Here is a 57,671-nt window from a genome sequence, read left to right on the forward strand (position 1 = left end):
ACATGGGTAGAAAAACCAGATACAAGTACAACACCAGGAAACAAACCAGGAAAAGTATTAATCACATACCCAGACAACAGTACAGAAGAAGTGACAGTAACGGTAGAAGTAACACCACAAAAAGACGATTACAATCCACAACCAGAACCGCAAACAGCGGATAACGGTACAGTACCAAACGCAGAAGCCAGTGTAGACAAAACAGGTTTACCAAGCGGAACTACAATCACATGGAAAACAAATCCAGATGTAAGTACACCAGGAAGTCATCCGACAGTAGTGTTAGTAACGTACCCAGACGGAACAGTAGATGAAGTGACAGTCCCAATTACGGTAAAAGAACAAAAAGATACGTTTAACCCAACTGCGAAACAGCCAGGACAAACCGCAAAACATGGAAGTGACCCAAGTGCAGAAGGAAGTATCAACACAGAGGGCTTACCAAGTGGAACAACGTACACATGGGTAGAAAAACCAGATACGAATACAACACCAGGAAGCAAACCAGGAAAAGTATTAATCACATACCCAGACAACAGTACGGAAGAAGTTACGGTAACGGTAGAAGTAACGCCACAAAAAGACGATTATAATCCACAACCAAAACCACAAACTATTACAAATGGAGATATTCCGAATGCAAACGAGAGTATAGAGAATGTGAACGAGTTGCCAGAGGGAACAAGAGTAGAATGGAAAAATGGAATAGTTCCTAATACTGATACTCCAGGAAGTGTTTCTGCGAAAATAACAATAACGTATCCAGATAATAGTACGGATGATGTAGATGTAACAATTACAGTTAATAAACAAACAGAAAAAGGAGATCCAGAAGTCCAACCAACGTTACCAGAGTTTAACGGAGGAGTAAATGGGGACCCAGAGGGACAACCAATGTTACCAGAATTCAACGGAGGAGTAAATGGTGATCCAGAGGAACAACCAACGTTACCAGAATTCAACGGAGGAGTAAACGGAGATCCAGAAGTTCAGCCAGCTTTACCAGAATTTAACGGAGGAGTGAATGGAGATCCAGAAGCCCAACCAACGTTACCAGAATTCAGTGGAGGAGTAAACGGAGATCCAGAAGTTCAGCCAGCTTTACCAGAATTTAACGGAGGAGTGAATGGAGATCCAGAAGCCCAACCAACGTTACCAGAATTCAGTGGAGGAGTAAACGGTGATCCAGAGGAACAACCAGCGTTACCAGAATTCAACGGAGGAGTAAATGGGGCCCCAGAGGAACAACCAATGTTACCAGAATTCAACGGAGGAGTGAATGGAGATCCAGAAATTCAACCAGAGGTACAAAAAAATAAACTTATTATTACTAAATGGATAGATGAAAATGGTAATGAATTGAAACCAACAGATGCTAAATATCCTAAAGTATTAGGAGAAGTAAATGAAGCATTTGAACATGGAGACATAGAAGGTTATGAATTTGTAAGAACTGAAGTAAATAAATCTGGAGATATTGTTATACATATCTTTAGAAAACGCCCTAACAACGGATTTGGTAAGGTTCATAATATTGAAGAAATACTTACACCGACAGTTACTAAAAGAGTAAATTTAGAAAAATCTAGTAGAATAGAAAAAACATCTAAGCGTTTAGCTAATACTGGAGAAACTGATAGTAGCACTGAATTAGCTGGATTAGGATTAGCGATCGTAGGGTTGTTTGTTGCTATGAAACGCCGTAAAAAGGAAGAAGAGTAAGTTAGGTTTCAATATCACTATAAATCCTTGATACAAGTATAAATAAAAAATCCCTTGGAATTAATTTTCCAAGGGATTCTTATGTATATTAAAAAGATCTGACATTGTCAGATCTTAAAATTTTAATTTATTATTTTTTTAATAAATCACGGATTTCTTTAAGAAGTTCTTCTTTAGCATCAACTTCTGGTGTTTCTTCTGCAGCTTCTTCTTTAGACATTTTATCTTTAGCTGTGTTGATTGCTTTAACGAATAAGAAGATTGCGATTGCTGTAATTAAGAAGTCGATAGTGATTTGGATGAAGTTACCGTATTTAATACCTTCCCATGCTAAGTTTGTGAAATCTGGCTTAGCTGGGAATACAAGAGCGATAAGTGGCATCATAATGTCAGTTACTAATGAACTAACGATTTTACCAAAAGCAGCCCCCATGATAACCCCGATAGCTAGGTCTAATACGTTACCTTTAAATGCAAATTTTTTAAATTCGTTTAACATAAAAATAATTCTCCTTCTATAAAATTTTAAATACCCCTGTATGATATATCAAAATTGAAATAAAATCAAGTATAAAGTTAAAAAAATGAGAAAAAATTTAAAAAAGTTTAAGTTAACGTATTTTAATCTTAATTGTCATATTATTTAAATATATTTTTTATAAATTATTTATATTTTTTTAAAAACAATATATGTAATTGTTAAGTAAAATATATTGTATTTGTAATTAGTATCTAATTTACCGAATAAACAAGATAACTAACCGAATATGCATTATCTATAGATTTTTAAATATTTATTATATAAAATATAATTATGAAAGGAGCTAAAGATATGAAAGTTGAATTAAATATATGAAAGGAGGTGAAAATGTGAAAGTAGAATTAAATATAGATAAGAAATTTGAAGAAATAATAGTTACTATATCAACAAATAAAGTGAATGATGAGATTCAAAATTTAGTGAATTATATAGAAAATAAGGAAGATTACTTTATAGGAGTTTTAGATGGGAAAGTACGTTTATTAAATACGGAGGATATTATAAGGGTATATGTTGAAGATAGAAAAGTATATGTAGTTACAGTTGAAGGTAGATTTATTGTTAGAAAAAAATTATATGAAATGCAGAGTACATTAACTAAGGATTTTATAAAAATATCTCAAAGTGAAATAGCTAATGTTAAATATATTCATAGCTTAGATTTAGGATTGAGAGGAACAATAGTTATAAATTATAAAAATTCGGATATAAGTTATGTATCACGTAGGATGTTAAAAGAATTTAAGATGAAATTAGGATTATAGGAGGTATTAAAATGAAATTATTTCAAAAAATTATAATATTTATGTTGTTAGGGGTAGGAGTAGGAAACGTTATTAATCTAATATTTGGTATTTTGTATGGTCAGTTTTATCCTGGTATGCCATTGTATATTCAGAGTTTTGATAATCTAAATACGGCAGTATTAATTCAAACCTTAGTATACGCTATTTTAGGTATATTACAAGGATTAGCTGGTAAAGTATTTCAAAGTAAGTTAAATGATAATATAGTAATAGTATTTGTATCTCATTATTTTCTTATTATGTTACCACTTGTGTTAGCGGGTTATTATTTGAAATGGTTTAGTAGCTTTACTACTTTAATTTTAATGCTGATTACAGCTACTGTGGCTTATATTTTAATAGGAATAGTTAGATATTTTAGTGTTAAAAATAGTATAAGTGAGATAAATATAAAATTAAGAGATAATAGATAAGAGCTGGTTAGTAACAAAGGAGGAGCAACGCAAATTAATGATTTTGTGTTGCTCCTATAATCTTTTTATTAATTGGGAGTGACTCAAAAATCGTGATTTCTTAAGAAACAAGATTTTATCGAGTTACCTCCAATTAAAATATTATTTTTCTTCTTCAACTTTATCTTTCTTTAAGAATTTATTAAGTAGATTAGAAGCTTTAGCTTTGTTTTCTTCTACTTTTTCAGAAAGATTTTCTATTTTTTGATCAGTATTTTTTTTGAATCCAGTAACATTAGATTTCATATTATCAACAGATGATTGTAATCCATTGATAGATGATGCTAATCCTTCTGCTGAGTTGAATAGTGGATCTAATTTTTCAGATTTAACTTGTAAATCTTCAGCTAGGATATTTGTGTTTTGTAATAAAATATTAGTTTCTGCCATAATCGGCTCTAAGTTACCTTCAACTTTTTTAACTGTTTCATTTAAATCTTTAGCAAGAGCAAGAGCGTCTTCTGCGATGTTCGTAACATCTTCTACACATTCAGTAGCAACAACTACAGATTTTCTAACAGTTTTAAGTGTAATAGCGGTACTTATACATAGGATTAAAACACCGACACCTGCTAAAAAGATTCCAGCGTATGCTAAAATTAACCAGTTTATATCTAACATAAAGTTTTCCTCCTTGGTTTGTTATAATCAATTATATTTTAAGTTTATTATAAATACAACTAATTATTTTGATTTTTGTTCTATAAATTTGTGACAAAGTTTATTGATATTTCCTGCTCCCATAAATAGGAATACACTATTATCGAAGTTTAATTTATCGAAATCTTCTTCGCTATTTATAATTTGAGAACCTTTAGTTACTTTTTGTAAGTCTTCAATACCTACGATTTTTTCTTTTTCACGTACTGAGGCAAAGATTGGGCAAAGGAATACTTTATCCGCTGTTTCTAAGCTTTCAGCAAATTCGTTTAGGAATTTGGCTGTACGTGTATATGTATGAGGTTGGAAAATGGCAATAACTTCTTTATCAGCATATTTTCTACGTGCACTATTTATTGTAGCTTTAATTTCACTAGGATGGTGAGCATAATCATCTACAACTACACTATTTCCAATTTTGTGTTCACTAAATCGTCTTTCTGCAGGTTTATACTGGCTAAGAGATTCTTGAATTTTTTCTACACTAATTCCATTTAGGTCAGCTAAAGCAATAGCTGATGTTGCATTAGAAATATCATGTAATCCAAATACGGCCATAGTAAATGTTCCAAGTAGTTCAGAGTTTTTGTAAATGTCAAATTTACTATGTTCTGATGTAGTTTGGACATTTTTTATTTGATAGTCATTTCCATCGTTGAATCCATATTTTACAGTTTTTGCATTTACAGGTTTAAGTTGCGAAGCTAAGCGATCATCACCACAAATAACAACTGTATTTTTAACCTGATTTACAAAGCTTTGGAATGCGTCAAACATATCGTGTTCATCATTAAAGTAATCTGGGTGATCAAAGTCAATATTTGTTACAACAGCATAATCAGGATAATATGCTAAGAAGTGTCTGTAGTACTCACATGCTTCAGCTATCATATACTCTGAATTTTTCTCACCGTGTCCAGTTCCATCTCCGATTAAGTATGAAGTAACGTGACTGTGTTTAAAAATATTACTTATCATAGTAGTTGTAGTAGTTTTACCATGAGCTCCTGTTACTGCGATTGAAGGTATTTCAGAAAGAAGTTTACCAAGGAATTGAGAATAAGTATAAGTAGTTAAACCTAATTCTTTAGCTCTTCTATATTCGACATGTGTTTCGTCGAAAGCATTTCCTAGAATTACTTCATATCCTTCTTTAATGTTTTCAGCCCCATAGTAGTACATTGGGATGTTTCTTTGTTCTAATTTTTCTTGTGTAAAAAAGTATGTTTCCTCGTCTGAACCTTGCACTTCATTACCCATATCATAAGCGATTTGTGCAAGAGAGCTCATTCCGGAACCTTTTATACCTATAAAATGATATTTACTCATCATAGTGTCTCCTAAGTTTTCATTAATAAAATAAAAAAAATTCTGTAATATTTTTTTCATAAGCAATTCAATTTTACAACAAAACTGATAAAAATTCAATAAATAGGAGTTTATTTCTGATAGGATATTTTCAAAACTTTTCTATATTTTCATTTTGAAACTAATAATGATTTACATAAATTATAGGAAATTTAAAAGAGGGCAATTTAGAAGTATGTTTCAAAATTGCCTCTCTTACAATCAATTTAATAAATATTGTTTAGAAATAATATTATTTTCTATTTTTTCTTCTTCCAAATATTAGTGCACCGCTTAATACTAGTCCGATAGCAGCTAATGAAGCTAAATTATTATTTGATAGTCCAGTTTTAGCTAAATGTTTTCCTGATTTTGAATTTTTGATACTTGATAATACACTACTATTTAATGGTGCAATTTGAGTAGGTTGGTTATTTTGCACTTTAGGAGAAGTTTGTTTGTTATTTGAGTCGTTATGTCCTAAAGTAGGAGTATTATCAACGTTAGAATCATTTTGTGCAATATTAGAGCTATTATCACCATTAGAATCATTGTGAGTTGCATCATGATTATTAGCGCTGTTAGACGTATTATTGTTAATTGAAGTATTACCGCTGTTTCCATTATTTTGTTTAGGATTATTAGAAACTATTGCGAATTTACTGAAGTGATCTATTTCAAATGTTACTTTTCCGTCTTTTATTTTTGATTTCATAAGCTCTAGCTCTCCGTTTTCTTTTATGTGATAAACGGCTACATCTTTTTCATCTTCTTTTAAGACAATGGCCACTGTACGTTTTGCATTTGAATTAACAACCTTATTATTTTTGTCTAGAAGTTTTAAATCTAATATTCTGATTTGATTGTCTGCAGGTAAGTTTAATTTTTCTAGAACTGAATTTGCTAAAGCTTTATCTTCTACAGTAGTTGCAGAAAGTTTTGCTGCTGTCGTTTTATCAGTTAAAGTAACTTTAACTCCTGAAGCATCATTTGAGAATATATTGTTTATTATATCTTCAGATGGAGTCTCGTTGTTGTTTGTGTTAGTGTTTCCTGCATTTGAATTATTATTAGGTTTATTATCTGGAGTAGGTTTATCCACAGGTTTATTATTTCCTATGTTATCATTATTTCCAGGTTTTACTTCAGTAGAACTGTTATTAGTATTATTTGAAGAGTTATTTGCATTATCATTAGCAGTGCTACTATTAGAATTATCACTTGGTTTTGTATTATCTACAGTTCCATTAGTGTCTGAATTATTATTAGGTTTATTATCTGGAGTAGGTTTGTTTTCAGGTTTGTTACTTCCTGTGTTTTCGTTATTTCCAGGTTTTACTTCAGTAGAACTGTTATTAGTATTATTTGAAGAGTTATTTTCATTATCATTAGCAGTGCTACTATTAGAATTGTCACTTGGTTTTGTATTGTCTACAGTTCCATTATTGCTTGAATTATTATTAGGTTTATTCTCTAGAGTAGGTTTATCTTCAGGTTTGTTATTTCCTGGGACAGTTTCTTTATCATTTTTATGTTTAGTATACTCTTCTAATGCTTTATCTATGCTAGATCTTCCTTCTAAAATTTTATCGATAGATTTTTCTTCATCATACACTTTTTGAGCTTTTTCAGTTGCTTCTTTTAATTTAGCGTATGCTTCTTTATTGACTCCTTCTTTATCTTTGTCATCATTAACTAAGATTTTAGCTGTTTCTAAAGGTAATAGAAGGTTTGCTCTTTCAGTAGCAAGTTTTTTAGCAACTTCATCGTTATCATTTTCAGTTGGTTTGTTATCGCTAGGAGTGTCGACCTTGTCATTAGGTTTGTTGACATCACTATTAGCTGGAGTGTCGACTTTGTCGTTAGGTTTGTTAACTTCGCTGTTAGTTGGAGTGTCGACTTTGTCGTTAGGTTTATTAGCTTCGCTATTATTAGGAGTATCAACCTTATCGTTAGGTTTGTTAACTTCGCTGTTAGTTGGAGTGTCAACTTTGTCGTTAGGTTTGTTAACTTCGCTGTTAGTTGGAGTGTCAACTTTGTCGTTAGGTTTATTAACTTCGCTATTATTAGGAGTATCAACCTTATCGTTAGGTTTGTTAACTTCGCTGTTAGTTGGAGTGTCAACTTTGTCGTTAGGTTTATTAACTTCGCTATTATTAGGAGTATCAACCTTATCGTTAGGTTTGTTAGCTTCATTATTAGATGCATTAGTGTTGTCACTTGGTTTATTTACTTCAGGAGCAGGTGCTTCTTTTAATCCGTTTACTGCATCTTCGATTTCTTTTAATAAACTAGAACGAGTGTCTTCTAGATTTCTAGTTTCTTTAGCTTTGTTTATGAATTCAGTTGCTTTAGTAATAGCTGTAGTTAAGTTATTTTTTGACTCATCTGAATAGTTACTTGCAGCTAGTTTGTCTTGAGCTGATTTAACAGCTGTGTCTAGTTTTGAAGTATCATATCTAAGAAGGTTATAGTATGTTTGAACATCGTTAAATAATTTCAAGATTTCATTAGATTTAGGGTTGTTGTGCACTAAGTCTTCTAGTTTATCTATTTTTCCTTGAAGATAGTTATCTACAGCATTGATGCTTTCTTCACTATAGTTTTTACTATCTTTATCAGAATTGAAGTTTGCTACAGCTTCAGCGTTTGAAGTTCTTAATTGAATAAGTAAATCATATTGATTTTTTAAATCTGATAGTTCAGTAAATGCAGTAGAGATTTCTTCTGTGCTGGCAATATTATTTTTCAATACATTTTGTGCAGCGTTGATTTTGTTACCGAAGTTTTTAATTACTGCCATATCTTGGCTCACATTTGCATTTTTAAATACATTATTCCAACTATCATAGTATTTACTTGTAGTCGCTTCGAATAGTGCGTTTAGTTGTTTTTTATCTGCAGTGATAACAGCATTTTCTTTAGGATATTTTACAGATAATACAGCTATATTTTCATGTTTGTCAGTACCGAATAATGTACTGCTTGCAAAAGTGTTAAGTTTTATTGTAGATGGTTTTCCTTCGATAGGTATTCTAATTTTTGAAGGATATTTATAAGAATTAGTTACATTATTGTAAGTAACATCGGCAGTATCTTCTTTTAGAACTTGGACATCTTTTTCAGTATCGCCATCGAAGTATGTAAGTTTACTCATAACGGCAACATTAGTTGTTCCATTATTCATAGGGACAAGATCTAATTCTAAATAATTTTTCCCGTTTTCAGTTACTAGATATACGTTTTTAATTATTCCATTAGCCATAGAAGGGCTAGTTAAATCTTGTTTTAATAATGATCCATCTAATTGAACTTTATTATTAGAATCTGTAGAAGGAGATTCCGATGGATTACTTGGTTTATTTTGAGTTGAATCAGCAGAATTATTAAATGCATTTACAGCATTGTTAAGTTTATTTAATTCAGCTAGTAATGCTTCTTCAGTAGAAGACTCATTATTTAATAATTCTTTAGCTTTTGATAGCTCATTAGTTAAAGTAACATAGGCTGCTGGTTCTTTTTTACCTTGTTTTATTAACTCAACTTCAGCTATTTTATTCTTAAGTTGCTCTTTAGCTGAAACTTGTTCTGTTTCAGAACTTTGAGAACCGTTTAAGTCTTCTATAGCAAATTTGAATTGTTCTTTGTAGTAATCTGTCAAATCAGTATTTACTTGATCATCAGTGTCATTTGAATCAGGTGTTAGTTTAGCATGTTCAACATATGCTTTTGCTTCATCTATTAATTGTCTAAGTTTAAGTTTTGATTGAGTAATTTTATTGAAATTGTTGTAAGCTTCTTCAGCTTTTTTAATTTCTCCTGAAAGTTCTTCAGTATTGATGCGAAGATAGTCTCCAAGATGTTGAACTTCTCCTGTTAGTTCATCTAGTTTTTTATATACTGTTACAGTTCCTTCTTTGTCGAACTCATTTGAGTAAGTTTCTTTTTTACCTTCTATATCGACTGGATCTAGAGAGTTAATTTTACTTTCAACCGCATCTAATTTTTCTTTAACTAACGCTTTACTTTCACTAGTAAAGTGTGAATTGTTCTTCCAATCATTTTCGTACTGATTTTTTGCATTTTGAAGTGATTTATAAAGGTTAGCTAATGAATCTAATTTAGTTGTTTCATCTAATAGTTTATTTATAATATTATCTACTTCATCTTTAGTTAGTGAATCGTTATTTAAAAGTTGTTGAGCCTTAGTAATTAATTGATTGAATGAAGTTTTGAATTCTGGTTTTAAATCTTTGTAGTTATCTTGTACTGAATTACTTGTATAGTAATTAATTTTATCTCTTAACGAAGCTTTCAGAGGTGATTCTTTTTTAGCTTCTAGTTTTGTAGAGTAATCGATATATAAGTCTGTTGGTTTTGTAAAGTTTTCAATTCCATTGTTTCCGAAATAAAATGAGTCTTTAAAATTAAAGTTTCCTAAGAGAGCTATTTCAATATTTTTCTTAGTAGCATCAACTATAAGTTTTAATTTAGTAGGGTAATCACGCCCGCCGATATTTTTTGTTTCTATTACTTCAGCATTGGCATCTGTATTTCCTAGACTGTTGTATTTGAAAGTATCTGCTAGAGCGAAGTCGATAGCTCCTCCCGTGATTTTCGGTTCTAATGTTAGTATTACTTCGTTTTTACCATTTCCTAATTCGTGAACTTCTACATTTTTTATAAGTTCTGTTAAATCGCGACTGTATTTTGCTTTAATAGGTTTATCGCTACCTCGTTCTACGAATTTAGCTGTTACGTTATATGGTGCAACTGGTGCTGTAGTATTTTCGACAGGTGCTGGAGGAACTGGTTCTCCTTTTCGACCATCTTTTGTAGTAAGATTGTTGATAGCTTCAGTTAATTGTTTAACAAGGTCTGATGTCTCATTAATTTGAGGATTATAACTGTTTGTTTGGTTAATCCAGTCTTTAGCGTGATTTAAAGCTTGATCAAATTTTTCAAGAGACACAGGTTCGTATTCACTTCTGATTTTTCTGTCAGCGATATCGATTATTCTTTTTAGTTCTGTAGTATTGTATCTTAAGTATGTGAAGTTCGCGTTATCGAAGTCTTTAATTAACTGAACTAGTTCTTTTATGTTTCTTGTATTTTTCAATGAAGGAACACTTTTAATGTAATTTTTGTATTTTTCAATACTTTCTTTAGTGTATGTTTTCTCGTTGTAAAGATCGAAGTATTCTAACAGTTTTGCTACTTTAATATCTAGTACTTCTCTTAATGTTGCAATGTCTTCCATTTCATGAATTGGTGTAGAAATTTCATAAAGTTTATCGTAGTTAGCACTATCTGAACGTTTCAATTCTTGTAATTTTGTTACAGCTTCGCTAATTTTAGCTCTTTGTGAGAAGTCTGCAGCTGTATCTGAAGTATTCTCTTTTGTTAGTAACCATTCATTAACCTTATTACCACGATCAATCCAATTTTGAATTTTTTCATTTAGTTTCTCTCTATATTTAGGGATAGCTTCATTACTTTTCTTAGCAGCTGAGTAGTTAATATCTAAAGCAAATGGACCTGTTTGTTGTTTAATACCATTTTTATCAATGTAAGTCATATTTGAAACAACCAATTGTTCAGCTTTTAATTCACCAGGAACACTAAAGGCTACGATATGTTGATCTTCAGCAGAAGGACCTAGTTTAACGTTTGTATCTAAACCAGATACTTTATTGACGACAAAGCTTGTAATTTTACTAACTTTATCAGGGTTAGCAACAAGATTAATTTCAATATCTTGCCCTTGTTTGTAAATACCAACTAAAGATTCTTTAAATAGATTTTTAATTTCTTCTTTATTGTCAGTTACTTTTTTGTAGAAATCTTGTTGTCCATCGCTAGAAACAGTTACCATTGTTGGTGTTTTGAAGTCGGTAGTAGTATAAAACCCGTCATCTTTTAAGTCGTGATTTACATCGAAATTGTATAGTTGAATATAGTATTTCAAAGTGTTTATTGCATTTTGTGCAGTTTTTTCTGTATATGAATTAGCATCAAGTTTTGCTTTTGCTGCAGCAGCTTCGCTCCACATGTTATACCAAGGGGTAGTGTCAATAACATCATCAGGAACTTGATGATTTTCAAATGTTACGTGGTAATAAGGGAAGTTAGAAGTTTTGTGGAAAAAAGTAGTTCCCAAGTATCTATTTGTGATAGACTGATCGTTAAAGATTTTATTTATTATTTCATTTAGTTCAGCCTTAGTTTGTTCAGTAGCGGCTTTATCCCCGAAATCAGCTTTTGCTATATTGCTATTTGTTGGCCAAGCTTGAGCTGTGATAGATGATATAGTAAGTGCCAATGCAACACTCATACTTGATTTTAATAATTTATTTGTTTTCATGGAATTTCTCCTTTTACATATAATATAATAATTTATTCTAATATTAATTTTTCAAGGTTGATTAAAGATGAATTAAATTCCTTAGTCTATTTACATAAATACTATTAAAACAACCTTTCAAAATAATGGACACCTATACTATAACATAAAAACGTTTCAATTGAAATAGATTATCACTATCTTTTATATAAAAAAATAAAATAAAATTTCTTGAATTAATAAAAATTATACTTACTAATTTAAAATAATATTTTAAATTTAGCTTTTTTATTATTTGTGAAGAAAGTTAAGATAATATTTGTATAGGCTTGTTTATGATTTTTCTTGTTTAAAAAATGTATCTAAACTAAAAAAATAATTTTTCTTACTTTATTTTAAATTTTCTTTTTAAAAATTTACTTAATATTTTTCATATAGTATAATTTAAAAGGAAATATTTTTATAAGGAGAGCAAGATGGCGAAATTTTATGCAGTAAAAAAAGGTAAAAAGACAGGTATATTCTCAACTTGGGATGAATGTAAAGAGCAGGTGACTGGATTTAAAGGTGCGGTTTATAAAAGTTTTAAAACATTATCAGAAGCCGAAGCTTTCCTAGAAAGAAATGAAGAAAAAATTAAAAATATTGAAGAAGTTGATGGTGTGTATGCTTATATCGATGGTAGTTTTGACAGAGTTAGTGGCATATATGGTTCAGGTGTAGTTATAGTAGATGGCGATGAAAAATATGAATATAAACATGCTGGAAATCGTGAAGATTATGCACAATTACATAATGTTGCTGGAGAATTGGAAGCAGCTAAATTTGTTATGTGGTATGCTGTAGATAAGAAGATTAAAGAAATTACATTGTTTTATGACTATCAAGGGATAGAAGCATGGGCTGTTGGAGATTGGAAAGCAAATCTTCCTTATACTCAAGATTATGTAAAATTTTATAATAAGGTGAAGTCAGCGGTAAAAGTTAATTTTGTGAAGGTAAAAGCTCATACCGGAATTGAGTTGAATGAAGTAGTGGATAAGCTTGCAAAAGAGGCTATCGAACAATTTAAAAAAGAAAATACTAAGTAAGATAAAGCAAGTAGATTTTAAAAGACCTTAAATTCTACTTGTTTTTCATTAAACCTTAAAAGATAAATGTGTTATAATTATTAAAATATAATTTAATTCTAGAAGGAAGAGGGTGAATAAGTGAACGCAACGATAAATAATAAACAAATATTAAATAAGATAGCTCGTCTTATATATAGAGATAAAAAACGTATAATAATTGCATTGGTAGTTTCAATAGCATCTTATTATTTTACGTTATATCCAACTGATAGATTGAGTTATATTGTTGATGGTATAGCGAGTGGTAATATTGATTTTAATGGTGTAGTTAATGAAATTCTTAGAATAATCTTAGCTGGGATCGCATTATATATAGTTTATTTCTTTAAAGAATATTACACGTTTATAGGTTATGATAAGATTATTAAAGATATGACGTATGATATCCAACATGATATTTATGGGCATACACCTGTGTTTTTTAACAAGTTTAGTATAGGTGAGGTAATAAGTAGATCTACTAATGATATTACAAATTATATTGCTCCACTTTTTGGATACGGTATTCTGTTGATTTTTGATGGAATAATTTACAATTTATTTATAAGTATACTTATATTTAATAAATCGAATTTTATATATTTATTGCTAATTCACGTGCCACTAGTCATACAAACTATTTATTTAGTTAGCAGACGAAAAGTACAAGAAAAATATTATAACAAGATGGCGAAAACTATGGATGAAATTACAGAAGAGACATTAGAAAATGTTAAAGGTATTCGAGTAATAAGAGCCTATAGTCTGTTGGATAAAGTTCGAGATAGTTTTGTAGGAAAACTTAGAAGTTATGCTAAAAGCAACGAAGAATACATGAAAAAAACTCTTGTGTATCAACCACTTAACACTGTGTCTTTAGCGACGAGTTATATTATAGCTGTAGCTTGTGGATTTTACTTTATTAACTTAGGGATGATGACATTAGGGGAGTTAATATCTGTCTGTGTAGTTATAGGTATGATTCAGTGGCCATACATTGCTTTATCGGAGTTAGTTATTATGATTATAGAAGTTCGTCAAGCTACAAAAAGGGTATTAGAAATATCTGATAGAAAAGCGGATGTTAATAATGACCTAGCTGAAAGTAATTTTGAGTTTAATAGTAGTATTGAATTTAAAGATTTTAATTTTAGTTATGAGGATAATAATCATGTATTAGAAGATATTAATTTTATAATTAATAAAGGTGAAACTATAGGAGTAGTAGGAAAGACTGGTAGTGGGAAAACGACATTTATCAAGCAATTGCTTCGATTATATCCAATAGAAGAAAATACGCTTCTTCTTGATGGCAAGGGGATGGAACGATATTATGATTATTCTGTTAGAGAAAAAATAGGCTACGCACCACAAGAATATCAGTTGTTCTCAAAATCTATAAAAGAAAATGTGTTGTTTTATAGATATGATTTAGAGGATAGATTAGACGAAGTGTTGGAACAAGCTGATATTAAAAAGGATATTAGTAGATTTAAAGATGGTATTGATACGTTAGTTGGTGAGAATGGGTTGTCACTTTCAGGTGGACAGAAACAACGACTTGGTATAGCTAGAGCGTTGTTATCTAATCCTGAAATCCTAATACTTGATGACAGTCTAAGTGCAGTAGACTCTAATACAGAAAAAACTATCATTGAAAATATTAAGAAAACTCGAGAAGGTAAGACAAATATCATCGTAGCTCATAGAATTTCAGCGGTGAGACATGCAGACAAGATAGTTGTATTAGATAACGGGAAAATATTAAATTCAGGTACGCATGAAGAACTATTGGAATGTTGCAGTTGGTACAAGCAACTAGATGATTATCAAAATAAGGAGGTAGAAGATGATGAAGAATAAAAATCCGTTATTTCAATTTCTTCCTTATATGAAAAAAGCAAAAAGATCTTATATAATAGGTTTTGTCTTTTCACTATTAAATGTTGGGTTAGGTGTTGCTGGTGTGTACGTGTTGTCGAAAGTTTTTGATGGTATAACTGGAGATTTGACACGTCAGATAATTTTAAAATCATTGGTAGTAATAGCAGGGTATGGACTTATATTACTATGTTCAGGAATATCTAACTATATTAGAAATATTTACTTAGTAAAAGGTGCTAATGAGGTTTACGTTAGAATTCAGATGCAGGTATACGATCATATTCAAAGTCTACCGATTAAGTATTTCGATAATATGCCAGCTGGTTCTGTAGTATCTAGAATAACGAGTGATGTTAACCAAATTAGAACATTTTTCGTTTCGACATTTGTGCAGATATTAATAATCGTACTTAAGATTATTTTTTCTTATATTGTATTATTTTATGTTGATGTACGTTTTGGATTATTTATGTTGTCGTTATTCCCGGTAATGTTTATAGTATTAAAAATTTACAACAAGTTATCTATAGATAGTATTAAGGGATACAGACGTAAATTTTCTCAAAGTAATGGGATTATAAATGAGAATTATCAAAATTTAGAAATCATCAAATCTTTTAATAAAGAAAAAGAGAGTATTGAAGACTGGAATAAGCATAATGAAGAACGTTATAAATATTGGAGAAAACTAAATCTAGTAGATAGTCTGTTACTTCATAATATAACTGGAGTATTTAGAATAGTGATTTTCATAGGTATTGTTTATTACTATTCGTATTCACACTTTAATAATGTTTATGGCATTACATTGGGAATGGTATATTTATTTATAAATTATACTACCGATATAATTTATAGAATTGCAGACTTTACAATGGGGATTTCTAATTATATCAGAGCGCAAGGTGCAGCTATAAATATTCAGGAAATACTAAAGTTAGAAGTTGAGGAAGACAATCATAACGATATTACTGAGGATGATTTCCGAGGAAATATTAAATTCGAAGATGTGTATTTTTCTTATAAAGATGATTTTTATGTACTTCGTGATTTGAATCTAGAGATAAAAGAAAATCAAACTGTAGCCTTTGTTGGTCATACAGGAAGCGGTAAGAGTACTATAATGAATCTAATAGTGAAATTCTATAGTGCTACTAAAGGTAATGTTCTAATCAACGGTAGAAACATAAATGATTATAGTAAGGAGTATCTAAGAGAAAAAACAGCGATAGTGCTTCAAGATTCATTTTTATTTGAAGGTACTTTACTTGAAAATATTACGACTTCTAACGATGAAAAAATTGCTAGAGAAGCTTTATCAAGAGTTGGAGGAGATTTTATTTTAGAAAATCGTTCTCTTGATTCAAAAGTAGAAGTGGGTGGTAGTAACTTTTCTACAGGAGAAAAACAACTTATCTGTCTAGCGAGAGCATTAGCTAAAGATCCAAAAATCTTAATTTTAGATGAATCAACGGCTAATATAGATAGTGAAACAGAAAAAAATGTAAGTCGAGCTATAGAAGAATTGAAACAAGGAAGAACAACCCTTATAATAGCTCATAGGTTATCTACGATAAAAAATGCAGATATGATTTATGTTCTAAAAAAAGGGAAAGTTATAGAAAATGGAACTCATGAACAACTATTATCTTTAAATGGTAGTTATAAAAAGATGTATGAGACACAGGTAAAAGGATAAAAAAACGGAGTGATTCGTAAAATCAGATTCTACTGAATTCTGATTTTCGAATCACTCTTTTTTTAATAATTATTTTTTGAATACAAATTCGTATGCTAAATCGATATCTTTAAATGAAATCATTACAGTTTCATATCCTAATGGTTTGAAAAGTTCATTTACAGCATTAGCAACTTTCTCACAAACTTCAACAGGGCGATGAACCCAACCAATTTCAAGATTTGCTCTACTGATTTCTTCTCCATCAAGAATAGCAACACTCTCGATTAAATCTAATGTAAATGCTTCTCTTGGTCTTTCGATTATTTCTGCAATTGTATCGAAAAGTTCCGCACTAACTTTTTTTAAATCTTCTTTTTTAAATCCTCTAGCAACTATACGTGGCATAATAAACCTCCATGTTTTGAATTCGTTTTCTTTAATTATATCATATAATATGAAATTTTTGGTGAAAAATATATCTAAATAATAATTTTGTGTATATATGGAATTAAATTTAAATTTATAATAAATGAAGATAACTTTTACTATATCTGTAATCTAATGAAAATATTATGTTTTTTAGATGATTATAAAAAAATCTAGAGTAATTTTTTGCTTATTTTACTTACAAATGTTATCATTAAGATAGGGAATGTGATATGATATAAAGTAGGAAAAAAATATTAAATTAAATACTAAGGAGAAATTTTTATTAGACTTTTATATAAGAAATACTTTTCATTAATAATGTTGATTTTAGTTTGTGTTGCGATATTTTTATTTTCCAATCAAGTTGGTGAGGAATCTTCGAAGATATCAAATGATTTAATCATAAGAAAATTAGGTCACTTTAGTGAATATATGATTTTAGGATTTTTTTCATTTTCTTATTTATCAAATTTATTTGTGAAAAGTAGCGAGTTTAAAGATTATAGAAAAACAGCAATAACGAGCCTTGTATTTTCTGTTGTATACGCTTCTAGTGATGAATTTCATCAGACTTTTGTAGCTGGAAGAGATGGTAATATCATAGATGTACTAATAGACAGTAGTGGTGCTTTAGTAGGGATAATGATATCTAGTATTATGTATTTTCTTATTATGAAAAAATAGTGAAAAGTATAGTGGTTTTTAGTTGTATTTTTTTTAGAAAAGTTATAAAATATTTATTTAGAGAAACAAAAGTTAAGAAATAAAAGGAGGAGTTTTTGATGCTTAAAGCGCTTATTGTAGAAGATGATAAATTATTAGCTTCATCGTTAAAAGCAGCAATCGCAGAAAAATTCGATGCGGATGTTTGTTATAATGGGCTAGATGGACGAAAATATATTGATGAAAATGTATATGATTTTGTCATAACGGATAGTATCTTACCTGGAATGGGTGGGATAGATCTATTAGATTATATTCGTGAAGAAAAAGAACTGAAAATACCAGTAATTGTAATCACTATAGCTGAATCAACTGAAGAAAAGGCAAGAGTTATGAAGCATAGAGTAACGGAATATCTACCACGTGTAGCGGATACTTCTCTTTTACTAACAACTATGTCTAACTTACTTCAACGTGAAAGTAACTTAAAAGGTGAAAATGAAATTACATACAAAGATTTAGTGTTAGATCTTAAAAATGAATTAGTATCATCTAATGGTGGAACGTTGGAATCTATTAAAGGAAAATATCTTGAATTATTATCTTTCTTTGTGATAAATAATAATATTGTATTAGAGAAAGAAGAAATTTTCGATCGTGTATGGGGTGTTGATTCAGAAACAACTATTAATGCGATTGAGGTTTACATCTCAGGATTAAGAAAAGAACTACGAAAAATAGGTTATGACAAAAATCTTAGAACTGTTCGTGGTGTCGGATATACTTTTGAGTAGGTAAGGATATGGAGTTTAATTATCCGATAGATTATACGCTATATAATACTGAGGAAATAACGACAATTATTAAGTTTTTAGACTTAATTGAAGAATGTTATTTGTCAGGTGTGGAACTTACAGAGTTTAAATCTACATATAAAGAATTTAAAAGTGTAGTTCGTGCAAAATCTGAAGAAAATTCATTGTATCGTGATTTTAAAGAAATTACAGGCTTTGACGGTTATTTAGCAGTAAAAGAAATGAAAAATGAAAAACCAAAAATTAAGCTTTAATGCTTGATTTTTGGTTTTTATTTTAGGTTAAGATAGCCGTAATGGAATTTTGTATTTTTTCTTATTATTTGAGTAAAATTATATTTTTCAAAAACACTATCTTTAAAATGAGCTTTGACTATTATTTTTTTTCTAGCGACTCTTTTCGCTTCTTTTATGAATTCTTCGTAAGGAAAAATAGTGTCGGCTAAGGGAAGTATACCTTCGAGATTTCTTGATTCTGTAATGTTATGAGAAAACATAGGGTCAAAGTATATAATGTCGTAACTATCATCAGGACAATTTTTTAAATAATCTAGACAATCGACATTATAAGTTTTAATTTTACACATCGCTTTATTAATTTCTTCATTCGAAGAAATATAGTTTTTTAGACCGTTGGTTGTGATTAGGTGAATGATGTTATTTTTTTCTAAAGATGTAACCTTATGTCCGTAATAACTTAGTAATATACTGTCTCCAGCTAGGCCCATAGTACAATCAAGAATACTTTGTTCTTTTTCTTTGATTATTTCTACTAAGGGTTCGTTATCTGAATTTTTTATTTTAAGAGCTGTTGTGTCTAAATGAAAGAAGAATTCAGAATCGTCTTCGAAGTAGCTTAATTTGTTCTTATAGACTACTAGTACACCATCTGATGAGGATAATAATTGTTTTATTGTTTTCTTATTTCTCATTTTATATTTTAATCTTAAATCATCGGCAAGTCGTTGGGCTTTTTCATTAAGTTCTGAATTTGTTTTTACACTAGTTGTTACTATTATATTTTTCATTGATTATAAAAATTTTCTCCTCGGTTATGATTACATCTACTTTTATATCGTGATCTTCTTTAGGAACATTATCTTGTAGTAGTTTATGGTAAGATAAACCAACGCTAATATCATATTCTCTTGATGAGAAATATTTATCGTAGTATCCTTTACCATAACCAAGTCGATATCCATTATTATCGAAAACGATAGAAGGAGTTACTACTAAGTCTATTTTTCCTTCGTAGTAGTCGGATGAAGTTGGTTCTAATACTCTGAAATGTCCTGGAGCAAGCTCATCCCAAGATTTTAAGCGAATTAAATTCATCTTTCCATTTTTTATTTTTGGAACAAAGATTTGTTTTTTATTTATCCATTTTTTTATAAAAGTTTCAGTTGTGATTTCGCTACCAAATCCCACGTATATGAATATTTTTTCTGAGGATTCGAAGAAATTTTGTTCTTCTAATGTTGCAAAGATTGTGTTAGTAGATGAGTTTCTATAGTCGCTTGCTAAACTGTTTCGTTCGGATATGAATTTTTTTCTAAGTGTTTTTTTCATAATGTATCACCTCACGTTATATTATATCATAAATCTAAATACAATTATAATTTTGATATAGTATAATAATTGAATGATGTAATTATGATTATGTAAATGAGAAAAAGTACATTATATCTGTAATAAGAATTTTTATAGTAAAGGTGTTCATATAGTTATTATAAAAACAAATATGGATTTTACTGGTAGATAAAGTTATACTATAGGGATATAAGTTATCTATAAATTTTTAGAATTTTTATAATAAAGTATGTACAAGTATAATCAAAATTTTAAGAAAATATAAATAGATGTGGAAACTATGAATGTTGCTGTAGGTGGATTTCAGATTTTCATAATATTATGAGATTTTCATAAATATAAAAATCTTAAATTATGATTTCCTGTATCTACAAGATAAAAGTAGTAAAATAAAAAATAATTATTCATTATTTAATGGAAATAATAGTATAAATATGATATAATATAAAAGAAAATTTATGAGAAAGGAATCTTCTACAAATAATGACAAATTCAGAAAAAAATAAAGATATATTAAGTAATGATGAATTGGCAAAAAATAGTAAAAAAACAGATGATTATTCAAATCTGCTTGAGAAAATAAGAAAGCAAGTAGATATAGAGAATTCGTCTACTTACACTAGAAAGACTCATAATGAACAAGAGAATCTTGAAGAAACAGTAATTATGCCAACTGTTACAGAAAAAGTAACTGATGAGTATGCCGAAACAGTTGTACTAGATAAAAATGAATTAGTACAAGCAATTGAGAAAGAAGAAGCGTTAGTAGGGAAAAAAGTAGAAAAAGTTGAGGAAAAACCTGTAGTACTAGAGGTGCTAGGGGTGAAAAAACGTATAGGTTTAAAAACAATTGTTGAAGATATTACCTTCGACATGCGTGAAGGTGAGATAATCGGATTACTAGGGCCTAATGGAAGTGGTAAAACTACAATTATGAGAATGATGGTAGGACTAACTAAGAAAACAAAAGGGGGCGTCTATTGTTTCGAAAAACCTCTTGGTTTAGGAAGAACTTCTATGCTTAAAGAAGTTGGAGCGATGATTGAAACACCTGAGTTTTATAACTATATGTCAGGTTGGGCTAACTTGAAACAAATTGCACGTGTATGTGGTAAAAAAGTAACAAGAGCACGTATGAAAGAACTAGTTGAATTTGTTGGACTGAAAAAAGTAATTAGAAAAAAAGTTAAAACTTATTCACTAGGTATGCGTCAACGTCTTGGATTAGCACAAGCATTATTAAATGATCCTAAAGTTCTTATTCTTGATGAGCCTGTTAATGGATTAGACCCACAAGGAGTGCAAGATTTTCGTAATAAACTTAAAGAAATCGCAGCAACAGGAGTTTCAATTTTAATTTCATCACATCTTCTTGATGAAATTGAAAAAGTTTGTGATAGAGTTATCGTAATTGAAAAAGGTAAAATTATCGCTGATGATAAATTAGAAAATCTAGTAGCAGATGAAGTCGTTAAAACATTAATTTCAACACATGATGTCGAAAAAACAGAATTATTAGTAAGAGAACTAGGGGTTAGATATGAACTGACTAAAGATGGATTTGTATTTGAAAATCTAAATCGTGAAGAAAAAGCTCGTATCATTACTTACTTAGTAACTAATAATGTTGAATTAGATACAATTCGTGAATTAACAACATCATTAGAGGATCGATTCCTACAAATTACAGGAGGGGAGAGAAAATAATGAAATTATTAATAAATGAATTTATAAAAGATTATAAAAAGAAAACTACATGGTTATATTTCTTACTATCATTTGGAATTATTTTGTTAAATAGCTATTTTGCAAAAAGACAATTTGAAGATGGTGTAGATGCGGTAAAAATATTAAGTGGAATAACGGTGGTTGCTGCGGCAACAGCAACGATATTCTCGCTAATTATGTTAGCAAACAATTTATCTCAAGAATACTCAAAAGGAACGATTAAGTTTCTATATACAAAACCTAAGTCTCGTTCTGCGATACTTACTGCAAAAATAGTATTAGCATTCATTAACTATATTATTTTCTTAGTAGTAGGAACAGTATTTGATTTTGTAACAAAAAATTATGTATTCTTTAAAAATAAAGTAGGATTAAATCATTTGAATGATACTATAACTGAAGGATATTTTGGAAGAACAGTTGCTAAACAAATAATAATAACAAACTTAGCTGATTTAGCAGTGTATATCTTCTTTGTAGCGATGGTAGTATTAGTTTGTGTGGTGTTTAAAACACAAATTCTATCATTGGTATTAGTTATGTTATCACTTTTAGGAACTGGATTAATTCAATCTTTAACAATATTTGCAGTTTCAAAATTCTCATGGGCAAAATATCACATGTTTGACGTACCATTATTTAGTTCATATTATTCAAGTGAAGCAGGTCGTCAGACTGTAAAAGAAATGTTTAAGTTTGATAATGCAAATGCATTAATTATTATGTTAGTAGCATACAGTTTTGTATTCTTTACAATTTCATACATTGTAAATGCAAGACGTGATATTACAATAGATTAGAGTATAAATTGTTAGGAGGTAGGTAAAATGAGAAGTTCATTAAAGAAAATTGAGCGAATTAAGGATATTCTGGATTTAAATGGAGATGTGTTAACATATAAATACTCAGATGAAGAAATACGTTTTGACTTAGGTGAAGAGCAATTAAGCAGTATTTTCAGTAGATTTGTTAAGAGAAATCTTCCTAAGATTAAAGAAGGGTTACATGCAGGGAAGCTTGTAAAATGCCAAAGTGGTTTAGGAATTTCATGTTTATTTATTCCGAGTGATAACGAAGATGATTTCTATCTAATTACTCCTTTCTTAGAATATTTAATACCAACTAAATTATTCCAAGAATCATTAACAAAATATGGAGCGAGTATTAGTGAATTAATTTGTGATGTATATTTTTCATTACCAATTACACCAAGAAAAAAATTCAACTATTTAGTAGAATTATTAGTAGAAGACGAAAATGTAGATTTCTTAGATGCGATTGTTTTAATTGAAGATTCTAGTGTGAAAAATGTAAGAAGAACATCATCTAGAAAAAATACATACTTAAATAGTATTCTAGAGAGTGAAGTTAAGTTTAAACATGAGATTTTACAAGCTGTAGTTGAAGGTAATATTTCTCGTGTTAATATGCTTTTCGATTTACGTCGTAGAAATCATGGTGTAGAAGAAAGCCATGTTGAGCAGGGTGTTAATGTTCGTCGTAGAAAATCATATAACATGAATGATTTATTACGCTATGCTCTTGAACAACACAATGACGATTTCTTAGGAATCGAAGAATTATGGGTTAAAATTAAAAATAAACTTGATAACTATGACTTATCAGAAGATGTTATTAGAAGTTACTGTCTATTAGTTGATAGAAATAAATACAAAGATAAACAAGCTGTAGTTCGTAACTGTATTGCTTATATCAATGATCGTATTTCAGAAAAAATTAGTTTAGATAACGTAAGTGATTACTTAGGTGTTAATAAGAGTTATCTGTCTTCTATTTTCAATAAAGATATGGGAATTAGTATTGTAGATTATATCCACGATAAACGTATATCTAACGCGTGCTATTTATTAGCGAATACTGATTTTTCAATTTCAGAAGTTGCAGATTATATTGGGTACTTCGATACAAGTTACTTCATTAGAATATTTAAAACACTAGTGAAAATGACACCTCTTAAATATAGAGAGTCATTATCTAAAAGATAATATAGAAAAGATTGTTGGCTAAAATAGTCAATAATCTTTTTTTTATATGTTATGTAAATAATATATATATCGTTAATTTTGTATTTTGCTACTTGCATTTATGTAATTGTGGTATAATATAATCATTCTTAAAAATAGTAAATCGTAGGAGATTAAAGATGATTTTTGCATTAGATGTAGGGAATACAAACATCGTACTTGGAGTATTTAGCAGTGATTATAAGATGCTTCATTCATGGCGTATAGCAACGGATAATACTAAAACAGAAGATGAACTATATGTTATTATTAGAAATTTCTTTATTGATAAAGGGATTAAGTTTGAAGATTTCGATGGAGTGGTGATATCGAGTGTAGTTCCAAAAATGATGTTTGCACTAGAATTGTTAAGTAAGAAATACTTTGAAAAAGAACCGATTATTGTTTCGGCTGATATTAATACAGGTATAAAGGTACCAGAGCCATATAGTAGTAAATTAGGTTCCGATCGAGTAGTTGATATTGTCGGAGCAAAAGTTAGTGAATATTTACCAGCAATAGTAGTTGATTTTGGAACAGCTACAACATTTGATTGTGTGGACGAAGATATGAACTATCGTGGAGGTATTATTTGTCCAGGTATGAATATTAGTGCGGAAGCATTATATTCAAGGGCTGCCAAACTACCTAGGGTGGAATTTGAAGCGGTGAGTACATCTCTAGGGATGGATACTACTAGTCAAATGCAAGCAGGGTTATTTTATGGATTCTTAGGTCAATTTGAAAATATTATTAAACATTTACAAAAAGATTTAGGAAAAGAATATAAGGTAGTTTTAACTGGAGGTTTGTCAAAGTTTATTGCAAAGTATAGTGATGTGGTGGATATAGTTGATGAAGAATTAACTTTAAAAGGTATAATTGAATTGTACAAAATGAATAATACCAAATAACATTAAAGAAACAATAATAAGGATATAATAACAATGAAAATTACAGTTTTTTGTGGAGCAAATAATGGGAAGAGTGAATTGTATAAAGAAAATGCAATAGAACTTGGAGAGTGGATTTCTAGAAATAATCATACTTTAGTATATGGTGGTGGCAAAGTAGGTCTGATGGGGATTATTGCTGATACAGTCTTAGACAATGGTGGAGAAGTCATAGGGATAATGCCACAATTTTTAGTAGACAGAGAAATCAGCCACAATGATATTAATGAACTGATTGTTGTCGATGATATGTCGGTGAGAAAAACTAAACTTGTTGATCTTGGTGATGTGTTTATTGCTTTACCAGGTGGACCTGGAACGTTAGAAGAGATATCACAGGTAATCTCATGGGTGAGAGTTGGTAAAAAAGATGCTCCTTGTATTCTAATGAATATTAATGGTTATTATGACTTTTTAGAACAATATTTTGATAAGATGGTAGCAGAAGGTTTCTTAACTATTGAAGATAGAAAAAATACTTTATTTACAGATAATATAGAGGAAATGGAACGATTCATAATTAATTATAAAAATTTATAAATGTAAATAAATAGACAATAATGGAAATAAAATGTATAATAATACATCGTAATAAGAAGTTCTAGAATTGAAAGGAATTTATTTTAATGAAAGATTATTTGATTAGAGGATTAGCCTTTAACGATGAAATTAGATTTTTTGTAACAAAAACTACAGATTTAATAGAAGAAATTAGACAAAGACATGATGCTTATCCAACAGCAATAGCAGCAGTAGGTCGTACAGCTACGGTTACTACAATGATGGGTGCTATGCTTAAGAGTGGAGACAGAATTGACGTTGCTGTTCGTGGAGATGGTCCAGTAGGAACAATCTATGCATCATCAAATGAGTTAGGGGAAACTACAGCATATGCTAAAAATATGCAAGTTCATATTCCAAGTAATGCTCAGGGTAAGCTTGATGTAAAAGGAGTAGTTGGTGGAGGAAACATCACGGTAGTACGTGACTTAGGATTAAATGAAAAGTATACTACTACTTCACCGATAGTATCTGGAGAAATCGCAGAAGATTTCACTTATTATTTCGCTGCTAGTGAGCAAGTCCCTTCTGCAGTATCTTTAGGGGTATTGGTAGAAACTGATAATTCTGTAATTGCAGCTGGAGGATTTATTTTACAAGTACTTCCAAATGCTACAAATGAGACGATAACAAAGATAGAAAAAGCAATTAGTAATATTAAACCAATTTCTACACTTATCCATGAAGGAAAAACACCTGAAGAAATTGCGGATATTATCTTTGGGGGAGAAGAAAACTATCGAATTTTACAGAAGAATGATGTAGTATTTAAATGTACATGTTCTAAAGAGCGCTATGCTGATGCTCTAGTAACGTTAGGGAAAGAAGAATTAGAAGAAATTGCTAAACAAGAAACTACAGAGTTAGTCTGTGCGTTTTGTAAAGAAAAATATCATTTTTCTCAAAAAGAAATTACTGACTTATTAGACAATTTAAAATAATATTATGAATAAAGAGCCTTAATGATTAACATTTCATTAGGCTCTTGAATTTTCAATGAAAGTTTGGTATCATAAATAAAATTACTCAAAGTTTATATAGGAGGAGTTATGGAATTACTAAGAGAAATGGTTATTACTGATGGTAAAGTTTATGACAATAATGTCCTTAAAGTTGATTCATTTTTAAACCATCAAATCGATGCTGGCTTAATGATGAAAATGGCAGAGTCTTTTCATGAATATTTTAAAAATGAAGAAATAACGAAGATTCTGACAATCGAGGCGAGTGGTATTGCGCCAGCGATTATGGTAGCAAACTTATTTAAAGTGCCGATGGTTTTCGCTAAAAAGAGTAAACCATCAACATTAAAAAATAATGATGTATACACTGCAGAGGTTCATAGCTACACGAAAAATATAACTAATACTATAGTAGTTTCAGAAAAATTCATTAATAAAGATGACAAAGTACTTATTGTTGATGATTTTCTTGCTAATGGACAGGCTACTTTAGGTCTTATGGAAATAGTAGATAAGGCTGGAGCTGAGACAGTAGGAGTAGGAATACTGGTTGAGAAAAGTTTCCAAGATGGTAGAAAATTATTAGATGAAAAGAATGTCAATGTTTGTTCTTTATGTAGAATTGCTTCTCTAGAGAATAATGAAGTTAAATTTAATAAAGCTGATGATGAGAAATAAGAAAGGACTTAAATAAAATGTGGGAAAATAAATTTCAAAAAGAAGGTTTAACATTTGATGATGTGCTATTAGTACCAGCTAAAAGTGACATTTTACCTAAAAAAGTTGATTTAAAAGTTAGTTTAACGGAGAAAATTAAACTATCAGTGCCAATTATTTCTGCTGCAATGGATACAGTAACAGAATACAAAATGGCAATAGCAATGGCCCGTGAAGGTGGAATCGGTGTTATTCACAAAAATATGACTATTGAAGAACAAGCTGAACAAGTAAGAAAAGTTAAACGTTCAGAAAGTGGAGTTATAACAGATCCTTTCTTCCTTACACCAGATAGTCTAGTATATGAAGCAGAAAACTTAATGCAACAATACAAAATTTCAGGTGTACCGATTGTAAACAATGAAGAGGATATGAAAGTTGTTGGAATCATCACAAACCGTGATATGAGATTCTTAACTGATTTTGATATTAAAATTAGTGAAGTAATGACTAAAGAGCACCTTATTACTGCTCCAGAAAAAACTACACTGGAAGAAGCTAGTGTAATTTTACGTAGTCACAAAATTGAAAAACTAATTTTAACTGACGAAGCAGGTAAATTAACAGGATTGATCACTATTAAAGATATTGAGAAATTAGCTAAATATCCTAACTCAGCAAAAGATGTTAAAGGGCGTCTTTTAGTAGCCGCTTCTGTAGGTATTACTAACGATACAGTTGATCGTGTTGATGCTTTAGTAGAAGCTGGAGTTGATGCAATCGTAGTTGATACTGCTCACGGACACTCTAAAGGAGTATTAGATGCAGTTAAAACATTAAGAACTAACTATCCTGAGTTAGATATTATTGCTGGAAACGTAGCAACAGGAGAAGCTGCTCGTGATTTATTCGAAGCTGGAGCGGATGTTGTAAAAGTAGGTATTGGACCTGGTTCAATCTGTACTACGCGTGTAGTTGCAGGGGTAGGAGTTCCACAAATCACAGCTATTTACGACTGTGCAACAGTAGCTCGTGAATTAGGAAAAACAATCATTGCTGATGGTGGAATTAAATATACTGGAGACGTAGTAAAAGCTATCGCAGCTGGTGGACACGCAGTAATGCTAGGATCTATGCTTGCTGGTTGTGAAGAATCACCAGGTGAATTAGAAATCTTCCAAGGTAGAACATTCAAAGCATACCGTGGAATGGGATCAATTTCTGCAATGGAAAAAGGATCTAAAGACCGTTACTTCCAAGAAGATGGTAAGAAATTAGTTCCAGAAGGAATCGAAGGACGTACACCTTATAAAGGTGCTGTTTCTGAAACAATTTATCAAATCATTGGTGGATTACGTGCAGGTATGGGTTACACTGGTTCACGTGACTTACGTGCGCTTCGTGAAAACTCACAATTTGTTCGTATGACTGGTGCTGGATTAATCGAATCTCACCCACACGACGTTCAAATTACAAAAGAAAGTCCAAACTATTCTAAATAATAATTATAGATAATAAGAAGCTGGGAGCTTGAAGTTCAAGTTCCTAGCTTTATTTTGAATAAAAAAGAAAGCCGAAGTGGGATTTAGACCTATACTCCGACTTTCTTATATAACCTATAGTTTTAAATTTGTTTAGTTAAGTCAATCATTTCAAGAAGACCTTGAGCACATTCACTACCTTTGTTACCGGCTTTTGAACCAGCTCTTTCGATAGCTTGATCGATATCTTCAGTAGTAATAACACCAAACATTACAGGAATTTCACTGTTAAGGTTAATTTGTCCTACACCTTTTGCTACCTCGTTACAAACTAAGTCATAGTGACTAGTGCTTCCACGAATAATGCTTCCTAATGTAACGATACCATCGTATTTATTTGTAGCTACTAATTTTTTAGTAATAAATGGAATTTCGAATGCTCCTGGAACCCAGTATACATCGATGTTTTCTTCTTTTACTTCATTTCTAATTAATGTATCTTTAGCACCACCTAATAATTTAGATGTGATGAACTCGTTAAAACGTGCTACTACGATTGCTACTTTAATATCTTTACCTATAAATTTTCCTTCAAATGTTGTCATAATAATATTCTCCTTATATATCTAAAAAGTGATTAAATCTTATTTTTTTTGTTTGCAAATAGTGTTTGTTTTCTTTATGTGGTTTTATCTTAATTGGTTCACGGTCAACTATGTTTATTCCTAAAGAGCTTAGTTGTTCTACTTTGTCAGGATTGTTAGTAAGTAGTTTTACCGATTTTATTCCTAAGTAATCTAATATATCTACTGCAATACTATAATCCCTCTCATCGGGAGCGAAACCTAATTGCACATTAGCATCGTAAGTATCTACACCTTGTTCTTGCAGTTGGTAAGCAAGAAGTTTATTTCTAAGTCCGATTCCTCGTCCTTCTTGTCTTAAATAGAGAACTGCACCGCGACCTAGTTCTGAGATTTTTTGAAGTGCAGCATGTAATTGTTCACCGCAATCACATCTATGAGAAGCGAATATATCCCCTGTTAAACATTCTGAGTGAACTCGTATTAGTAAAGGTTCTTCAGAAGTTAAATCTCCTTTGCTAATAATTAAATGTTCTTTATTAAATTCATCTTCGAACAGCTGTAAATCAAAGTCTCCAAATTCTGTTGGAAGCTTTACTTTAACGCTTTCTTCAAATGACAAAAAACGTGTTAGTTCATCTAAGTCAACAACTGTTAAATTCCATTTTTTAGCGAATTCATACAAGTCATCTCTTCTAGCCATAGTACCATCTTCATTCATAATTTCACAGATGTACGAAGCTTCAGTGCTATTAGCTAATCTTGCTAAATCTAGGCTAGCCTCTGTGTGACCACGACGAACTTTGATTCCACCATCACGCCCAATAAGAGGGAACATGTGTCCAGGTCTATTAAAATCTTCTGGTCTCGAATTAGGATTTGCTAATTCTTTTATAGTAGTTGCTCTTTCAAAAGCAGAGATTCCTGTTGTTGATGTTTTATAATCAACACTTACTGTAAATGCAGTCTCATGTGGATCAGTATTTTTATCTAGCATTGAGTGTAGATTCAAGCGTTGAGCTATTTCAGTTGAGACAGGTGCGCAAATTAAACCACGGGCGTGTTTTGTCATGAAGTTTACATTTTCACCTGTAACTAGTTCAGCTAATCCAACTAAATCTCCTTCCGCTTCTCTGTCGTCATCATCGATAAGAACAATTAATTTTCCAGCTTTTAGGTCTTCGATTGCTTGTCTTACATTATTAATCATTTAACTTTCCTCCAAATAATTTTAATTGAGCTTTTATGTATTTTGCTAGAATATCGGTCTCAATATTTACATTGTCACCAATTTTCAATTTTTCTAGATTTGTATGTTTTGCAGTATGTGGAATTAATGAAACTGTAAATTTATTATTGTCACAAGTTACTACTGTTAAACTTATTCCGTTTATAGTAATTGAGCCTTGATTAATGATTTCTCCTTGAAATTTACTTGGATAAGCAAAAGTTAGAAGAATAGCATTTTCATCTTTTTGTCTTGCTGCTAATTGTGCTAATCCATCACTGTGACCCGAAACGATATGTCCTTCGAATCTATCTGAGTGTCCCATTGCAGGTTCAAGATTTACAGAGTCATTTACTTTTAGCTCTTTAAATGTTGTTCTCTTATAAGTCTCAGGCATAATATCAACTGTGAATTGTGATGAACTTTTTTGAACACATGTTAAACATACACCATTTACAGCCATACTATCACCGATTTTATATGTTTCCAATAAGTTCTTAGTTGCTTGTATTGTTAATTTTATACTGTGACTTGATTTTATAATTTTTACTATTTTCCCTTGTTCTTTTATTAATCCTGTAAACATTGACTTTCTTTCCTTCCTGAGATTCTTATATCTTCACCGAGTTTTGTTACATTAATATCGTGTAAAGTGATTTTTTCATTAGTAGGCCTATCACTACTAAATGATGAAGTATTTCTTCCTCCTAAGAGTGTAGGGGAAATATATGAAATTACTTCATCCCAATAGCCACTAGCAAGGAATTGATCGTGGATACAAGGGCCACCTTCTACGTAAACTGACTGTATACCAAGTTTTGCAATTTCAGTAAGAATTTCTTTTATTGTAAATTCGTTAGGTGTAACGATAGTTAGATGTGAAGGTAAGTCTTCATTTTTGTGTTTTGAAAAAACTATAACTTCAGAAGAATCATCTTTAAAGAGATTTAGTTCTTTATGTTGAAAAATAGTTCCTTCTTTATCTAATATTATTCTTTTTGGTGGGTATAACGAAGTGTTGGCTCCAGTTAATTTTGGATTATCTATTAACACAGTTTTTGCCCCAACAAGAATAGCTTGATAATTATCTCGTTCTTTTCTGACGAAGTCGTACACTTCTTTTCCTGTTATTTGAGTTCTTTCATTAGTAAAGGCTAATTTTCCATCAAGACTGGTAGCTTGTTTTAAGACTACATATGGTCTATTTTGTGTATGGAATAAATTATAAGCATAATTTAGACTGTAAGCTTCTTTTTCCAAGATACCAGTTATAACTTCAATTCCATTATCACGTAAGAATTTAATTCCTTTACCACTAACTATTGGGTTAGGATCTAATTGAGCAACAACAACTTTAGAGATGCCCATTTTCAATATGGCTTCTGTACAAGGGGGTTGTTTTCCTCTGTGGTTACATGGTTCTAATGTGACGTATAGAGTTGAATTAAATATTTTTTCAGGAGTTTTACAAGTAGAAATAGCATTTTTTTCAGCATGTTCACAACCGTAACGAAGGTGTGCACCTCTTGCGACAATTTTATTATCTTTTACTATAATTGCACCGACTAGAGGATTGGTATGTGTATATTTTGTACCACGTTTGGCCTCTAATAGAGCAAGATTCATAAAATATTCATGCATAGTATCAACTCCTTTATAAAAATAAAAACCCGATAATATTTGATGATTCAAATAATCGGGATTGATGGTTTGTTTTTTATTCGATAAAAAGTACTGAATGTATAATTATAATACATTCTAGGTTGTATATTATCAGTAGTATTAGATATATTTATCTTAATGCTATAATTTCTTCTCCCATCCAGACTATACTGTCGGTTCTGGAATCTCACCAGATCAGCTTGCGCTCACGGACTTCTAGAGAACTAGTCACCGCCGGTTGGGAATTACACCCGACCCCGAAGAAATATTTAATTCATGACTTAATAATAGCACTATTGAAAACGTATGTCAATAATTATAGTTTATTTATAAAAAAATATTTAAAACGCTATAAAAAAATAAGAGTGATTCAACAGATGGGATTTCTACGAAATCGTTATTTGAATCACTCCAAATAGTTTTAAATTATATTATAAAAATTGTGCTAAGCAAACGATGAGAATAATAACTGGTAGTATATATCTTAATAGGAATAACCATGTTCTGAATAATACTAGGCTTGTTTTGTTATGCTCATTAATGTGTAATTGTTCCTTGGCAACTTTTTTGTCTAGTACATATCCAGTGAATATTGATAGTGCAAGACAACCAAGTGGCATAAGTATATTAGATACTAAGAAGTCCATTAAATCGAAAACTGTTTTTCCGAATATTAATGTATCAGATAATGAACCGTAAGATAGAGCTGAAGGAATTCCAACGATGAAAGTTAAGATTCCGATGATTACACTGAATTTAGTACGGTTAGTATTTTTTTGGTTAGTAATATTTCCTACATTGATTTCTAACATAACTACAGATGAAGTAATAGTAGCGAATAAGAATAATATTAAGAATAGAATGTAGAAAATTTTACCGAATGCCATATTGTTGAATAATTGTGGTAATACGATGAATAATAAACTTGGCCCACCTTCAGATTCCATTCCGAATGAACTCATAGCTGGGAAGATTGCAAGTCCTGCCATTATAGAGACGGCAATGTTCATTAATACAACCGAAATACCTGATTGAACCAGGTTAGTTCTTCTATCAAGGTATGATGCATAAGTTAACATAGCCGTAACCCCGATAGAAAGTGCGAAGAACGATTGACCAAGTGCGAATAAAATACCAGAACTAGTGATTTTAGAAAAATCAGGTTTTAGGAAGTAAGTAACTCCAGCCATTGCATTTGGTAATGTTAATGATCTTGCGATAATTACTAAGAATATAATGAATAATAGTGGCATCATAATTTTTGATGCTTTTTCAATACCTTTTTGAACACCACGAGATACTATAAGAATATTCAATAAGATGAATAAAGCCTGAGCTCCTAATGCAATCCAAGTATTTGAGATAACACTCGTGAATAGGGCAGCGTGATCGCCAGTAGCATGAAGCCCAAGAGCATCGGTAACTGAAATACCTAAGTATACTAAAATCCATCCACCTATAACACTATAGAATGATAGTAAGATGAATAGGGCGAATCCACCGATATAACCAATAATATTATAATTTTTGTTTTTTCCTAGTTTACCGAAAGTTCTAATAGCTGAAACTCCAGCACCACGACCAAGTACGAATTCAGCAAGAAGTAGTGGTAGTCCAATTAAAAGAGTGAAGATAAGGAAGACTAGTAAGAATCCACCTCCACCATTTGCTGCTGTCATATATGGGAATTTCCATACAGCTCCAAGACCTATCGCAGATCCCGCTGAAGCAAGTATGAAACCTATTTTAGAACTCCATTTTGAATTTTCTGACATAAAATTTCTCCTCCTGTTAATTGAAAATAAATAAAAGCTATTTAGAAAATACTAAATAGCTTTTAAAATATATATAATACTATACTCAAGGCCATTTAGTATTTTTACCAATGGCCTAAAAACATGTTTAACTAGCCATTGTAGACATCGTTGCACTTATATCTACAATGCTATGAGATATAAGTGCTGCTAAAATGGCACGAAAAAGTATTCTCTTTTACTAGTTAAAATATTAGTTTTCATTATTGAGTAGCTCCTTTATTAATTGTAATTAAAATCTTAACATTTATCTGAAAATTTGTCAATAATTTTTTGAAAACTTTTGATTAGTTGATTTATTTAGCAATAGTAAAAGGAAAGTAGAGGAGAATGTAATATATTATAAGAAAAATCACCACACTCAAGTAAGATTACTTAAATATGGTGATTTAATTTTAGTTTTTAATTATATTTTTATAGATTATTCATTATCTAATTGCATATAAACAACTTGAGTAGTTAGGTATTCTTCTAAACCATGTTTACCGTCAGCTCCACCGATACCAGATTTACGACGTCCAGCGTGGAATCCTTGCATAGCTTCGAAGTTTTCACGGTTGATGTATGTTTCACCAAATTTTAGCCCATTTACGGCTTTGAATGCAGTATTTAGGTTAGTAGTGTAAACTGATGAAGTTAATCCATATTCTGAATCATTTGCATATTCTAATACTTCTTCCAAAGTTTTGAATGTTGCTACTGGGATTACAGGTCCGAATGTTTCTTCCTTCATAATTTTCATTTCGTTAGTTACATCTGTTAAAACAGTTGGTCCAAAGAAGTATCCTACTTGATTTTCATCACGAGTTCCACCATATGATAGAGTCGCACCTTGTTTTACTGCATAAGCAACTTTTTCTGCAACAGCGTCTACAGCACGTTTTTCGATAAGTGGACCATAATCTAAACCACCTTCTTTGTTAGGGTCACCGAATTTAACTTTATCAAGTTCAGTGAATAAGATTTTTTCGAATTCATCTTTAACATCTTCATGAACGTATACTCTTTCTGCACAGTTACAAACTTGTCCTGAGTTAATTACACGAGATGCTACAATCGCTTTTGCAGCAAGATTTAAATCTGCGTCTTTAAATACGATAGCTGGGGCTTTTCCTCCAAGTTCTAAAGAAACATTAGTGATGTTTTCAGCAGCAGCTCTCATAACTTCTTGTCCAGCTGTTAAGCTACCTGTTAAACTTACTAAGCCAACTTTAGGGTTAGAAGCTAATCTATTTCCTACAACAGATCCACGTCCGTGAATAATATTAAGGATACCTTTTGGAAGACCAACTTCTACGCAGATTTCAGCGAAAATATCAGCATTTATCGGAGTTAATTGACTTGGTTTCAATACAATTGTATTACCAGTAAGTAATGCTGGTGCCGCTTTTCTAGCGATTAAGAAGAATGGGAAGTTCCAAGGTAAAATACCAGTAGTTACTCCGTGAGGGCGTTTGAATAAGAAGATGTGCTCATCTTGTCTATCACTTTGAATAATTTCCCCTTCATATCTTCTAGCCCATTCAGCCATATAGTCTAAATAATCAGCTGTGAATAATACTTCAACTTTTGCTAAATCGAAAGTTTTACCACCTTCATTAACAATAGTTTGTGTAATTTCTGGCTCACGTTCGCGGATACGTTCAGCAATTTTTCTAAGATATGCACCTCTTTGAATTGCAGGTAATTTTTCCCAATCACGTTGAGCCACTTCTGCTACATCAATTGCGCGGTCTACATCTGCTTCTGAAGAAGAAGGGATTTTCGCGATAACTTCTTCTGTAGATGGATTTAGTACGTTTATATAATCGTAATTTGTATTTTCTTCGAATTCCCCGTTAATAAAATTTTTTAAAACTTTAACTTCACTCATAGTTAATTCTCCTTTTTCTGTTTTTCTTATAAGTAAACGTTATCATTACTGTATTAACATTGTATCTTATGAAAAAATATAAATCAAGTAGTTTGTTTGTATTTTTTGATATATATTTATGTATTTAAACTTTTATCTATGCATTTTTACAAAAAAAGTTATATATAATTTTAAATAGAAGAAATGAATAATTTAAAAATGGTATAAAGAATTAAATTATTTTTATTTCCTGTAACATATCAAATAAAGCGCATACATAAAAGTGAAAGATTATTAGATAATAACATTGTTATTATTGTACTTGATACAGTTTTTCTAAAATATTAAATTTTAATGCATTAAGTAACTAAAGAAAATAATAGTAAAAAATTTTTTCAAGCAAAAATATTTCCATTAGCAATGTATTTAGTGGTATAATCTTAGGTAAGAAACATTAGGAGGTTCATTAATGAAACAAAATATCGGAGTTATCGGTTTATCAGTAATGGGAAGTAATCTTGCATTAAATATTGCAGATAATGGTTTTAAAGTTGCAGTATTTAATAGAACAACATCTGTTGTAGATAAAATGCTAGAAGAGCACCCACACAAAAATGTAACAGGGAGATATTCATTACAAGAATTAGTCGATGGACTAGAAAAACCAAGAAAAGTTGTCTTAATGGTTAAAGCAGGCTTTGCTGTAGATAGCCTAATTGAACAATTAACACCACTTCTTGATAAAGGAGATATCATTATTGACGGAGGAAACTCATTCTTTAAAGATACTCAAAGAAGATATGATCTATTATTAGAAAAAGGAATTAACTACTTTGGAGTTGGTGTATCTGGAGGAGAAGAAGGTGCTAGATTCGGTCCTGCTTTAATGCCTGGTGGTGATGAAAAAGCTTACGAAGAAATTCGTCCTATTTTAGAAGCTATTGCGGCTAAAGTTAATGGTGTTCCTTGTTGTAGTTATACTTCAACTGGTGGGGCAGGTCATTATGTGAAAATGGTTCACAATGGTATCGAATATGGAGATATGCAACTAATTTCAGAAGCTTACAAAGTGCTTAAACACTTAGGAGGTTTCTCAAATGAAGAATTACAAAAAACATTTGAAGAATGGAATAAAGGTGAATTAGAATCTTATCTAATTGAAATTACAGCAAACATCTTCAAAGTAAAAGAAGAAGATGGAAGCTACTTAGTAGATAAAATCTTAGATAAATCTCAACAAAAAGGTACTGGGAAATGGACTAATGAACAAGCTATTGATTTAGGAATTGATGTATCAGTTATTACAGCTGCGTTAAATGGAAGATATATGTCAAATCTTAAAGAAGAACGTGTTCGCGCTGAAAAAGAATTTGCTCGTAAACCTTATGCAGTAGTTGAAGATAAAGAACGACTAAAAAATATTGTAAAAGATGCTTTATTTATTTCAAAAATTGTATCTTATGCACAAGGATTCAAATTATTACAAGCTGCTGAGAAAGAATATAACTGGACATTTGATTATTCACAAATTGCTAAAATTTTCCGTGGTGGATGTATTATTCAAGCGAAAATTTTACAAAATATTATCGAAGCATACCAAAATAATCCAAAATTAGAAAACTTAATCTTTGATCCATTCTTTAAAGAAGTTATTGAAACAAGACAAGATAGCTTACGTGAAGTTGCTGTTTTAGCAATTTCTAATAGATTACCACTAAGTGCTATGACTTCTGCAGTTTCTTACTTAGATATCTACACTACAGCAGAAAGTGGTGCTAACTTAATTCAAGCGCAACGTGACTATTTTGGAGCACACACTTTCGAAAGAACAGATAAAGAAGGAAATTATCACTATGACTGGGTTGGAAACAATGAAAAATAAAACAGCAATAACACTTTTTGGAGGAACAGGGGATCTTACATATAGAAAACTGTTACCTGCATTATATAACTTAAATGTATTAGGGAAATTAGCTGATGATTTTAAGATAGTTGTGATTGGTCGTAGAGCTTATACGCAGTCAGAATATATAGATATTGCTCATACGTGGGTAAAAGAGTATGCACGTACTAAATTCGACGATGAACAATTTGATGCATATGCTAAAAAAATTATCTATTTCAAAATGGATATGACAAATGAAGATGACTATGAGATGTTACAAGCATTTTATTCTGAACAAGATATACAAAATCATGTTTACTACTTCGCGGTGGCTCCATCATTCTTCATAACTATTACAAATGGTCTAAAAAAATATTGCTCAGAAAATAATGCGAAAGTTATTATTGAAAAACCATTTGGAGAAGATTTAGAAAAAGCTGGGATACTAAATGATGAGCTTGCTAAATTCTTTAATCAAGATGAAATTTATCATATTGACCATTACCTAGGTAAAGAGATGATTCAAAATATTTTATCTTTACGTTTTGAAAATATCATCTTCAAAGGCATCTGGAATAAAGATTTTATCGAAAATGTTCAAATTACTGCTGCAGAAACTGTAGGTGTTGGAACTAGGGCTAGTTACTATGATAAGAGTGGTGCTTTAAAAGATATGGTTCAAAATCACCTATTACAGGTTCTATCATTAGTAGCTATGGAAGAACCAAAAGAAGAGGGAAGTCGTGGTATTCACGAGAGTCAATACAATCTTCTTTCTGCGCTTAAACCGATTGAAGATGTTCATGAAAGTTTAGTAATGGGGCAATATGAAGGATATCTACAAGAACAAAATATTCCTGCTGATTCTAAAACAGAAACTTATGCAGCGCTTAAATTATTTATAGATAATGAACGTTGGGAAGGTGTACCATTCTTTATAAGAACTGGTAAGAAACTAGAAAAACGAGAAACTCAAGTAGTTGTTCAATTTAAATCTGTAGGAACTTCTCCAGGAAATGTATTAATAATAAAAATTCAACCTGAAGAAGGTGTATATTTCCAATTTAATGCTAAAAAACCAGGTACAGAACAAGAATTACAGCCAATCTCGTTAGACTTCTGTCAAAGTTGTATACTAGAAAACATAATAAATACACCTGAAGCTTACGAGAGATTACTAGATGCTTGTTTTAGAGAAGATAGAGCATTATTCTCTCAATGGAATCAAATAGTTGAGTCTTGGACATTTGTTAATAAACTTATAGCTAAGTACGAAGAACAAGGTTCTCCATTATACACATATGAACAAGGTTCAAAAGGTCCAAAAGAAGCTGATAATCTAGTAGATTGGGTTAAATAATTATTTAGATGTATTGTAAGACTTTATGTCATGCAATACATCTTTTTGTAGTTTGGGTGTTCTTTAAAAGGATTGCTAGTTAGGAAAGTTTACGTTAATCACGAAGTATAGTATAATGAAAATATAAGAAAAATTTAAATGATGATTTTCAAAAGGAGTTAAGATATGAGACTGTTAGATTCAATGTTAGAATACAATGAGTATTTTGTTAAATTTGAAGAGTATGAAAAATATAAAACAGAAGATAAATATCCAGCCAAGAGAGTAGTAATGTTTACGTGTATGGATACAAGGTTAGTTGAACTTGCAACAAAGTCTCTGAATCTATCTTCAGGAGATGTTAAAGTTGTGAAAAATGCAGGTGCTATATTAACTCATCCTTTTGGATCGATTATGAGAAGTTTGATAATAGCAGTATATATGCTAAAAGCAGATGAGATTATAGTTATGGGGCATCATGACTGTGGTATGCAAAATATTGATACTAATCTAATTATGGAAAAAATGCGAGATAGAGGTGTTGGAAAAGAAACTATTGATATTCTTCAATACTCTGGACTTGATTTAAATACTTGGCTACATGGTTTTGACGATGTTGAAGAAAGTGTTGGGCATGATGTTAATATGATTATGAATCATCCATTAATACCAAAAGACGTCCCTGTACATGGTTTAGTAATAAATCCAAGTAACGGTAAAGTTGATTTAGTCGTAAATGGATACGATAATCTGAGAAAATAGAAAGGGGCTAGTGAGTTGAAGAAAATATTAATCTTGAATACAGGTGGAACAATCTCTATGAGTGAAGATCAGACAACTGGAAAAGTTTCGCCTACAGATAAAAATCCAATAGGTGTTGGAGGGAGTATGTTTTCTTATCTAGGAGATTTAGTAGTTGAAGATTTATATCATCTTGCTTCTCCTCAGATAACAGAACATGAAATGTTAGGGATAAAGAATAGGATACTAGAAGCAGTAACACAAGGATATGATGGTGTAGTAGTTACGCATGGGACTGATACTCTTGAAGAAACTACATATTATTTAGAATTAACTTTAGATATAAATATTCCAGTAGTGGTTACAGGTGCGATGCGTTCTAGTAATGAAATAGGAGCGGATGGACTTGCTAATCTAAGAAGTTCTTTAGTAGTTGCTGTTAGTGATGAAAGTTGTGATAAAGGTGTATTAGTAGTAATGAATGATGAGGTGCATACAGCTACCTATGTTACTAAAACGCATACTACAAATGTAGCGACTTTCCAAACACCAACTTTTGGACCTATAGGGTTAGTATCTAAAAATAGTGTAATTTATTTTCAAAAATTAATAAATGAAGAACATTACGATGTAAATGTTTTTGGTAAGAAAGTGTACTTATTAAAGGCATATGCTGGTATGGGAGATGAGCTTATTAATGCAGTCGCAAATATTGGAGCTGATGGATTGGTAATAGAAGCTCTGGGTGCTGGTAATTTACCGCCAAAGACTGTTCCGGCGATAAGAGAATGTATTAAGAAGAGAATACCAGTAGTATTTGTTTCCCGTGCATTTAATGGTGTTACTCAAGATGTATATGATTACGAAGGTGGCGGTAAGAGATTTCAACAAGATGGAGTTATTTTTACAACAGGACTTAGTGGACAGAAAGCTAGAATTAAGTTATTAGTTTTATTAGAAGTAGGAGTGGATTTTGATAATTTAAAAAATTATTTTTAGAAATAATTTGTGAAGTTATTGAAATATGAAGAAGGTTGAATATTTTTTATAATTATGGTAGTATATTAAATGATTAAAATTAGGAAAGAGGTGTAGAGTTGAAATTTAAATATCATAAGTCGTATAGAGGATTTTATCTATTAGAGGATAATAAATTTAAACGACCATACCAAAAATTAGATCAAGAGAAAACGCTAGAAAACTTAAATGAAGAAATTGAGTTTGATAAAAAAGAAATAATTGAAATAGCAGATAAATATGTAGTTTTTGTAGAAAAAGACTGTGGAAAAGTAAGTAATACAAAGAAGGCAGAGAAATCAAAAACTAAGAAAAAAATCGAAACAATTGATTTTGAAGTATTAGAATTAAAATACAAAATTCCTAGCCTATTATTACAAAAGTTGTATGGAGTTATAGCAGGGAATTCAAAAAATGGACAACGTGATTTATTATCTGTTTTATCAGTTATAGAAAATGTTACTCTAGCTGATAGTCTATTTTCTTCAAAAGTGAAAAAAATATTCTACTATAGCGATAAAGAACTGAATGAGTTGCTAGTTAGATATAATTTTGATAACTTAGATGTAGAAAATCTGAAAAAAGATATAGAGGTCAACTACCCTAGTCAATATATTTCTAATTTACCAGTCGATTATAAAGAATATGAAATGATTTTCGTATTTTATTTCATTATTCTAATTGAATTATTAGCGATATTAAAATAAGATGAATTTTTTGATTAAAATTTATTTAAAAGACTTGATTTTTATATAGGTCTTTGATATAATTTTAATCAGAAAGTTTATTTTTTTTGAAATATGTTGGTCGAAAAACGACCTAACTGGACAGGGAGTGTCCACAGATAAACTTTCGAATAAACAGGGGAAACATAAGATGGATATTTTACATTTGTTACATATGCAAAGTAGACTTGTACCTGATATGTTTATGAAGTTTAGTAATAGGTATGAATTGCTTATTGCGATAAAAGTTAATCAACCAGTAGGAAGAAAAACATTGTTGAACTTTATAAATATGACGGAAAGACAATTACGTACGGAATGTGAAGTTTTATCCAAGTTAGGGTTAATAACTAAGAAAGCTACTGGAATGAGTCTTACGGAAAAAGGAGAAGAGCTTCTACTGGAGATAAAAGAATCAGTTATAAATGATGCTTTTGCTAAGGAAAGAAGTTTTATAAAAAATCATTTTTCGATAAAACAAGTTCATATTGTAGCGGGTGACTTTATAAATAATGAGGCCACTAGAGAAGAAATGACTAACTTACTCTTGGATAAGGTTAATGCTAAGATAACTAAAGAATGCGTAATTGGAGTCAGTGGTGGTAGTACGATGTACTACATAGCCGGCAGAGCTAATGAAACATTTGGTTATGGAAAAGATGTTACTATAACGCCAATAAGAGGAGGACTATCTGTAGTAAATACAGAATATCAAGCGAATGATATAGCCTCTAAGATGGCTAAAAACTCTGGACATAATTATCAACTATTACATGCACCAGATAATATAGGACAAAAAGCATTAGAAGAACTCGTAAAAGAACCAGTCGTAAAAAATGCTCTAGATGTTATAGGTAAAACATCGATAATTATCCATAGTATAGGGAATGCTTTTGAAATGGCGAATAGAAGAAAATCTTCTAAAGATATTTTAAAAGTATTGGAAGAAAAAAATGCTGTTTGTGAATCATTTGGAAGTTATTTCGATGAGAACGGCAGTGAAATATTTAAAACCTCTACTATAGGTATGAGTTTTAAAGATGTTGATGGCATTGATAATGTCTTTACGATAGTTGGTGGAGAAGAAAAAGCTGATGCAGTATTTAGTTACCTAAATACTAGACCGGCGAATGCGACATTAATTATTGACGAGGCTATTTGCAAAAAAATAATAAAAAAAGTTAATAAAAATTTTTAGGAGGAACTAAAAAATGACAGTAAAAGTAGCAATTAACGGATTTGGACGTATCGGACGTCTTGCTTTAAGAAGAATCCAAAACGTAGAAGGAATTGAAGTAGTAGCGATTAACGACTTAACACCAGTTAACCAACTAGTTCACTTATTAAAATATGATACAACTCAAGGTCGTTTCGACGGAGAAGTATCAGCAGCTGAAGGAAGCTTAGTAGTAAACGGAAAAGAAATCAAAGCATTTGCTAACCCTAACCCAACTGAATTACCATGGGGAGAATTAGGAATCGATGTAGTATTAGAATGTACTGGATTCTTCACTTCTAAAGAAAAAGCTGAAGCTCACATTCAAGCAGGAGCTAAAAAAGTTGTTATCTCAGCTCCAGGTGGAAACGACGTTAAAACTATCGTTTACAACGTAAACCACGAAACTCTAGACGGAACAGAAACAGTTATCTCAGGTGCTTCTTGTACAACTAACTGTTTAGCTCCAATGGCTAAAGCTTTACACGATAACTTTACAGTAGTTGAAGGATTAATGACTACAATTCACGGATACACTGGAGACCAAAACACACTTGACGCTCCTCACCGTGGTGGAGACTTACGTCGTGCTCGTGCAGCAGCTGTAAACATCGTACCTAACACAACTGGTGCTGCTAAAGCAATCGGATTAGTAATTCCAGAATTAAACGGAAAATTAGATGGAGCTGCACAACGTGTACCAGTACCAACAGGTTCATTAACTGAATTAGTAGCAGTAGTAGAAAAAACTGTTACAGCTGAAGAAGTTAACGATGCTATGCAAGCTGCTTCTAACGAATCATTCGGATACAACGTTGACCCAATCGTATCTTCTGATATCGTAGGTATTTCTTACGGATCATTATTCGATGCAACTCAAACAAAAGTATTAACAGTTGGAGACAAACAATTAGTTAAAGTTGTTTCTTGGTATGACAACGAAATGTCTTACACATCTCAATTAGTAAGAACATTAAAATACTTTGCAGGATTAATTAAATAATCTATAATAGGTAATAGAAGAATAGATAAGATATAAGTCAATTTCGACTTATATCTTGTCTCATATATTCTAAAATATAAATAAAAGGAGCTTTCCATGAAGAAATCTATTAAAGACTTAGGTAATTTACAAGGGAAAACTGTCTTAATGCGTGTTGATTTCAACGTGCCTTTAAAAGATGGTGAAATTACAAACGATAATCGTATTACTGCTGCATTACCAACAATTGAGTATGCTTTAAATCAAGGTGCTAAGGTAGTTGCTTTCTCACACTTAGGACGTGTTAAAGAAGAAGCTGATAAAGCATCTAAAAGTTTAGCGCCAGTAGCTGTTAGATTATCAGAATTATTAGGTAAAGAAGTAAAATTCGTAGCTGAAACTCGTGGAGCTGAATTAGAAGAAGCAGTTAAAGGATTAAAAGATGGAGAAATCTTAATGTTTGAAAACACTCGTTTCGAAGACGTTGAAGGTAAAAAAGAATCTAAAAATGATCCGGAACTTGCTAAATATTGGGCTTCTCTAGGGGATGTATTCGTAAACGATGCATTCGGAACAGCTCACCGTGCACATGCTTCAAACGTAGGTATTGCATCTAACATTGGTGAAGGGAACTCTGCTTCAGGATTCTTAGTTGATAAAGAAATCAAATTTATCGGAGGAGCAGTTGATAACCCAGAAAGACCTCTTGTTGCAATCTTAGGTGGAGCAAAAGTTTCTGATAAAATTGCAGTTATTGAAAACTTATTAGAAAAAGCTGATAAAGTAATTATTGGTGGAGGTATGGCTTATACTTTCATGAAAGCACAAGGTAAAGAAATCGGAATTTCACTTTGTGAAAATGATAAAGTTGAATATGCTCGTGAACTAATGGCCAAAGCTGGAGAAAAATTAGTATTACCAATCGATACAGTAGTAGCTAAAGAATTCTCTAACGATGCACCAAGTCGTGTAGCACAAGGTGATATCCAACCTGATGAAGAAGGATTAGACATCGGACCAAAATCAGTTGAATTATTCAAGAAAACTCTTGAAGGTGCAAAAACAGTAATTTGGAATGGACCTATGGGTGTATTTGAAATGCCTAACTTTGCTAAAGGTACAATTGGTGTTTGTGAAGCTATCGCAAACTTAGAAGGTGCTACTACTATTATCGGTGGTGGAGATAGTGCTACAGCAGCAATTTCTTTAGGATATGCTGAGAAATTCTCACACATCTCAACAGGTGGTGGAGCATCTCTAGAATATCTAGAAGGAAAAGTATTACCAGGAATTGATTCATTATCTAATAAATAATTTTAAAACTCAAGGAGAGTAACATCATGTCAAGATTACCATTTATCGCAGGAAACTGGAAAATGAACAAAAACCCACAAGAAGCTAAAGCGTTTGTTGAAGCTCTTGCTGGAAAATTACCATCATCAGATAAAGTAGAAGCAGGAATTGCAGCTCCATCTGTAGATTTAAGTGCAGTACTTAGTGCGGCAGAAGGAACAGGATTAAAAGTTGCAGCTCAAAACTGTTACTTTGAAAATTCAGGAGCTTACACAGGTGAAACTTCACCTAAAGTATTATCTGAAATGGGAGTAAACTATGTAGTAATCGGTCACTCTGAACGTCGTGATTACTTCCACGAAACAGATGAAGATATTAATAAAAAAGCAAAAGCTATCTTTGCTAATGGATTATTACCAATCATCTGCTGTGGAGAAAGTCTTGAAACATACGAAGCAGGAAAAGCAGCTGAGTTCGTAGGAGCTCAAGTAAAAGGTGCTTTAGCTGACTTAACAGCTGAACAAGTAGCTTCATCAGTAATCGCTTATGAACCAATCTGGGCTATCGGAACTGGTAAATCTGCTACAAAAGAAGATGCACAAAAAATGTGTAAAGCAGTTCGTGATGTAGTTGAAGGATTATACGGTAAAGAAGTTTCTGAAAAAGTTCGTATTCAATACGGTGGATCAGTTAAACCTGAAAATGTTAAAGAATACCTATCATGCCCAGATGTTGATGGTGCATTAGTAGGTGGAGCATCTCTAGAAGCTGAATCATTCTTAGCACTTCTAGAAGGTGGAAAATTAGCTTAATTTTAGCAAAAATAAATAAATTATAGTATAATAGAATTATAAATTTAAACAATAAGGAGAAAGTTAATGTTAGCAAAAACATTTGATATTATCGCAGAAGTATATGCAAGAGAAGTTTTAGATTCACGTGGTAACCCAACTGTAGAAGTTGAAGTAACAACTGAATCAGGAGCATTTGGACGTGCATTAGTACCATCAGGAGCTTCAACTGGACAATACGAAGCAGTTGAATTACGTGATGGAGACAAAGGACGTTACCTAGGTAAAGGTGTAACTAAAGCTGTAACTAACGTTAATGAAGAAATCGCACCTTTATTAGAAGGTAAATTCGACGTATTTGATCAAGTAGGAATTGACTACGCTATGATCGAATTAGATGGAACTGAAAACAAAGGACGTCTAGGAGCTAACGCTATCTTGGGTGTATCTTTAGCAGTAGCTCACGCTGCAGCTGATTCTTTAGGAGTACCTCTATACAGATACTTAGGAGGAACTAACGCTAAAGAATTACCAACTCCAATGATGAACATCGTAAACGGTGGATCTCACTCAGATGCTCCAATCGCATTCCAAGAGTTCATGATTTTACCTGTGGGTGCTCCTACATTCAAAGAAGCTTTACGTTGGGGAGCTGAAGTATTCCACAACTTAGCTAAATTATTACACAACCGTGGTTTATCAACTGCAGTAGGTGACGAAGGTGGATTTGCTCCAACATTCGAAGGAACTGAAGATGCTGTTGAAACTATCCTAGCTGCGATTAAAGCTGCTGGATTAGAACCAGGTAAAGATGTATTCTTAGGATTTGACTGTGCGTCTTCTGAATTCTACGAAAACGGAGTGTACAACTACGCTAAATTCGAAGGTGAAGGTGGAGCAGTTCGTACTTCAGCACAACAAGTTGATTACTTAGAAGAATTAGTAAACAAATACCCAATCATCACTATCGAAGATGGTATGGATGAAAACGACTGGGAAGGATGGAAATTACTTACAGACCGTATCGGTAACCGTGTGCAATTAGTAGGGGACGATTTATTCGTAACTAACACTAAAAAATTATCACAAGGTATCGAACAAGGTGTTGGTAACTCAATCCTAATTAAAGTTAACCAAATCGGTACTTTAACTGAAACTCTAAACGCTATTGAAATGGCTAAACGTGCTCGTTACACAGCTGTAGTTTCTCACCGTTCTGGAGAAACTGAAGATTCTACAATCTCAGATATCGCAGTTGCAACTAACGCTGGACAAATTAAAACAGGTTCTCTTAGCCGTACAGACCGTATTGCTAAATACAACCAATTATTACGTATTGAAGATGAATTAGATGCTACAGCTGTATACCCAGGTGTTCAAGCATTCTACAACATCAAACGCTAATTAGAATATTTTAAAAGAAGCAAGAGCTAAAGGCTCTTGCTTTTTTTGTTTAAATAATTATATTTTTACTTATTGAAATATAAAAAAATATTAAGGCATATTTGAAATATATTAAATGAAATAAATTCAGTATCTGTCTAGTCAAATGTAAAATATAAAAATGTAAAACGATTGCAATATTGTATTATAAACTAAAAGGTAATTTAAAAATGAAAATAGGTAAATTTAGATATTTTAAAAAGGTATTAAAATTCATATTAGTGTTAATGTGTTAAATTTAGTATATAAATGATTAAATAAATATAATAAAAAAATAACTGAACAAATGTTTGTTTTTCTCTTATAAATGTTCTTTTTATTTGTGTTAGCCATGTTTTGTTGATATACAAGTTTGATTATTGTTTAAATGAAATAAAAAAATAATGGATTATTTTGAAAGTTACAACATTAAATTAACGAACAAAAATCTTTACAAGCGGTTTCATATGTGATACTATTTTAGAGAAAAGATAAATATTAAATTAACAGGAGGCTAATATGGCAAGTTTATCATTAAAAAATATTTATAAAAAATATGATAATGGTTTCTGTGCGGTAACAGATTTTAATTTAGAAGTAGCCGATAAGGAATTCGTAGTTTTTGTTGGACCATCTGGATGTGGAAAATCTACAACACTTAGAATGATTGCTGGTCTAGAAGATATAACTGAAGGAGAATTTTATATAGGGGATAGATTAGTTAATGATGTTGAACCTAAAGATAGAGATATCGCAATGGTATTCCAAAGTTATGCATTGTATCCACATATGACAGTATTTGATAATATGGCATTCGCTTTAAAATTAAGAAAAGTTCCAAAAGATGAAATTAAGGCCAAAGTAGAAGAAGCAGCAAAGATTTTAGGACTAGAAGAACTTTTAGATAGAAAACCTAAAGCACTTTCTGGAGGTCAAAGACAAAGGGTTGCATTAGGAAGAGCAATAGTTAGAAGTCCTAAGGTTTTCCTTATGGATGAACCTCTATCTAACTTAGATGCTAAACTAAGAAGTAATATGAGAGCGGAAATCATTAAAATTCATAATACTTTAGGTGCAACTACAATCTATGTAACACATGATCAAACTGAAGCAATGACAATGGCTGACAGAATTGTTGTAATGAAAAAAGGTGTAGTTCAACAAGTAGGAAGTCCGAAAGATATTTATGATCATCCTGAAAATCTTTTTGTAGCTGGATTTATTGGAGCACCAACTATGAACTTCATGAGAGGAAAAGTTGTAGAAGGTAACTTTATTACAAAAGATGGCGGGAATATTGAGATTCCTGTTGGATATTATGAAAAATTAAAAGAATTAGGATACGAAGGGAAAGAAGTTGTTTTAGGAATTCGACCTGAAAATATTTCAAATGATCCGTTAGTATTAGAAACTTATTCACATGCTAAAATTACTTCAAAAGTAATTGTGGCTGAGTTATTAGGTTCTGAATATATCGTTCATACTGATTTAAATGGAGAAAATATCAAAGCAATCGTACACTCAAGACAAAATATTAAAATGGGTGATGAATTAACTTTTGCGCTAGATATGAATAGAGCTCATTTCTTTGATGTAGATACTGAGCTTAGTATTTTAGATTAGTTTAAATAAGACGTCAAATTTTTAAAAACATAAAATAATAAGGAGGCTCATATTATGAGAAAAATAAATAAGCTGCTTGCTGTAGCAGCAACAACTGCACTTGTTTTAACAGGGTGTGTGGGTGGTAAAAAAGAAGAAAAACAAGCTGACCCGAACAAAAAAGTAGAAATTACTTATTGGGACTTCCCACAATTCACTAAAGATAAAGAATTTAAGAAAACTGAGGATTTCGATGCAGCTTTAATTAAAGCTTTCGAAGCGAAAAACCCAAATATTAAAGTAAATTATCAAAAAATAGAATTTACAGATGGGCCAGCTAAAATAGAAACAGCTATTCAGTCAAAAACTGCTCCAGACGTAATTTACGATGCACCAGGTCGTGTAATTGCTTGGGCAGCAAAAGATTTATTAGTTCCATTAGATGATGTTGATAAATCAAAATTAAGTGAAGCAGCAGTTAAAGCTTCTAGTTACAAAGACAAACTTTACATGTATCCACAAGGGGTAGCACCATTCTTAATGGGTGTAAACAAAGACTTAACTGACAAATTAGGAGTAACAGATCTTCTACCTCTTAACAAACAAGATAGAAGTTGGACAGTTGAAGAATATGAAAAATTCTTAAAAGCAGTTAAACAAAAAGATTCAAACATCACTCCAGCTTTATTCTATACTAAATCACAAGCAGGAGACCAAGGACCAAGAGCATTTGTAGCAAACTTATACAACTCTTGGATTACAGATGATGCAAACAGCAAATATATTATTAACGACGCTAACGGTGTTAAAGGTTTAGAATGGGTTAAAAAAGCATATGATGAAGGTTTATTAGGTCAAGGTGTTGCCTTAGAAGCTAAAGATGCTCTAGAAGCATTCAAATCAGGACGTGCAGCAACTACAATCTTATTCTCACCAGGTATCGCAGCATCACATGCATCAGGATTTAACTATAAATTCTTACCATTCCCTAACAATGGTGGAAAAGCTAAATATGACTACTTAGTAGCTGGACCAGCTATCTTCGATAATGGTGATGTAGATAAAGCAGCAGCAGCTAAAAAATTCGTTGACTTCATGGTAAATGATAAAGATTGGGGTAAACGTACTCTATTAGCATCTGGTAACTTCTCAGCTAAAAAAGGTGAAACAGGATTATATGATTCAGAAGAACTTAAATTCGCAGAAGGTCTAACAAGTCAATATGGAACATACTATAACACAATTCCTGGATTTGCTAAAATGAGACCACTTTGGTTCAATATGGTTCAAGGTGTATTAAACGGAAAAACTTCACCTAAAGAAGGATTAGATAAATTTGTTGAAGATGCAAATAAAACAATAAAAGAAGCATTGTAATTTGACGTATAAAGGGGGCTGCCCCAAAAGCCCTAAATTTTAACAAGGTTTATATGAAAACTCATAGACGCAGTGGTTTATTGATATCTAAATTCGCTTTATAAAATCTTTTTAGATATCTAATAAACTGTGCGGGGGTGACTCGACAAAATCGATTTCTTCGAAAATCACGATTTTTGAGTCACTCCCTTTTTAAGATAAAATAATAACTTTTTAGGAGGAGCTATGAAGACTACTAAGAAAAGAAAAAAAATAGACTTTAGTGCATATTTATTTATTTTGCCGGTTAGTGTATTTTTTATAACATTTGTTTTGGTCCCGATGTTACGTGGACTTCAGTTATCATTATATAGTTTTGCTAAGAAAAATCCAGTATTTGTAGGATTAAAACATTATTCAGATTTATTGTTCAGTGGAAATGGAGCAACAATCCACGAACCATTTATGAAATCTCTTATTAATACAGTTGTCGTAACTGTAGTTGCAGTACCGATAGTTGTATTAGTTTCAATATTTGTTGCGGTAACAATTTATAATAAGAGTGCTGTAGTAAGATCATTCTTCCGTGGAGTATTCTATATCCCAGCTATTTCTTCTGTAGTATCTGTCACAGTGGTTTGGGCTTGGATTTATCATCCAGAATATGGAATTTTAAACTATGTGTTTAAGTCTATGCACATAATTAATGAAAATGTCGATTGGTTAGGGAATCCAAAAACAGCATTATATGCTATTATTACGATTCTTATTACTACTTCGTTAGGTCAACCGATAATTCTTTATGTTGCTGCTTTAGGTAACGTACCAAAAGAATTATTAGAAGCATCTGAAATTGACGGAGCAACAAAATGGCAAGTATTTACAAAAATTACTTGGCCGCTTATTAAGCCAACAACATTATATATTGTAGTTGTAACAACAATTAACTCGTTCCAAATTTTCGCCTTAATTCAGTTATTAACAGCTGGGGGACCGAACTACGGAACAAGTACAATTATGTATTTAGTATATGAAGCAGCAATTAAAAACGGAAATCATGGTGTAGCTAGTGCGATGGGTATTATCCTTGCGGTGATTATTGGAATAATTTCTATCTTACAATTCAAGTTTCTATCTACAGACAATGATTAGGAGGATTTAGGATGAAAAGTATTAGTATTTTTAAAATAGTATCTATGATAATATTGATCGGATTAACTATATTCTTTATATTTCCATTCTACTGGATTGCATCGGGATCGTTTAAGTTACAAGATGTAGCAATAACAATTCCACCTGAATGGTGGCCGACATCTCCAACTTTGGAAAATTATAATAAGTTATTCACATCAAATACTCTAAGATGGTTTTTCAACTCAGTATTTATTTCAGTAATGACAACATTCTTAGTATGTGCGACATCTGCATTAGCAGGATATGCATTAGCTAAGAAAAATTTCCCAGGAGTTAAAGTAATTTTCATGGTCTTTGTTGCTGCGATGGCGTTACCAAAACAAGTAATTTTAATACCTTTATTAAACTTAATTACTGAATTTAACTTAATGAATACTTACTATGCATTGATTTTACCAGCGGTAGGATGGCCATTTGGAGTATTCTTAATGAGACAATTCTCACAAGCAATTCCAACAGAATTACTTGAATCAGCAAGAATTGATGGTTGCGGTGAAGTAAGGACATTTATGAACATTGCATTACCGATCATTAAACCAGGTATTGGTGCATTAGCAATCTTTACATTTATAGCTAGTTGGAATGATTACTTCTCACAATTAATCTTTTCTAACACACCTGATATGTCTACATTACCATTAGGATTAGCGGCGTTAGCACAAGGACAAGAGTTCTCTAATGACTATGGACTACTAATGGCAGGGGCATCATTAGCATCATTACCTATGATAATCGTGTTTATCTGTTTCCAAAATTACTTTACTCAAGGTGTTACTTTAGGAGCCGTGAAAGGATAATATTATGGAAAAACAACAATTATTAGAATATCTAAAAGGAGAAATGATAGTTTCTTGTCAAGCTTTACCAGGAGAAGCTTTATATAAAGAAGAAGGTGGAGTGATGTGTTTAATGGCACAAGCTGTAAAAAATGCAGGTGTAAAAGCTATCAGAGCTCAAGGTGTTTTAGATATTAAACAAATAAAAGAACAAACGAATTTACCGGTAATTGGTATAATAAAAAAATCATATGAAGGATATGCTTCTTATATAACGGCTACAATGGAAGAAGTAGATAAATTGGTAGAAGCTAATTCTGATATAATTGCTTTGGATTGTACAAATAGAGAACGAGGAGATGATAAAACTCCTAGTGAATTTGTAAAAGAAATTAAAGAAAAATATCCAAATGTCTTGTTGATGGCGGATATTTCTAATTTAGAAGAAGCAATTGAAGCGGAAAGAGCGGGAGTTGATTTTGTAGGGACTACTATGAATGGGTATACTCCATATACAGAAGACTCTAAACAATTTAATCCTAGCTTGGTAAGAGAAATCGTAGAAAATGTAAAAGTTCCTGTTATAGCAGAAGGTAAAATTCATACTCCACAACAAGCAAAACAGGCGTTTGAAGCAGGGGCGCATTGTATAGTTGTTGGTGGAGCGATAACAAGACCGCAAGAAATTGCAACAAGATTTTTAAGTGAGTTGAGATAATGAGTGTATTAGTTTTATTAGCATATTGGTATACCTATAGTAAATGGTATATACTTGGATCATGGTTTATAACACATATATTGAATATAGCATTTAAAAAGATATGGCTTTCTCCATTATTGATAAATGCTCTAGCATTAGCTGTATTATTCATTGGAATATATTATAAATTGATAGAGGGTCAAGAGGTTGGAGCATCTGTTCTTAATGTATATTTACCAATAGTGTTTTCAAGTATTGTAATGAATGTGCTCATTTTCACGGTTAGAAAAATTAAGTTAAAAGTAAAAAATTAAATTAGAGCTATTGATTGGTTTAAAGTTGGAAAATATTAACCTAGCTTAGGGCTAATCGATAGCTTTTTATTTATTATAATATTAATTTTGAAATTGCATTTCCATTTTTAATTAAAAATGAAAATCAATGAAAATATGAAATAATTTGATGTAAATATATTTTTTTTAAACTTATATTTGTATTTTTATAATTTTATAATATTTTAAATTTAGTAAATTAAATAAAAATATAAAGTTTAAGAAAATCTAATAAATTAAAGGTTTTCAGGTTTCTTTACTGTATATATCTGTTTATATTTGTAGATTTTTTATATAAAGAAATATAAACTCAGTTAATTTTTATTGTGTTTTTTAATGAAAATTGGTATTAAGTCAGTCTTTACGAGTGAAATATTTTGTTGATTTGAAGTTATTTCTGTTATATAATGTAATTAAAGTATTAATTATCTATTATTACTTTGTCTTTTAATAACAGGTTTCTTGTAGATGTATACAACATATTTAGTTATCTTAAGCAAATAAATTTTTTATTGTAAGGTGTAAAAAAATGAATTTAAGAAGAAAGACCTTAAAATTAATGGGTTCTCATATAGATATTCTTATTTTTGATAGCATTGATGCTGAAAATATTTTAGATGATGCTGTGGAAATGTTAAAGATGTATGAGCATAGATTTAGTGCAAACGATGATAGTTCTGAACTTATGGTTGTAAATCATAATGCAGGTATTAAAGCTGTCAAAGTTCATCCAGATTTATTTGATTTGATAAAAATTGGAAAACTTCACAGCTGTGCTCCTAATAGCTTTTTAAACATAGCTATTGGACCAATTGTGCAGACATGGAGAATAGGATTTAATGATGTCAAGGTTCCAACAAAACAAGAAATTGATAGTCTATTAGAAATAACAGATCCTAATCAAATAATTCTCAATGAAGAAGAACAATCTGTCTATCTTGCTAAGAAAGGTATGGCTATTAATTTAGGTGCCGTAGCAAAAGGGTATATTGCTGATTTAATGATTGAATATTTGAAAAAAAGAGGTGTAGACGCGGGATTAATTAATCTAGGTGGAAACGTGTTAACATTTGGTGATGCTAAGCATAATCCAGATTTAATGTGGCGCATAGGTATTCAAAATCCTGTGGAACCTAGAGGGAATCACTTATTTACTATAGGTATAAAAAATCAATCTGTTGTAACTTCTGGTATTTATGAACGTAATTACACAGAAAACGGAAAAACTTATCATCATATATTGAATCCGAAAACTGGTTATCCCGTTGAAACAAATGTAGCAGGTTTGTCTATAATTTCAACAGCCTCAGTGGATGGAGAAATTTGGACGACAAGACTATTTGGAAAAAATGTCGAAGATATTATGGATGAAATAGATAGTTTACCTGATATAGAAGGTGTTGTTGTAACAATTGAAGGTAAAATCTATTATACAAGCGGAGTGCTAGATAAAATAATATGTTAGCTGATAATATCTTGAAGAATACTGAAAATACTATTAATTTAAGGAGGCTCTATTAAAGTGGCTGAAGTAAAAAACAAAAAAAATGTTAAAAAAACAAGACAAGAAAATCTAGATACAAATAAAGTAGATAGTACAAAAAAAGAGAGAGGAAACAAAAACATGGTAAAATTAATTGGTCTAGTTGGTACAAACTCTAAAAAATCTACAAACCGCCAACTTTTACAATATATTCAAAAACATTTTGCAGGTAAAGCTGACATCGAATTAGTTGAAATTAAAGATCTTCCTTTATTCAACAAACCAGCTAATAAAGAATTACCTGAAGGAGTTAAAGAAATTGCAGCTAAAATTGAAGCAGCTGACGGAGTTATCATCAGTTCACCTGAGTATGACCACGCAGTACCTGCATCATTAATGAGTGCAATCGCTTGGTTATCTTATGGAATTCACCCATTACTTGACAAACCAGTAATGTTAACAGGAGCTTCATACGGAACTCTTGGATCATCTCGTGCACAAGCTCACTTACGTCAAATGATGGATTCACCAGAAGTTAAAGCACGTGTAATGCCAAGTTCTGAGTTCTTATTAGGACATTCTTTACAAGCTTTTGACGAAGCTGGAGATATTTCTAACCCAGAAACAGTAGCTAAATTAGATAGCTTATTTGCTGATTTCTTATTATTCATTAAAATTACTGAAAAATTAATTAATGCACATAAATTAGCTGAAAAAGAAATTGAAAACTTCTCTTGGGAAGATTTAAAATAGGATAGGAGTGTAGACACATGAAATTAGTAGGAATCGTAGGTTCAAACGCGGAAGTTTCTTATAACCGCAAATTAATGGAATTTATAGCAAAAGAATATAAAGATTTATTCACTTTAGAATTATTAGACATTACTAACTTACCAATGTTTAACCAAGATGAAGATCATTCAAGAGAAAACAAAGATTTATTAGTAATGAACCGTAAAATTTTACAAGCTGATGGTGTTATCATCGCTACACCTGAGCACAACCACACAATTACTGCATCACTTAAGAGTGCATTAGAGTGGTTATCATTCGAATTACACCCACTTGAAAACAAACCAGTAATGGTACTTGGAGCTTCATACTATGATCAAGGATCATCTCGTGCTCAATTACACTTACGTCAAATCTTAGACGCTCCAGGTGTTAATGCAATCGTATTCCCAGGTAACGAGTTCCTTTTAGGAAAAGCTAAAGAAGCATTTGATGCTGAAGGTAACTTAGTTGATGATCGTACAGTAGGATACTTACGTATGTGCTTAACTAAATTCGTTAAATTTGCTACAGTAGCTCAATCATTAGCAGAAAGAAAACCAACACCAAAAGAAGACTTAACAGCTAGTGGAAAATGTGATACAACAGTTGAAGGTGTTGATATGAATGATGATAACTGGCTTGAATTAGCAGCTGAGAAAGTTAATGCTGTATCTGGAGATACATATGTTAAACTTGACCGTGGTCTTTTAACAGTAGACCAACTTAACTACTTCTTAAACTCTATGCCAATGGAATTAACTTATGCTGATAGTAATAACCAATTCTTATACTACAACTACAACAAAGAAGATTATGAAATGCTTGCAAAACGTCGTCCTGGACAAGTTGGATGCTCATTAGCAGCAGTTCACCCAGATCAGCCAGAGAGAATACAAAAGAGTGTAAACTGGTTAGTAGGATTACTACGTTCAGGACAAATCGATGTATTCCGTACACACGTACCAACTCACGGACCAGACAAATACGTAGTGCACAACTATCAAGCAATGTACGATAAAAACGGTAAATATGCTGGTATCAACGAGTACATCTTAGACTTCAAACCAATCGTTGACTGGTACCTAAAACAAACTGGTCAATCATTAGTTAAAAATGGAGTACCAGTAGGTCACGGATATGCAGCAGCACCTGCAGCAGATGCAACAAGTGGAGCTTCAGATGCTGGACACGGTCATGCGGCAGCACCTGCACCTGCAGCAGCGCCAGCAGCAGACGCAACAAGCGGAGCTTCAGCATAATAATAGAAAATATTAAAAAAGGTTTAGGTAAAATTACCTAAACCTTTTTCTTTTTTGGGAGTATTTTTAGAGAAAAATAAGAAAAAACGAGTTATAATAGTAGTTAAGCACAATAAGTGCAAAATAATCTTTACTAAATACGGAGAGTTTGATATGAATAAAAATAATTTATTATCAAAGTTGTTTCATAGATACTTTATAGTCGCCTTAAATGGTATGGCATTAGGTTTGTTCTGTACGTTAATTATTGGATTAATTATTAAACAAATTGCTATAAATTTAAGTGGTGCACTATCTAGTTTTCTTATTGTTGTAGCTACAATTTCAATGGCTTTAACAGGGCCGGTAATTGGTATAGGGGTAGCGCATGCCTTAAAAGCACCTAAGTTAGTAATTTTGGCTTCAGGTGTAGTAGGTTTCCTAGGTGCTTTTGGTTCTAATCTTGGGACGAATCATCTAGTAGAACAAGGCAAATTAATTGTTACAGGATCTGGGGATCCGCTAGGAGCATTTATTTCTGTTGTTATAGCAGCAGAAATTGGTAGATTAGTTTCAGGTAAGACAAAGATTGATATAATAGTTACTCCATTCATTACTATTATAATAGGTGCAATAGTTTCATATTTCACAGGACCTTACTTGATTAAAGGTATGAAAATCTTAGGTACATTTATTAGAGAAGCGACGGAACTTCAACCATTTATTATGGGTATAGTTGTTTCGGTAGTAATGGGAATAATTTTGACATTACCTATAAGCTCTGCTGCGTTGTCGATTATTTTAGGATTATCTGGAATAGCAGCTGGTGCATCAACTGTAGGTTGTGCAGCACAAATGGTTGGTTTCGCAGTAATAAGCTTCAAAGCTAATCGTTGGAATGGACTTTTTGCTCAAGGGTTAGGAACATCTATGCTGCAAGTTCCGAATATCATGAGAAAACCCGTTATATGGATTCCGCCGATTGTAGCTAGTGCAATACTAGGACCTATTGCTACAATTGTTTGTAGAATGGAGAATAACCCTGCCGGTGGCGGTATGGGGACATCTGGACTTGTAGGGCAACTTATGACATGGCAAACAATGTCTAATCATGTTTCTCATTCGGTATTATTAATTGAAATTTTGTTATTACACTTTATTTTACCAGCAATAATCTCATATGCAGTATATTACTATATGGAGAAAAAAGGATTCGTAAAAGCAGACGATTATAAATTAGACTTATAAAATATTA

The 57,671-nt window shown here is 31.4% G+C and carries 49 protein-coding genes and 1 riboswitch; of the genes, 36 read left to right on the top strand and 13 right to left on the bottom strand.

Translation table 11 applies throughout. The features are described 5' to 3' along the window. Positions 1 to 1,722: SIALI-17 repeat-containing surface protein (locus O5Y44_RS04765; protein ID WP_371465630.1), on the top strand; the 1,722-nt coding region annotated here is incomplete at its 5' end. 130 nt (positions 1,723 to 1,852) lie between these two features. On the opposite strand, the gene mscL is transcribed toward O5Y44_RS04765, so the two are convergent. After that, a complete protein-coding gene (gene mscL, locus O5Y44_RS04770; RefSeq protein ID WP_271965518.1) occupies positions 1,853 to 2,221 on the bottom strand; it encodes a large conductance mechanosensitive channel protein MscL in 369 nt (122 codons plus the stop codon). Positions 2,222 to 2,592: 371 nt separating this feature from the next. Here mscL and O5Y44_RS04775 point away from each other — a divergent pair, with 371 nt between their 5' ends. Both O5Y44_RS04775 and O5Y44_RS04780 read left to right on the top strand, forming a co-directional pair. After that, positions 2,593 to 3,027: a LytTR family DNA-binding domain-containing protein gene (locus tag O5Y44_RS04775; protein WP_271965517.1), complete on the top strand. Its 435-nt coding sequence runs from the start codon at positions 2,593 to 2,595 to the stop codon at positions 3,025 to 3,027. A gap of 11 nt (positions 3,028 to 3,038) precedes the next feature. Further along, on the top strand, positions 3,039 to 3,482 hold the full coding sequence (locus O5Y44_RS04780; protein ID WP_271965516.1) for a DUF3021 family protein: 444 nt from the start codon (positions 3,039 to 3,041) through the stop codon (positions 3,480 to 3,482). Between the two features lie 141 nt (positions 3,483 to 3,623). Here the strand turns inward: O5Y44_RS04780 and O5Y44_RS04785 are convergent, their stop codons facing one another. The 3 genes from O5Y44_RS04785 to O5Y44_RS04795 form a co-directional block, all read right to left on the bottom strand. Further along, positions 3,624 to 4,142 (bottom strand): DUF948 domain-containing protein, encoded by a 519-nt coding sequence (locus tag O5Y44_RS04785; RefSeq protein ID WP_271965514.1) that lies wholly within the window; start codon positions 4,140 to 4,142, stop codon positions 3,624 to 3,626. Positions 4,143 to 4,205: 63 nt separating this feature from the next. Then, the gene (murC, locus tag O5Y44_RS04790) at positions 4,206 to 5,510 is read right to left on the bottom strand and encodes a UDP-N-acetylmuramate--L-alanine ligase (RefSeq protein WP_371465631.1); all 1,305 of its coding nucleotides are present in this window, start codon (positions 5,508 to 5,510) and stop codon (positions 4,206 to 4,208) included. 271 nt (positions 5,511 to 5,781) lie between these two features. Beyond that, the gene (locus O5Y44_RS04795) at positions 5,782 to 11,892 is read right to left on the bottom strand and encodes an LPXTG cell wall anchor domain-containing protein (RefSeq protein ID WP_371465632.1); all 6,111 of its coding nucleotides are present in this window, start codon (positions 11,890 to 11,892) and stop codon (positions 5,782 to 5,784) included. Positions 11,893 to 12,347: 455 nt separating this feature from the next. Between O5Y44_RS04795 and O5Y44_RS04800 the strand changes: the two genes are divergently transcribed. From O5Y44_RS04800 to O5Y44_RS04810, 3 genes are all read left to right on the top strand, one after another. Continuing rightward, a complete protein-coding gene (locus O5Y44_RS04800) occupies positions 12,348 to 12,962 on the top strand; it encodes a ribonuclease H1 domain-containing protein (protein WP_316447118.1) in 615 nt (204 codons plus the stop codon). Positions 12,963 to 13,082: 120 nt separating this feature from the next. Beyond that, on the top strand, positions 13,083 to 14,846 hold the full coding sequence (locus O5Y44_RS04805; RefSeq protein ID WP_371465633.1) for an ABC transporter ATP-binding protein: 1,764 nt from the start codon (positions 13,083 to 13,085) through the stop codon (positions 14,844 to 14,846). Then, positions 14,833 to 16,566 carry an ABC transporter ATP-binding protein gene (locus O5Y44_RS04810; protein ID WP_371465634.1) on the top strand — a complete coding sequence of 578 codons (1,734 nt, stop codon included), beginning with the start codon at positions 14,833 to 14,835 and terminating at the stop codon, positions 16,564 to 16,566. Before O5Y44_RS04805 ends, O5Y44_RS04810 begins: the two co-directional genes overlap by 14 nt. A gap of 69 nt (positions 16,567 to 16,635) precedes the next feature. On the opposite strand, the gene O5Y44_RS04815 is transcribed toward O5Y44_RS04810, so the two are convergent. Further along, entirely contained in the window at positions 16,636 to 16,953 is a 318-nt protein-coding gene (locus O5Y44_RS04815) for a DUF1904 family protein (RefSeq protein WP_048803358.1), read from the bottom strand. 342 nt (positions 16,954 to 17,295) lie between these two features. On the opposite strand from O5Y44_RS04815, the gene O5Y44_RS04820 reads away from it, so the two are divergent. The 3 genes from O5Y44_RS04820 (at position 17,296) to O5Y44_RS04830 (ending at position 18,709) form a co-directional block, all read left to right on the top strand. After that, on the top strand, positions 17,296 to 17,661 hold the full coding sequence (locus tag O5Y44_RS04820) for a VanZ family protein (RefSeq protein WP_371465635.1): 366 nt from the start codon (positions 17,296 to 17,298) through the stop codon (positions 17,659 to 17,661). Positions 17,662 to 17,759: 98 nt separating this feature from the next. Continuing rightward, positions 17,760 to 18,434, top strand: a complete 675-nt coding sequence (locus O5Y44_RS04825) for a response regulator transcription factor (RefSeq protein ID WP_271965507.1) — start codon at positions 17,760 to 17,762, stop codon at positions 18,432 to 18,434. A gap of 8 nt (positions 18,435 to 18,442) precedes the next feature. After that, positions 18,443 to 18,709, top strand: coding sequence for a UPF0223 family protein (locus O5Y44_RS04830; protein WP_048803361.1), 267 nt, complete (start codon positions 18,443 to 18,445; stop codon positions 18,707 to 18,709). A gap of 17 nt (positions 18,710 to 18,726) precedes the next feature. Here O5Y44_RS04830 and O5Y44_RS04835 read toward each other — a convergent pair whose 3' ends face one another. Then, the gene (locus O5Y44_RS04835) at positions 18,727 to 19,482 is read right to left on the bottom strand and encodes a class I SAM-dependent methyltransferase (protein WP_371465636.1); all 756 of its coding nucleotides are present in this window, start codon (positions 19,480 to 19,482) and stop codon (positions 18,727 to 18,729) included. After that, positions 19,457 to 20,023 (bottom strand): 5-formyltetrahydrofolate cyclo-ligase, encoded by a 567-nt coding sequence (locus O5Y44_RS04840; protein WP_371465637.1) that lies wholly within the window; start codon positions 20,021 to 20,023, stop codon positions 19,457 to 19,459. The genes O5Y44_RS04835 and O5Y44_RS04840 overlap by 26 nt, the downstream gene beginning before the upstream one ends. Before the next feature lie 504 nt (positions 20,024 to 20,527). Between O5Y44_RS04840 and O5Y44_RS04845 the strand changes: the two genes are divergently transcribed. The 8 genes from O5Y44_RS04845 to guaB all read left to right on the top strand — a co-directional run bounded on the left by O5Y44_RS04845 (position 20,528) and on the right by guaB (position 28,431). Beyond that, positions 20,528 to 21,751: an ABC transporter ATP-binding protein gene (locus tag O5Y44_RS04845; protein WP_271965504.1), complete on the top strand. Its 1,224-nt coding sequence runs from the start codon at positions 20,528 to 20,530 to the stop codon at positions 21,749 to 21,751. Further along, positions 21,751 to 22,572, top strand: coding sequence for an ABC transporter permease (locus O5Y44_RS04850; RefSeq protein ID WP_271965503.1), 822 nt, complete (start codon positions 21,751 to 21,753; stop codon positions 22,570 to 22,572). Before O5Y44_RS04845 ends, O5Y44_RS04850 begins: the two co-directional genes overlap by 1 nt. A gap of 27 nt (positions 22,573 to 22,599) precedes the next feature. Further along, positions 22,600 to 23,778, top strand: a complete 1,179-nt coding sequence (locus O5Y44_RS04855) for a helix-turn-helix transcriptional regulator (RefSeq protein ID WP_271965502.1) — start codon at positions 22,600 to 22,602, stop codon at positions 23,776 to 23,778. A 158-nt stretch (positions 23,779 to 23,936) separates the two neighbouring features. Continuing rightward, positions 23,937 to 24,710: a type III pantothenate kinase gene (locus O5Y44_RS04860; RefSeq protein WP_271965501.1), complete on the top strand. Its 774-nt coding sequence runs from the start codon at positions 23,937 to 23,939 to the stop codon at positions 24,708 to 24,710. Between the two features lie 33 nt (positions 24,711 to 24,743). Further along, complete coding sequence (locus tag O5Y44_RS04865) at positions 24,744 to 25,289, top strand: LOG family protein (RefSeq protein ID WP_371465638.1); 546 nt, start codon at positions 24,744 to 24,746, stop codon at positions 25,287 to 25,289. Positions 25,290 to 25,375: 86 nt separating this feature from the next. Then, a complete protein-coding gene (hslO, locus tag O5Y44_RS04870) occupies positions 25,376 to 26,251 on the top strand; it encodes an Hsp33 family molecular chaperone HslO (protein WP_371465639.1) in 876 nt (291 codons plus the stop codon). A 108-nt stretch (positions 26,252 to 26,359) separates the two neighbouring features. Further along, positions 26,360 to 26,950: a xanthine phosphoribosyltransferase gene (locus O5Y44_RS04875; protein ID WP_271965498.1), complete on the top strand. Its 591-nt coding sequence runs from the start codon at positions 26,360 to 26,362 to the stop codon at positions 26,948 to 26,950. 17 nt (positions 26,951 to 26,967) lie between these two features. Next, positions 26,968 to 28,431 (top strand): IMP dehydrogenase, encoded by a 1,464-nt coding sequence (guaB, locus tag O5Y44_RS04880; protein WP_371465641.1) that lies wholly within the window; start codon positions 26,968 to 26,970, stop codon positions 28,429 to 28,431. 122 nt (positions 28,432 to 28,553) lie between these two features. Here the strand turns inward: guaB and ribH are convergent, their stop codons facing one another. The 6 genes from ribH to aldA form a co-directional block, all read right to left on the bottom strand. Beyond that, the gene (gene ribH / locus O5Y44_RS04885) at positions 28,554 to 29,015 is read right to left on the bottom strand and encodes a 6,7-dimethyl-8-ribityllumazine synthase (protein WP_003147907.1); all 462 of its coding nucleotides are present in this window, start codon (positions 29,013 to 29,015) and stop codon (positions 28,554 to 28,556) included. A 13-nt stretch (positions 29,016 to 29,028) separates the two neighbouring features. Beyond that, complete coding sequence (ribA, locus tag O5Y44_RS04890; protein ID WP_371465642.1) at positions 29,029 to 30,204, bottom strand: GTP cyclohydrolase II; 1,176 nt, start codon at positions 30,202 to 30,204, stop codon at positions 29,029 to 29,031. Then, entirely contained in the window at positions 30,197 to 30,808 is a 612-nt protein-coding gene (locus O5Y44_RS04895) for a riboflavin synthase (RefSeq protein ID WP_316447109.1), read from the bottom strand. Before O5Y44_RS04895 ends, ribA begins: the two co-directional genes overlap by 8 nt. Next, positions 30,793 to 31,863 carry a bifunctional diaminohydroxyphosphoribosylaminopyrimidine deaminase/5-amino-6-(5-phosphoribosylamino)uracil reductase RibD gene (ribD, locus tag O5Y44_RS04900; RefSeq protein WP_371465643.1) on the bottom strand — a complete coding sequence of 357 codons (1,071 nt, stop codon included), beginning with the start codon at positions 31,861 to 31,863 and terminating at the stop codon, positions 30,793 to 30,795. Before ribD ends, O5Y44_RS04895 begins: the two co-directional genes overlap by 16 nt. A gap of 165 nt (positions 31,864 to 32,028) precedes the next feature. Further along, a riboswitch (FMN riboswitch) is annotated at positions 32,029 to 32,153 on the bottom strand. 162 nt (positions 32,154 to 32,315) lie between these two features. Beyond that, the gene (locus O5Y44_RS04905) at positions 32,316 to 33,659 is read right to left on the bottom strand and encodes a sodium-dependent transporter (protein ID WP_371465644.1); all 1,344 of its coding nucleotides are present in this window, start codon (positions 33,657 to 33,659) and stop codon (positions 32,316 to 32,318) included. A gap of 460 nt (positions 33,660 to 34,119) precedes the next feature. Then, complete coding sequence (gene aldA, locus O5Y44_RS04910) at positions 34,120 to 35,571, bottom strand: aldehyde dehydrogenase (protein WP_371465645.1); 1,452 nt, start codon at positions 35,569 to 35,571, stop codon at positions 34,120 to 34,122. A 448-nt stretch (positions 35,572 to 36,019) separates the two neighbouring features. On the opposite strand from aldA, the gene gnd reads away from it, so the two are divergent. The 19 genes from gnd (at position 36,020) to O5Y44_RS05005 (ending at position 57,664) form a co-directional block, all read left to right on the top strand. Further along, the gene (gene gnd / locus O5Y44_RS04915; protein WP_371465646.1) at positions 36,020 to 37,432 is read left to right on the top strand and encodes a decarboxylating NADP(+)-dependent phosphogluconate dehydrogenase; all 1,413 of its coding nucleotides are present in this window, start codon (positions 36,020 to 36,022) and stop codon (positions 37,430 to 37,432) included. Then, positions 37,404 to 38,795 carry a glucose-6-phosphate dehydrogenase gene (zwf, locus tag O5Y44_RS04920; RefSeq protein WP_271965490.1) on the top strand — a complete coding sequence of 464 codons (1,392 nt, stop codon included), beginning with the start codon at positions 37,404 to 37,406 and terminating at the stop codon, positions 38,793 to 38,795. The genes gnd and zwf overlap by 29 nt, the downstream gene beginning before the upstream one ends. A 165-nt stretch (positions 38,796 to 38,960) precedes the next feature. Beyond that, a complete protein-coding gene (locus O5Y44_RS04925; RefSeq protein WP_271965489.1) occupies positions 38,961 to 39,536 on the top strand; it encodes a beta-class carbonic anhydrase in 576 nt (191 codons plus the stop codon). A 15-nt stretch (positions 39,537 to 39,551) separates the two neighbouring features. Next, positions 39,552 to 40,514 carry an asparaginase gene (locus O5Y44_RS04930; protein WP_371465647.1) on the top strand — a complete coding sequence of 321 codons (963 nt, stop codon included), beginning with the start codon at positions 39,552 to 39,554 and terminating at the stop codon, positions 40,512 to 40,514. 98 nt (positions 40,515 to 40,612) lie between these two features. Continuing rightward, on the top strand, positions 40,613 to 41,239 hold the full coding sequence (locus O5Y44_RS04935) for an exonuclease SbcC (protein WP_371465648.1): 627 nt from the start codon (positions 40,613 to 40,615) through the stop codon (positions 41,237 to 41,239). A 169-nt stretch (positions 41,240 to 41,408) separates the two neighbouring features. Then, positions 41,409 to 42,455 carry a sugar-binding transcriptional regulator gene (locus tag O5Y44_RS04940; RefSeq protein WP_316447102.1) on the top strand — a complete coding sequence of 349 codons (1,047 nt, stop codon included), beginning with the start codon at positions 41,409 to 41,411 and terminating at the stop codon, positions 42,453 to 42,455. A 13-nt stretch (positions 42,456 to 42,468) separates the two neighbouring features. Further along, a complete protein-coding gene (gene gap / locus O5Y44_RS04945; RefSeq protein ID WP_371465649.1) occupies positions 42,469 to 43,476 on the top strand; it encodes a type I glyceraldehyde-3-phosphate dehydrogenase in 1,008 nt (335 codons plus the stop codon). A gap of 96 nt (positions 43,477 to 43,572) precedes the next feature. Continuing rightward, on the top strand, positions 43,573 to 44,769 hold the full coding sequence (locus tag O5Y44_RS04950; RefSeq protein WP_271965484.1) for a phosphoglycerate kinase: 1,197 nt from the start codon (positions 43,573 to 43,575) through the stop codon (positions 44,767 to 44,769). Between the two features lie 26 nt (positions 44,770 to 44,795). Next, on the top strand, positions 44,796 to 45,560 hold the full coding sequence (gene tpiA, locus O5Y44_RS04955; RefSeq protein WP_003147890.1) for a triose-phosphate isomerase: 765 nt from the start codon (positions 44,796 to 44,798) through the stop codon (positions 45,558 to 45,560). 66 nt (positions 45,561 to 45,626) lie between these two features. Next, positions 45,627 to 46,943, top strand: coding sequence for a phosphopyruvate hydratase (gene eno, locus O5Y44_RS04960; protein WP_371465651.1), 1,317 nt, complete (start codon positions 45,627 to 45,629; stop codon positions 46,941 to 46,943). 537 nt (positions 46,944 to 47,480) lie between these two features. After that, positions 47,481 to 48,584 (top strand): ABC transporter ATP-binding protein, encoded by a 1,104-nt coding sequence (locus O5Y44_RS04965; RefSeq protein ID WP_316447100.1) that lies wholly within the window; start codon positions 47,481 to 47,483, stop codon positions 48,582 to 48,584. Positions 48,585 to 48,638: 54 nt separating this feature from the next. Then, positions 48,639 to 49,940, top strand: a complete 1,302-nt coding sequence (locus O5Y44_RS04970) for an ABC transporter substrate-binding protein (RefSeq protein ID WP_271965480.1) — start codon at positions 48,639 to 48,641, stop codon at positions 49,938 to 49,940. A 225-nt stretch (positions 49,941 to 50,165) separates the two neighbouring features. After that, positions 50,166 to 51,071, top strand: a complete 906-nt coding sequence (locus tag O5Y44_RS04975) for a carbohydrate ABC transporter permease (protein ID WP_271965479.1) — start codon at positions 50,166 to 50,168, stop codon at positions 51,069 to 51,071. An 11-nt stretch (positions 51,072 to 51,082) separates the two neighbouring features. Further along, complete coding sequence (locus O5Y44_RS04980; RefSeq protein WP_003147885.1) at positions 51,083 to 51,910, top strand: carbohydrate ABC transporter permease; 828 nt, start codon at positions 51,083 to 51,085, stop codon at positions 51,908 to 51,910. Positions 51,911 to 51,914: 4 nt separating this feature from the next. Continuing rightward, complete coding sequence (locus O5Y44_RS04985) at positions 51,915 to 52,607, top strand: N-acetylmannosamine-6-phosphate 2-epimerase (protein WP_271986685.1); 693 nt, start codon at positions 51,915 to 51,917, stop codon at positions 52,605 to 52,607. Positions 52,608 to 53,450: 843 nt separating this feature from the next. Beyond that, complete coding sequence (locus O5Y44_RS04990; RefSeq protein ID WP_271986684.1) at positions 53,451 to 54,386, top strand: FAD:protein FMN transferase; 936 nt, start codon at positions 53,451 to 53,453, stop codon at positions 54,384 to 54,386. A 57-nt stretch (positions 54,387 to 54,443) separates the two neighbouring features. Further along, the gene (locus O5Y44_RS04995) at positions 54,444 to 55,157 is read left to right on the top strand and encodes an NADPH-dependent FMN reductase (protein ID WP_003147880.1); all 714 of its coding nucleotides are present in this window, start codon (positions 54,444 to 54,446) and stop codon (positions 55,155 to 55,157) included. A 17-nt stretch (positions 55,158 to 55,174) separates the two neighbouring features. Next, complete coding sequence (locus O5Y44_RS05000) at positions 55,175 to 56,437, top strand: NAD(P)H-dependent oxidoreductase (protein WP_371465652.1); 1,263 nt, start codon at positions 55,175 to 55,177, stop codon at positions 56,435 to 56,437. A gap of 153 nt (positions 56,438 to 56,590) precedes the next feature. Next, entirely contained in the window at positions 56,591 to 57,664 is a 1,074-nt protein-coding gene (locus tag O5Y44_RS05005; protein WP_316447098.1) for a PTS sugar transporter subunit IIC, read from the top strand. Positions 57,665 to 57,671 lie beyond the last annotated feature (7 nt).

This window comes from Gemella sp. 27098_8_155 (genome assembly GCF_041433725.1).
In the GTDB taxonomy this organism is placed as follows: domain Bacteria; phylum Bacillota; class Bacilli; order Staphylococcales; family Gemellaceae; genus Gemella; species Gemella haemolysans_D.

Coding starts and splice junctions, on each gene's coding strand:
- tpiA (WP_003147890.1), top strand. CDS start 44,796: ATGTCAAGATTACCATTTATCGCAGGAAACTGGAAAATGAACAAAAAC.
- O5Y44_RS04845 (WP_271965504.1), top strand. CDS start 20,528: ATGACAAATTCAGAAAAAAATAAAGATATATTAAGTAATGATGAATTG.
- O5Y44_RS04825 (WP_271965507.1), top strand. CDS start 17,760: ATGCTTAAAGCGCTTATTGTAGAAGATGATAAATTATTAGCTTCATCG.
- O5Y44_RS04905 (WP_371465644.1), bottom strand. CDS start 33,659: ATGTCAGAAAATTCAAAATGGAGTTCTAAAATAGGTTTCATACTTGCT.
- O5Y44_RS04840 (WP_371465637.1), bottom strand. CDS start 20,023: ATGAAAAAAACACTTAGAAAAAAATTCATATCCGAACGAAACAGTTTA.
- guaB (WP_371465641.1), top strand. CDS start 26,968: ATGTGGGAAAATAAATTTCAAAAAGAAGGTTTAACATTTGATGATGTG.
- gap (WP_371465649.1), top strand. CDS start 42,469: ATGACAGTAAAAGTAGCAATTAACGGATTTGGACGTATCGGACGTCTT.
- O5Y44_RS04830 (WP_048803361.1), top strand. CDS start 18,443: ATGGAGTTTAATTATCCGATAGATTATACGCTATATAATACTGAGGAA.
- aldA (WP_371465645.1), bottom strand. CDS start 35,571: ATGAGTGAAGTTAAAGTTTTAAAAAATTTTATTAACGGGGAATTCGAA.
- O5Y44_RS04820 (WP_371465635.1), top strand. CDS start 17,296: ATGTTGATTTTAGTTTGTGTTGCGATATTTTTATTTTCCAATCAAGTT.
- O5Y44_RS04810 (WP_371465634.1), top strand. CDS start 14,833: ATGATGAAGAATAAAAATCCGTTATTTCAATTTCTTCCTTATATGAAA.
- ribH (WP_003147907.1), bottom strand. CDS start 29,015: ATGACAACATTTGAAGGAAAATTTATAGGTAAAGATATTAAAGTAGCA.
- ribA (WP_371465642.1), bottom strand. CDS start 30,204: ATGATTAATAATGTAAGACAAGCAATCGAAGACCTAAAAGCTGGAAAA.
- ribD (WP_371465643.1), bottom strand. CDS start 31,863: ATGCATGAATATTTTATGAATCTTGCTCTATTAGAGGCCAAACGTGGT.
- O5Y44_RS04815 (WP_048803358.1), bottom strand. CDS start 16,953: ATGCCACGTATAGTTGCTAGAGGATTTAAAAAAGAAGATTTAAAAAAA.
- O5Y44_RS04780 (WP_271965516.1), top strand. CDS start 3,039: ATGAAATTATTTCAAAAAATTATAATATTTATGTTGTTAGGGGTAGGA.
- O5Y44_RS04895 (WP_316447109.1), bottom strand. CDS start 30,808: ATGTTTACAGGATTAATAAAAGAACAAGGGAAAATAGTAAAAATTATA.
- O5Y44_RS04855 (WP_271965502.1), top strand. CDS start 22,600: ATGAGAAGTTCATTAAAGAAAATTGAGCGAATTAAGGATATTCTGGAT.
- murC (WP_371465631.1), bottom strand. CDS start 5,510: ATGAGTAAATATCATTTTATAGGTATAAAAGGTTCCGGAATGAGCTCT.
- O5Y44_RS04940 (WP_316447102.1), top strand. CDS start 41,409: ATGGATATTTTACATTTGTTACATATGCAAAGTAGACTTGTACCTGAT.
- O5Y44_RS04875 (WP_271965498.1), top strand. CDS start 26,360: ATGGAATTACTAAGAGAAATGGTTATTACTGATGGTAAAGTTTATGAC.
- O5Y44_RS04990 (WP_271986684.1), top strand. CDS start 53,451: ATGAATTTAAGAAGAAAGACCTTAAAATTAATGGGTTCTCATATAGAT.
- O5Y44_RS04785 (WP_271965514.1), bottom strand. CDS start 4,142: ATGTTAGATATAAACTGGTTAATTTTAGCATACGCTGGAATCTTTTTA.
- O5Y44_RS04795 (WP_371465632.1), bottom strand. CDS start 11,892: ATGAAAACAAATAAATTATTAAAATCAAGTATGAGTGTTGCATTGGCA.
- O5Y44_RS04860 (WP_271965501.1), top strand. CDS start 23,937: ATGATTTTTGCATTAGATGTAGGGAATACAAACATCGTACTTGGAGTA.
- eno (WP_371465651.1), top strand. CDS start 45,627: ATGTTAGCAAAAACATTTGATATTATCGCAGAAGTATATGCAAGAGAA.
- O5Y44_RS04975 (WP_271965479.1), top strand. CDS start 50,166: ATGAAGACTACTAAGAAAAGAAAAAAAATAGACTTTAGTGCATATTTA.
- O5Y44_RS04835 (WP_371465636.1), bottom strand. CDS start 19,482: ATGAAAAATATAATAGTAACAACTAGTGTAAAAACAAATTCAGAACTT.
- O5Y44_RS04925 (WP_271965489.1), top strand. CDS start 38,961: ATGAGACTGTTAGATTCAATGTTAGAATACAATGAGTATTTTGTTAAA.
- O5Y44_RS04950 (WP_271965484.1), top strand. CDS start 43,573: ATGAAGAAATCTATTAAAGACTTAGGTAATTTACAAGGGAAAACTGTC.
- O5Y44_RS04970 (WP_271965480.1), top strand. CDS start 48,639: ATGAGAAAAATAAATAAGCTGCTTGCTGTAGCAGCAACAACTGCACTT.
- mscL (WP_271965518.1), bottom strand. CDS start 2,221: ATGTTAAACGAATTTAAAAAATTTGCATTTAAAGGTAACGTATTAGAC.
- zwf (WP_271965490.1), top strand. CDS start 37,404: ATGACTGGGTTGGAAACAATGAAAAATAAAACAGCAATAACACTTTTT.
- O5Y44_RS04965 (WP_316447100.1), top strand. CDS start 47,481: ATGGCAAGTTTATCATTAAAAAATATTTATAAAAAATATGATAATGGT.
- O5Y44_RS04865 (WP_371465638.1), top strand. CDS start 24,744: ATGAAAATTACAGTTTTTTGTGGAGCAAATAATGGGAAGAGTGAATTG.
- O5Y44_RS04800 (WP_316447118.1), top strand. CDS start 12,348: ATGGCGAAATTTTATGCAGTAAAAAAAGGTAAAAAGACAGGTATATTC.
- hslO (WP_371465639.1), top strand. CDS start 25,376: ATGAAAGATTATTTGATTAGAGGATTAGCCTTTAACGATGAAATTAGA.
- O5Y44_RS04980 (WP_003147885.1), top strand. CDS start 51,083: ATGAAAAGTATTAGTATTTTTAAAATAGTATCTATGATAATATTGATC.
- O5Y44_RS04850 (WP_271965503.1), top strand. CDS start 21,751: ATGAAATTATTAATAAATGAATTTATAAAAGATTATAAAAAGAAAACT.
- gnd (WP_371465646.1), top strand. CDS start 36,020: ATGAAACAAAATATCGGAGTTATCGGTTTATCAGTAATGGGAAGTAAT.
- O5Y44_RS05005 (WP_316447098.1), top strand. CDS start 56,591: ATGAATAAAAATAATTTATTATCAAAGTTGTTTCATAGATACTTTATA.
- O5Y44_RS05000 (WP_371465652.1), top strand. CDS start 55,175: ATGAAATTAGTAGGAATCGTAGGTTCAAACGCGGAAGTTTCTTATAAC.
- O5Y44_RS04985 (WP_271986685.1), top strand. CDS start 51,915: ATGGAAAAACAACAATTATTAGAATATCTAAAAGGAGAAATGATAGTT.